The sequence below is a fragment of the Ralstonia sp. 110700041-2 genome, assembly GCF_056280165.1.
The window spans coordinates 57672-114003 of sequence record NZ_JBSFAI010000017.1 but is presented as its reverse complement, the minus strand read 5'-3'; the positions used below and the strand labels follow the sequence as shown (position 1 = coordinate 114003).

The 56332-nt window shown below is 65.2% G+C and carries 52 protein-coding genes (2 of these 52 only partly in view); 38 read left to right on the top strand and 14 right to left on the bottom strand.

Translation table 11 applies throughout. From position 1 onward, the window contains the following. The 17 genes from ACUXH0_RS22585 to ACUXH0_RS22505 form a co-directional block, all read left to right on the top strand. On the top strand, window positions 1-721 hold the 3' portion of the coding sequence (locus ACUXH0_RS22585) for a dienelactone hydrolase family protein (protein ID WP_004628285.1). The gene continues 245 nt to the left of window position 1, outside the view; 721 of the gene's 966 nt are visible here — the last part of the coding sequence; the start codon falls outside the window, past its left edge; it ends in the stop codon at window positions 719-721. 85 nt (window positions 722-806) lie between these two features. After that, the gene (gatB, locus tag ACUXH0_RS22580) at window positions 807-2273 is read left to right on the top strand and encodes an Asp-tRNA(Asn)/Glu-tRNA(Gln) amidotransferase subunit GatB (protein ID WP_009239393.1); all 1467 of its coding nucleotides are present in this window, start codon (window positions 807-809) and stop codon (window positions 2271-2273) included. A gap of 14 nt (window positions 2274-2287) precedes the next feature. Further along, window positions 2288-2977, top strand: coding sequence for a DUF484 family protein (locus ACUXH0_RS22575; protein ID WP_012436842.1), 690 nt, complete (start codon window positions 2288-2290; stop codon window positions 2975-2977). A 14-nt stretch (window positions 2978-2991) separates the two neighbouring features. Continuing rightward, on the top strand, window positions 2992-3978 hold the full coding sequence (xerC, locus tag ACUXH0_RS22570) for a tyrosine recombinase XerC (RefSeq protein WP_004628279.1): 987 nt from the start codon (window positions 2992-2994) through the stop codon (window positions 3976-3978). Window positions 3979-4017: 39 nt separating this feature from the next. After that, complete coding sequence (locus tag ACUXH0_RS22565; protein WP_182594634.1) at window positions 4018-5220, top strand: class I SAM-dependent rRNA methyltransferase; 1203 nt, start codon at window positions 4018-4020, stop codon at window positions 5218-5220. Window positions 5221-5298: 78 nt separating this feature from the next. Next, window positions 5299-5817 (top strand): metal-dependent hydrolase, encoded by a 519-nt coding sequence (locus ACUXH0_RS22560; protein ID WP_024541963.1) that lies wholly within the window; start codon window positions 5299-5301, stop codon window positions 5815-5817. 132 nt (window positions 5818-5949) lie between these two features. After that, the gene (locus ACUXH0_RS22555; RefSeq protein ID WP_012436844.1) at window positions 5950-7476 is read left to right on the top strand and encodes an FAD-binding oxidoreductase; all 1527 of its coding nucleotides are present in this window, start codon (window positions 5950-5952) and stop codon (window positions 7474-7476) included. A 12-nt stretch (window positions 7477-7488) separates the two neighbouring features. Then, a complete protein-coding gene (locus tag ACUXH0_RS22550) occupies window positions 7489-8727 on the top strand; it encodes a lactonase family protein (RefSeq protein ID WP_012436845.1) in 1239 nt (412 codons plus the stop codon). A 96-nt stretch (window positions 8728-8823) separates the two neighbouring features. After that, entirely contained in the window at window positions 8824-9351 is a 528-nt protein-coding gene (locus ACUXH0_RS22545) for a Fur family transcriptional regulator (RefSeq protein ID WP_004628269.1), read from the top strand. Beyond that, complete coding sequence (locus ACUXH0_RS22540; protein ID WP_012436846.1) at window positions 9339-10427, top strand: CobW family GTP-binding protein; 1089 nt, start codon at window positions 9339-9341, stop codon at window positions 10425-10427. The genes ACUXH0_RS22545 and ACUXH0_RS22540 overlap by 13 nt, the downstream gene beginning before the upstream one ends. A 421-nt stretch (window positions 10428-10848) precedes the next feature. After that, window positions 10849-11268 carry an RNA polymerase-binding protein DksA gene (gene dksA, locus ACUXH0_RS22535; protein WP_009277214.1) on the top strand — a complete coding sequence of 140 codons (420 nt, stop codon included), beginning with the start codon at window positions 10849-10851 and terminating at the stop codon, window positions 11266-11268. A 100-nt stretch (window positions 11269-11368) separates the two neighbouring features. After that, a complete protein-coding gene (gene zigA, locus ACUXH0_RS22530; protein WP_009239384.1) occupies window positions 11369-12676 on the top strand; it encodes a zinc metallochaperone GTPase ZigA in 1308 nt (435 codons plus the stop codon). 100 nt (window positions 12677-12776) lie between these two features. Continuing rightward, window positions 12777-14378 carry an ABC transporter substrate-binding protein gene (locus ACUXH0_RS22525; RefSeq protein WP_182594635.1) on the top strand — a complete coding sequence of 534 codons (1602 nt, stop codon included), beginning with the start codon at window positions 12777-12779 and terminating at the stop codon, window positions 14376-14378. Window positions 14379-14535: 157 nt separating this feature from the next. Further along, a complete protein-coding gene (hslV, locus tag ACUXH0_RS22520) occupies window positions 14536-15072 on the top strand; it encodes an ATP-dependent protease subunit HslV (RefSeq protein ID WP_004628261.1) in 537 nt (178 codons plus the stop codon). Window positions 15073-15098: 26 nt separating this feature from the next. After that, a complete protein-coding gene (gene hslU, locus ACUXH0_RS22515) occupies window positions 15099-16430 on the top strand; it encodes an ATP-dependent protease ATPase subunit HslU (RefSeq protein ID WP_182594636.1) in 1332 nt (443 codons plus the stop codon). A 216-nt stretch (window positions 16431-16646) separates the two neighbouring features. Continuing rightward, window positions 16647-17261, top strand: coding sequence for a hypothetical protein (locus ACUXH0_RS22510; protein ID WP_182594637.1), 615 nt, complete (start codon window positions 16647-16649; stop codon window positions 17259-17261). Window positions 17262-17339: 78 nt separating this feature from the next. Then, on the top strand, window positions 17340-17543 hold the full coding sequence (locus tag ACUXH0_RS22505; protein ID WP_004628255.1) for a CsbD family protein: 204 nt from the start codon (window positions 17340-17342) through the stop codon (window positions 17541-17543). Between the two features lie 33 nt (window positions 17544-17576). Here ACUXH0_RS22505 and ACUXH0_RS22500 read toward each other — a convergent pair whose 3' ends face one another. Both ACUXH0_RS22500 and ACUXH0_RS22495 read right to left on the bottom strand, forming a co-directional pair. Further along, window positions 17577-18155: a response regulator transcription factor gene (locus ACUXH0_RS22500; protein ID WP_004628252.1), complete on the bottom strand. Its 579-nt coding sequence runs from the start codon at window positions 18153-18155 to the stop codon at window positions 17577-17579. Window positions 18156-18203: 48 nt separating this feature from the next. After that, on the bottom strand, window positions 18204-19550 hold the full coding sequence (locus ACUXH0_RS22495; RefSeq protein WP_182594638.1) for an ATP-binding protein: 1347 nt from the start codon (window positions 19548-19550) through the stop codon (window positions 18204-18206). A gap of 141 nt (window positions 19551-19691) precedes the next feature. On the opposite strand from ACUXH0_RS22495, the gene ACUXH0_RS22490 reads away from it, so the two are divergent. After that, window positions 19692-20186: a copper chaperone PCu(A)C gene (locus ACUXH0_RS22490; RefSeq protein ID WP_182594639.1), complete on the top strand. Its 495-nt coding sequence runs from the start codon at window positions 19692-19694 to the stop codon at window positions 20184-20186. 44 nt (window positions 20187-20230) lie between these two features. Then, on the top strand, window positions 20231-20452 hold the full coding sequence (locus ACUXH0_RS22485) for a hypothetical protein (RefSeq protein WP_004628246.1): 222 nt from the start codon (window positions 20231-20233) through the stop codon (window positions 20450-20452). A gap of 216 nt (window positions 20453-20668) precedes the next feature. Here the strand turns inward: ACUXH0_RS22485 and ACUXH0_RS22480 are convergent, their stop codons facing one another. Together ACUXH0_RS22480 and ACUXH0_RS22475 are read right to left on the bottom strand one after the other, a co-directional pair. Further along, window positions 20669-20881, bottom strand: a complete 213-nt coding sequence (locus ACUXH0_RS22480) for a zf-HC2 domain-containing protein (RefSeq protein WP_004628245.1) — start codon at window positions 20879-20881, stop codon at window positions 20669-20671. A gap of 34 nt (window positions 20882-20915) precedes the next feature. Continuing rightward, window positions 20916-21509, bottom strand: coding sequence for a sigma-70 family RNA polymerase sigma factor (locus tag ACUXH0_RS22475; RefSeq protein WP_004628241.1), 594 nt, complete (start codon window positions 21507-21509; stop codon window positions 20916-20918). 175 nt (window positions 21510-21684) lie between these two features. Here ACUXH0_RS22475 and argB point away from each other — a divergent pair, with 175 nt between their 5' ends. The 3 genes from argB to slmA are packed head-to-tail and all read left to right on the top strand — an operon-like array spanning window position 21685 to window position 24164. After that, window positions 21685-22611: an acetylglutamate kinase gene (gene argB / locus ACUXH0_RS22470; protein ID WP_004628239.1), complete on the top strand. Its 927-nt coding sequence runs from the start codon at window positions 21685-21687 to the stop codon at window positions 22609-22611. Further along, on the top strand, window positions 22611-23468 hold the full coding sequence (locus ACUXH0_RS22465) for a pyrimidine 5'-nucleotidase (protein ID WP_182594640.1): 858 nt from the start codon (window positions 22611-22613) through the stop codon (window positions 23466-23468). The genes argB and ACUXH0_RS22465 overlap by 1 nt, the downstream gene beginning before the upstream one ends. Before the next feature lie 45 nt (window positions 23469-23513). Next, window positions 23514-24164: a nucleoid occlusion factor SlmA gene (slmA, locus tag ACUXH0_RS22460; protein ID WP_004628236.1), complete on the top strand. Its 651-nt coding sequence runs from the start codon at window positions 23514-23516 to the stop codon at window positions 24162-24164. A 62-nt stretch (window positions 24165-24226) separates the two neighbouring features. Here the strand turns inward: slmA and pdxR are convergent, their stop codons facing one another. Continuing rightward, window positions 24227-25741 carry a MocR-like pyridoxine biosynthesis transcription factor PdxR gene (gene pdxR / locus ACUXH0_RS22455; RefSeq protein ID WP_004628232.1) on the bottom strand — a complete coding sequence of 505 codons (1515 nt, stop codon included), beginning with the start codon at window positions 25739-25741 and terminating at the stop codon, window positions 24227-24229. A 153-nt stretch (window positions 25742-25894) separates the two neighbouring features. On the opposite strand from pdxR, the gene gabT reads away from it, so the two are divergent. The 5 genes from gabT (at window position 25895) to ACUXH0_RS22430 (ending at window position 31655) form a co-directional block, all read left to right on the top strand. Then, complete coding sequence (gene gabT / locus ACUXH0_RS22450) at window positions 25895-27175, top strand: 4-aminobutyrate--2-oxoglutarate transaminase (RefSeq protein WP_182594641.1); 1281 nt, start codon at window positions 25895-25897, stop codon at window positions 27173-27175. 4 nt (window positions 27176-27179) lie between these two features. Then, window positions 27180-28682: an NAD-dependent succinate-semialdehyde dehydrogenase gene (locus ACUXH0_RS22445; protein WP_182594642.1), complete on the top strand. Its 1503-nt coding sequence runs from the start codon at window positions 27180-27182 to the stop codon at window positions 28680-28682. 278 nt (window positions 28683-28960) lie between these two features. Continuing rightward, window positions 28961-30175 (top strand): homoserine O-succinyltransferase MetX, encoded by a 1215-nt coding sequence (metX, locus tag ACUXH0_RS22440; protein WP_182594643.1) that lies wholly within the window; start codon window positions 28961-28963, stop codon window positions 30173-30175. Then, the gene (gene metW / locus ACUXH0_RS22435) at window positions 30172-30807 is read left to right on the top strand and encodes a methionine biosynthesis protein MetW (protein ID WP_004628226.1); all 636 of its coding nucleotides are present in this window, start codon (window positions 30172-30174) and stop codon (window positions 30805-30807) included. The genes metX and metW overlap by 4 nt, the downstream gene beginning before the upstream one ends. A gap of 101 nt (window positions 30808-30908) precedes the next feature. Next, window positions 30909-31655: a tetratricopeptide repeat protein gene (locus ACUXH0_RS22430; protein WP_009239373.1), complete on the top strand. Its 747-nt coding sequence runs from the start codon at window positions 30909-30911 to the stop codon at window positions 31653-31655. Between the two features lie 76 nt (window positions 31656-31731). Here the strand turns inward: ACUXH0_RS22430 and ACUXH0_RS22425 are convergent, their stop codons facing one another. Together ACUXH0_RS22425 and ACUXH0_RS22420 are read right to left on the bottom strand one after the other, a co-directional pair. After that, window positions 31732-31926: a YbdD/YjiX family protein gene (locus ACUXH0_RS22425; RefSeq protein ID WP_004628224.1), complete on the bottom strand. Its 195-nt coding sequence runs from the start codon at window positions 31924-31926 to the stop codon at window positions 31732-31734. Window positions 31927-31934: 8 nt separating this feature from the next. Further along, window positions 31935-33989, bottom strand: coding sequence for a carbon starvation CstA family protein (locus ACUXH0_RS22420; protein WP_182594644.1), 2055 nt, complete (start codon window positions 33987-33989; stop codon window positions 31935-31937). A 226-nt stretch (window positions 33990-34215) separates the two neighbouring features. Here ACUXH0_RS22420 and ACUXH0_RS22415 point away from each other — a divergent pair, with 226 nt between their 5' ends. Continuing rightward, the gene (locus ACUXH0_RS22415; protein WP_004628221.1) at window positions 34216-35655 is read left to right on the top strand and encodes a cache domain-containing protein; all 1440 of its coding nucleotides are present in this window, start codon (window positions 34216-34218) and stop codon (window positions 35653-35655) included. Further along, complete coding sequence (locus ACUXH0_RS22410; RefSeq protein WP_182594645.1) at window positions 35652-36296, top strand: response regulator; 645 nt, start codon at window positions 35652-35654, stop codon at window positions 36294-36296. Before ACUXH0_RS22415 ends, ACUXH0_RS22410 begins: the two co-directional genes overlap by 4 nt. Here ACUXH0_RS22410 and denD read toward each other — a convergent pair. Further along, window positions 36293-37276 (bottom strand): D-erythronate dehydrogenase, encoded by a 984-nt coding sequence (denD, locus tag ACUXH0_RS22405; RefSeq protein WP_024973853.1) that lies wholly within the window; start codon window positions 37274-37276, stop codon window positions 36293-36295. The genes ACUXH0_RS22410 and denD overlap by 4 nt on opposite strands. 133 nt (window positions 37277-37409) lie before the next feature. On the opposite strand from denD, the gene ACUXH0_RS22400 reads away from it, so the two are divergent. The 6 genes from ACUXH0_RS22400 (at window position 37410) to otnI (ending at window position 43207) form a co-directional block, all read left to right on the top strand. Beyond that, window positions 37410-38126 carry a FadR/GntR family transcriptional regulator gene (locus ACUXH0_RS22400; protein ID WP_004628218.1) on the top strand — a complete coding sequence of 239 codons (717 nt, stop codon included), beginning with the start codon at window positions 37410-37412 and terminating at the stop codon, window positions 38124-38126. Between the two features lie 15 nt (window positions 38127-38141). Next, window positions 38142-39053, top strand: a complete 912-nt coding sequence (gene ltnD / locus ACUXH0_RS22395) for an L-threonate dehydrogenase (RefSeq protein ID WP_024973852.1) — start codon at window positions 38142-38144, stop codon at window positions 39051-39053. Then, a complete protein-coding gene (gene otnK, locus ACUXH0_RS22390) occupies window positions 39050-40363 on the top strand; it encodes a 3-oxo-tetronate kinase (RefSeq protein ID WP_182594646.1) in 1314 nt (437 codons plus the stop codon). The genes ltnD and otnK overlap by 4 nt, the downstream gene beginning before the upstream one ends. After that, window positions 40360-41004, top strand: coding sequence for a 3-oxo-tetronate 4-phosphate decarboxylase (otnC, locus tag ACUXH0_RS22385; RefSeq protein WP_009239367.1), 645 nt, complete (start codon window positions 40360-40362; stop codon window positions 41002-41004). Before otnK ends, otnC begins: the two co-directional genes overlap by 4 nt. A 65-nt stretch (window positions 41005-41069) precedes the next feature. Then, window positions 41070-42395: an MFS transporter gene (locus ACUXH0_RS22380; protein ID WP_024973850.1), complete on the top strand. Its 1326-nt coding sequence runs from the start codon at window positions 41070-41072 to the stop codon at window positions 42393-42395. A 23-nt stretch (window positions 42396-42418) separates the two neighbouring features. Next, window positions 42419-43207 (top strand): 2-oxo-tetronate isomerase, encoded by a 789-nt coding sequence (gene otnI / locus ACUXH0_RS22375; RefSeq protein WP_182594647.1) that lies wholly within the window; start codon window positions 42419-42421, stop codon window positions 43205-43207. Between the two features lie 127 nt (window positions 43208-43334). Here the strand turns inward: otnI and ACUXH0_RS22370 are convergent, their stop codons facing one another. Together ACUXH0_RS22370 and ACUXH0_RS22365 are read right to left on the bottom strand one after the other, a co-directional pair. After that, window positions 43335-44171: a winged helix-turn-helix domain-containing protein gene (locus ACUXH0_RS22370; RefSeq protein WP_182594648.1), complete on the bottom strand. Its 837-nt coding sequence runs from the start codon at window positions 44169-44171 to the stop codon at window positions 43335-43337. A gap of 864 nt (window positions 44172-45035) precedes the next feature. Continuing rightward, window positions 45036-46904, bottom strand: a complete 1869-nt coding sequence (locus tag ACUXH0_RS22365) for a phosphoenolpyruvate carboxykinase (GTP) (protein WP_182594649.1) — start codon at window positions 46902-46904, stop codon at window positions 45036-45038. A 426-nt stretch (window positions 46905-47330) separates the two neighbouring features. Here ACUXH0_RS22365 and ACUXH0_RS22360 point away from each other — a divergent pair, with 426 nt between their 5' ends. Then, window positions 47331-48359, top strand: a complete 1029-nt coding sequence (locus tag ACUXH0_RS22360; RefSeq protein ID WP_004628208.1) for a D-2-hydroxyacid dehydrogenase family protein — start codon at window positions 47331-47333, stop codon at window positions 48357-48359. Between the two features lie 31 nt (window positions 48360-48390). Here the strand turns inward: ACUXH0_RS22360 and ACUXH0_RS22355 are convergent, their stop codons facing one another. From ACUXH0_RS22355 to ACUXH0_RS22340, 4 genes are all read right to left on the bottom strand, one after another. Then, window positions 48391-49281 (bottom strand): DODA-type extradiol aromatic ring-opening family dioxygenase, encoded by an 891-nt coding sequence (locus ACUXH0_RS22355; protein WP_009239361.1) that lies wholly within the window; start codon window positions 49279-49281, stop codon window positions 48391-48393. Between the two features lie 101 nt (window positions 49282-49382). Next, the gene (locus ACUXH0_RS22350; RefSeq protein WP_009239360.1) at window positions 49383-50807 is read right to left on the bottom strand and encodes a dihydrolipoyl dehydrogenase family protein; all 1425 of its coding nucleotides are present in this window, start codon (window positions 50805-50807) and stop codon (window positions 49383-49385) included. A 105-nt stretch (window positions 50808-50912) separates the two neighbouring features. Then, entirely contained in the window at window positions 50913-51806 is an 894-nt protein-coding gene (locus ACUXH0_RS22345; protein WP_009239359.1) for a patatin-like phospholipase family protein, read from the bottom strand. Next, window positions 51803-52474, bottom strand: coding sequence for a TetR family transcriptional regulator (locus ACUXH0_RS22340; RefSeq protein ID WP_009239358.1), 672 nt, complete (start codon window positions 52472-52474; stop codon window positions 51803-51805). The genes ACUXH0_RS22345 and ACUXH0_RS22340 overlap by 4 nt, the downstream gene beginning before the upstream one ends. Window positions 52475-53045: 571 nt before the next feature. On the opposite strand from ACUXH0_RS22340, the gene ACUXH0_RS22335 reads away from it, so the two are divergent. Both ACUXH0_RS22335 and ACUXH0_RS22330 read left to right on the top strand, forming a co-directional pair. Further along, complete coding sequence (locus ACUXH0_RS22335; protein ID WP_004628198.1) at window positions 53046-54317, top strand: efflux RND transporter periplasmic adaptor subunit; 1272 nt, start codon at window positions 53046-53048, stop codon at window positions 54315-54317. A gap of 15 nt (window positions 54318-54332) precedes the next feature. After that, window positions 54333-56332: the 5' portion of an efflux RND transporter permease subunit gene (locus ACUXH0_RS22330; RefSeq protein WP_009239357.1), read on the top strand. 1153 nt of this gene lie beyond the right edge of the window; 2000 of the gene's 3153 nt are visible here — the first part of the coding sequence; it begins with the start codon at window positions 54333-54335; its stop codon lies off the right edge, out of view.

The window sequence follows — 56332 nt, the reverse complement described above, 5'->3', positions numbered from 1 at the left end:
CGGTGCGCCGGTGGTGATCGCGCTGCACGGCTGCAGCGGCCTCTACACGCCGGCCGGGGCGGATGTCAGGGCACTGGGCTCGCGGTATCGCGGTTATGCGCAGTGGCTGGGTGCGCGTGGTTACGCGGTGGTGTTTCCCGACAGTTTCGGCCCGCGCGGCAAACCGCACGGCATCTGCACCGAACGCACCGCCACGCGCGATATCAATGGCGCGGTGCGCCGCGCCGACGTGCTGGCAACGATCCGCTGGGTGGCGGGGCAGCCGGGCGTGGACGCGCGCCGCATCGTACTGCTCGGCTGGTCCAACGGCGCGCAGGCTGTGCTGGAGGCCGTCGACGCCAGCCGCGCCTGGCCCGCAGATACGCCCCCGGTTAATCGCGCGGTGGCGTTCTATCCCGGCTGTGCGTCGGCGCAGAAGCGGCCGGACTATCGGCTGAATGCGCCATTGCTGCTGCTGGCCGGCGGCAACGACGACTGGACGCCGGCTGATCACTGCCAGGCGCTACAGACGGCCGTACTGGCGCGGCAGCCGCAGGCCCGTTTCGAGCTGGACATGTTTGGCGGTGCGTATCACGGCTTCGACGGCACGGCGCCGGTCACGGAGCGCAACGGCGTCCCGAAGGGACGTCGCTACGGAACGGTCACGGTCGGCGGCGATCCGGCAGCGCGCGAAGCGGCGTTCGCGAAGCTCGCGGCGTGGCTCGATGCGCCGCACCCCTGATCGCAGCCATGCAAGAACACCTGAATACCGGAATACCTGAGTACCTAGACATTCACACCACAACAATCGACAGGACACACGCAACATGCAATGGGAAGTGGTGATCGGCCTCGAGACGCACACGCAGCTCTCGACGGTCTCGAAGATTTTCTCCGGCGCGTCCACCGCCTTTGGCGCGGCGCCCAACACGCAAGCGGCGCCCGTTGACCTGGCGCTGCCGGGCGTGCTGCCGGTGCTGAACAAAGGCGCCGTCGAGCGCGCCATCGTGTTCGGCCTGGCCATCGGCGCCAAGATCGCGCCCAAGAGCATCTTCGCGCGCAAGAATTATTTCTACCCTGATCTGCCCAAGGGCTACCAGATCAGCCAGTACGAAATTCCGGTGGTGCAGGGCGGCACGCTGACCTTCCAGGTGGAAGGCAAGAACGGCCAGCCCGGCTATGAGAAGACCGTGCAGCTCACGCGCGCCCATCTGGAAGAGGACGCCGGCAAATCGCTGCACGAAGACTTTGCCGGCATGACCGGCATCGACCTGAACCGCGCCGGCACGCCGCTGCTGGAAATCGTGACCGAGCCGGACATGCGCAGCGCCGCCGAGGCCGTGGCCTATGCCAAGGCGCTGCACGCGCTGGTGATGTGGCTGGGCATCTGCGACGGCAACATGCAGGAAGGCAGCTTCCGCTGCGACGCGAACGTGTCGGTGCGCCGCGGCCCGGACGCACCGTTCGGCACACGCTGCGAAATCAAGAATCTCAACTCGTTCCGCTTCCTGGAAGAGGCGATCAACTATGAAGTGCGCCGCCAGATCGAGCTGATCGAAGACGGCGGCACCGTGGTGCAGGAAACCCGCCTGTACGACCCGGACCGCAAGGAAACGCGCTCGATGCGCAGCAAGGAAGACGCGCAGGATTACCGTTACTTCCCGGATCCCGACCTGCTGCCGCTCGTCATCGGCGACGACTGGATCGAGCGTGTGCGCGCCACGCTGCCCGAACTGCCGGCGGCCATGGCTGCGCGCTTTGAGTCGGCGTACGGCCTGCCGAAGTACGACGCCAGCATCCTGACCGCCACCAAAGCGACGGCTGCCTACTTCGAGGCCGTCGTGGCCGATGCGGGCGCTGCGAACGCCAAGGCTGCCGCCAACTGGATCATGGGCGAGGTCGCCTCGAACCTGAACCGCGCCGATCTGGACATCGACGCTGCGCCGGTGTCGCCTGCGCAACTGGCCAAGCTGCTCGCACGCATTGCCGACGGCACGATCAGCAACAACACCGCCAAGAAGGACGTCTTCCCCGCCATGTGGGCAGGCGAGCACGGTGGCGATGCCGACGCGATCATCGCCGAGAAGGGCCTGAAGCAGATGTCGGATTCGGGCGAGCTGGAGAAGATCATCGACGACGTGCTGGCAGCCAATGCCAAGTCGGTCGAGGAATTCCGCGCCGGCAAGGAGAAGGCATTCAACGCGCTGGTCGGTCAGGCCATGAAGGCCACGCGCGGCAAGGCCAACCCCGCGCAAGTTAACGATTTGCTGAAGAAGAAACTGGGCGCAGCCTGATGAGCACCTCCACGATGAACGCACAAGACGTCGCCAACTACCTGCAGGCGCATCCGGCCTTCTTTGAAGAGCACGCCGAGCTGCTGGCCGCCATTCAACTGACGAGCCCGCACAGCCATCGCGCGGTGTCGCTGCAGGAGCGCCAGATGGAAATCCTGCGCGACAAGAACAAGCACCTCGAGCTCAAGCTGTCGGACCTGATGCGCCACGGCAACGAGAACGACCGCACGCAGCAGCGCGTGCACGCATGGACGGCGCGCCTGCTGGGGGAGGCCGACACGCATGCGTTGCCTTATGCCGTGCAGGATGGTCTGCGTGAAATCTTTGACGTGCCGGCTGTCGCGCTGCGCGTGTGGCAGGTCGGCGAAGAATTCGCGCACCTGGAAGTCGCGCAGGGCGTGAGCGAGGAAGTGCGCCTGTTTGCGGCCGGCCTGCGTGCGCCGTATTGCGGCGCCAATGCGGGCTTTGAAGCCGCCGGCTGGCTCGACACGTCGGATACCGGCGGCGCACCGATCGAATCGCTCGCCATCGTCACGCTGCGCGTGCCGGTGCGTGGTGATGCCGACGCCAGCGTCGCGCCAGCATTCGGCCTGCTGGTGCTCGGCTCGCCGGACGCCCGCCGCTTCCATGACGGCATGGGCACGACCTACCTCGCGCAGATCGGCGAACTGGCCGCTGCCGCGCTCAACCGCCTGCGCGACTGAGCGCAGCCCGCCGCATGCCGCAATCCGCATCCGTCGATGACCATGGCGCCCAAGCGCCGCATCCGCAGATTGCGGCGTACCTGGATGCGCTGAAGTTCGAGCGGCAGCTCTCGCCGCATACGCTGCAGAGCTACACCCGCGAGCTGGCCGTGTTGCAGCGCCTGGGTGCGCAGCACGCCGCCAATATCGACCTGACGCAACTGCAGTCGCACCACATTCGCCGCATGATGGCGCAACTGCATGGCGACGGTTTGTCCGGTCGCAGCATTGCGCGGGCGCTGTCGGCGTGGCGCGGCTGGTTCAAATGGATGGCGCTGCGCGATGCCGCTGTCACCGCCAATCCCGTCGATGGCGTACGCGCCCCGAAGAGCCCGAAGCGGCTGCCGAAAGCGTTGTCCGTCGAGCAAGCCGTCGCGCTGATGGAGCAATTGCCCGGCGACGACGCCGAGACGATTCGCGACCGCGCCGTCAACGAGCTGTTCTATTCGTGCGGGTTGCGGCTCTCCGAGCTCGTCAGCCTCGACATGCGCCACGTGAAGGCCGGCGCGTATGAATCGGCGAGTTGGCTCGATCTGGAGGCGCGCGAGGTGCAGGTGCTCGGCAAGGGCAGCAAGCGGCGCACCGTGCCGGTGGGCACCAAGGCGACGGAAGCGCTGGCTGCGTGGCTGGCGGTGCGCGCGCAGCTTGCCAAGTCGGACGCCGCACCTGAAGACGCGCACGCGCTGTTTCTCTCGCCGCGGGGCAAGCGGCTGGCGCAGCGGCAGATTCAATTGCGCATGAAGCGCAACGCCATCGCGGCGGGTGTGCCGGCGGATGTGCACCCGCACGTGCTGCGGCATTCGTTTGCCACGCACATGCTGCAGTCGTCCGGCGACCTGCGCGCGGTGCAGGAACTGCTCGGGCACGCCAGCATTGCCAGCACGCAGGTTTATACTTCGCTCGATTTTCAGCACCTGGCCAAGATCTACGATCAGGCGCATCCCCGCGCGAAGAAGAAGTAGCGCATTGCCCGAGCCTTCGGGCGCCCCATCCCCAGTCGTATGCAAACCCTGATTCTGAAGCCCGGCAAGGAGCGCTCGCTGCTGCGCCGGCACCCGTGGATTTTCGCCAACGCCATCGATCGCGTGGAGGGCAAGCCGGCCTCCGGTGCGACCGTCATCGTGCGCGCGCACAACGGCCAGTTTCTGGCGCGCGCCGCGTTCAGCCCCGTCTCGCAGATTCGCGCGCGCGTGTGGTCGTTCGACGAAGCCGAGCCGGTCGACCACGCATTCTTCAAGCGCCGCATTGCCGCCGCCGTGGCGTACCGCCGCGCGTGGGTGCGCGACACCGACGCCGTGCGCCTCGTCATGGGCGAAGCCGACGGCCTGCCCGGGTTGATCGTCGACCAGTACGGCGCAGGCAAGGATGGTAACGGGGGCCAGCTCGTCTGCCAGTTCAGCGCCGCGGGCGTGGAGCACTGGAAGCAGGCGATCATCGCCGCGCTCATCAACGAGACGGGTTGCCCGAACGTCTACGAACGGTCGGACGTGAGCGTGCGCGAGCGCGAAGGCCTGGAGCAGATGACCGGTGTGCTGGCCGGTGCGGAACCTGCCGCCGACCTGTCTGCCACCGAGCACGGCGTGCGCTACTACGTGGATGTGCGCGAAGGCCACAAGACGGGCTTCTACATCGATCAGCGCGACAACCGCGCGCTCGTTGGCGCCTTGGCGCGCGATCGCGATGTGCTGAACTGCTTCTGTTACACCGGCGGGTTTTCGCTGGCGGCGCTCAAGGGCGGGGCGCGCTCGGTGGTGTCGATCGACTCGTCGGGCGAGGCATTGGCGGTGGCTGAGCGCAACGTCACGCTCAACGGCTTCGATCCGGCGCGCGCCGAGTGGCTGGACGCGGACGTCTTCAAGTCGCTGCGCAACTTCCGCGCGGAAGGCCGCCAGTTCGACCTGATCGTGCTGGATCCGCCCAAGTTTGCGGCGTCGGCGCAGCAGGTCGATCGTGCGGCGCGGGCATATAAGGAGATCAACCTCGTCGGCATGCAGTTGCTGCGACCGGGTGGCCTGCTGTTCACGTATTCGTGCTCGGGTGCGATCGACGCAGACCTGTTCCAGAAAATCGTCGCGGGCGCGGCGGCCGATGCCAAGGTCACGGCGCGCATCCAACGCCGGCTGGCCGGCGGCGTCGACCACCCGCTGCTGACGAGCTTTCCGGAAGGCGAGTACCTCAAGGGGCTGCTGCTGCAAGTTGGCTAGCAATTTGTCGCAATTTTTGGCTTGTCCCGGCAAGCCGCCATTGCGAAGATGCGGTCCTTCGTTTTCCGCATCTCGTCGATGGCTTCCAATGCTGCCCATCACGCGACGGGCTGGGCAGCAGGCCTGATTGCCGCCACCCTCGTCGCACAGGCTTCCCATACGTCTCTCGAACATCTCGGCAGCATCCTGGCGTTTTGCGCGGCGGTGGCCGGCAGCACCGCGCCTGACTGGATGGAGGTGGCCTGGTGGACCCGTGCGCGCCGCCTCTGGATCACGCACCGCACCGCCACCCATTGGGGCATCGGTTGGATAGCCGTGCTTGTTCTGTCGTACCAGGCGCTGGGCCATGCGCACCTGTGGGCGCCGCTGCTGTTCGGCTTCGCCTGTGGCGGCCTGATGCACCTGCTGGCGGACTGGCCGAATCCGTTGGGCGTGCCCTGGATCTGGGGGCGCCATTCCCTGAACTTGTGGAAGAGCGGCCACTGCGATCTGATTGTGGTGATCCTGGCATGGGCCGCGGCATGCTGGCTCGTGCGGCCGTTGTGGGCGGCGACGGCAACGCGCGTAGTTGGATGGTTCGCCCACGTGGCGCGATGAGCCGGCTGCATCGGCATCGTCTGATGGAAGCCGGGCCCGCGAACGACTAAGTTGGAACCGCCGGACGCCACGCGTCCGAATCCAACTTCGTTTGCGCAACGCTTGCGCAAACGCCCTCACCGGGAGTCGTCGATGACACTGGATGTGACGCGCCAAGACCCTCGCTACAACACGCTCAAACATGGCTTCAACCTGCGCTGGCCCACAACGGATGCACAGGCCGCCAGCCGCATCGCCCTCATAGAAAAGCCCGACGATGTGGCGCCCGCCGTGCAGCGCATCATCAACGCGGGCCAACGCCCGACGGTGCGCAGCGGCGGGCATTGCTATGAGGATTTCGTCTCCAACAACCCCGACGGCACGATCGTCGATCTGAGCCTGCTCGCTACGCCCGAGGTGCACGCCGACGGCACGGTGCGCATTCCGGCCGGTACGCAGAACTGGAACGGTTACCTGGAACTGTACAAACGCCACAACGTGACGCTGCCCGGCGGCTCGTGCTATTCGGTGGGCGCGGGCGGGCATATTTGCGGCGGCGGGTATGGACTGCTCTCACGGCTGCAAGGGCTGACGGTGGATTGGCTCTCGGCCGTTGACATCGTCACGGTGGACAAGACCGGCAAGACGGCTGCCCGCACGGTGGATGCAGCGCACGATCCCGATCTGTTCCGTGCGTGCCGCGGTGCGGGCGGCGGCAACTTCGGCGTCATCACCGGCTACACGTTCGCCAAGCTGCCCACGGCACCGCAGGAAGTCGCGCTCGCCACCGTGGCCTTCGACTGGGCCACCATGACGCCGCAGCGCTTTGCAGAACTGCTGCGCATCTACGGCGAATACTGGGACACGCGCGGCAAGGACCCTGACACGTGGGGCATGTTTTCGCTGCTCAAGCTCACGCACAAATCGTCGGGGCAGATCGTCCTGCTCACACAGTTCTGCAACCCCGACGGCACGTGCCGCGATCTCTCTGTCCTCAATGATTTTCTGAACCGCTTCCAGGCCTGCGCGCCCACGCCGGTCAAAGGGCGCCCGCCCGGCTACGGCCCCGCGCACAAACAGGGCGTGGGGCAGCTGCTCTGCTCCAAGCCGCACACCATCGTGCAGTACGACTGGCTGACGGCCACGCAGTATCTGAACGGTTCGGGTGCCAATCAGCGTGGCAAGTACAAATCGGCCTACATGAAGCGCGGCTTCACGGCGCGCGAGGCGCAGCGCATCTACACCCACCTCACGCGGACGATGCCGGGCGTCGATCTGAGCCAGTCGCTGCTGCAAGTCGATTCGTACGGCGGCGCCGTCAACAAGGCGGAGCGCATTGGCGATACGGCCGTGCCGCAACGCTCTTCCATCATGAAGCTGCAGTACCAGACGTATTGGGCCGCGCCTGCCGATGACGCCGGCCACCTGCGCTGGATCAGCGATTTCTACCGTGACGTCTACGGCGCCCCCGACGTGCCCGCGCCGCACAGCGGCACGCCGTACCCCGGCGACCGGTACGAGGGCTGCTACATCAACTACCCCGACGTCGACATGCTCGCCTACCCGTTCTGGCCGCAGCTCTACTACGGCAGCGGCGACCTGTACGCGTTTCTGCAGGACGTGAAGCGCCGGTATGATCCGAACAACATCTTCCACCACGCGATGTCCGTGCGTGTTTGATGGAGCCATCCCATGACCAATCGTCTTCGTCGAACTTTCATGCAGTGGACTGGTAGCTTGCCTTTGCTGGGCGCTCTTCCCAAAACCGTCATGGCCCAGGCGGGCGAGCAACCCGCTGCGTCGGGTGTGCAGCCTGCGGGCAATGCTCGCCCTTCCCGCTTTGCCTATGTCGGCACGTACACGTTCAACGCACCGGGCGGCACCGCCGGCGGCCCGGCCGCACGTGGCATCTACGTGCTCGCGCCGCGCGGCGAAGCGTGGACCCAGGTGCAGGTGGTCGAAAGTGCCAATCCGTCATTCCTGGCCGTGCACCCAAACCAGCGGTTCCTGTACGCCATCAATGAATTGGAGGTCTACGAGGGTCGCCCAAGCGGCAGCGCCGAGTCCTATGCGATCGACCCGCACGACGGCAAGCTGACGCTGCTCAACCGCCAGCCGCTCTCTTTGTCGGGTACGAACCCTGCGCACGTGGTGGTGTCGCCGGACGGCAAACACCTGTGCGTGTCGATCTACAGCGGCGGTGCGTACAACCTCCTGCCGATCGGCGAGGACGGTAAGCTCGGCGCCGTGTCCGGCATCTTCAAGGACACCGGCTCCGGCCCCCGCCCCGAACAGGAAGCGCCGCACGCGCACATGATGCTGTTCGACACCACCGGCCAGCACGTGATCGGTACCGATCTGGGCACCGACCGCATCAACGTGTTCGCCATCGAAGGCGGCAAGCTCGCCCCGCGGGATCGCGCGCAGCTCAAGCCCGGCAGCGGCCCGCGCCACCTGGCGCTGCATCCGCAGGGCAAGCTGCTCTACGTCATCAACGAACTCGAGGGATCGGTCGCCTGCCACGGTTACGACTCCGCTACCGGCCATGTGTCGGAGGAGCGCCAGCGCATCTCCACAACGCCCGCCGACTACACCGGCCATAAGAGCGGCGCCGAGATTCTTGTGCACCCGTCGGGGCGCTTCCTCTACGCCAGCAACCGGAAGCTGAAGTCCGATCATCCGCTGGCCGACAGCGTGGCCGCGTTCAGCATCGATGCCTCGGGCAAGCTCGCGCCGCTTCAGTACTGGAACGAGGGAGTGCGCTTTCCGCGGGCGATGGCGATGGCGCCCGACGGCAGCCACCTCTACGTGCTGAACCAGAAGGGCGACACGATCCTGCGGCTGCGCATCGACGGGCAGACCGGCAAGCTGGACCAGCCCGCGGTGGTGGCGAAGGTGCCGACGCCGGTGTGTCTGGTGTTTACGGCATAAGCGCTCCCGGCGCGCGAAAAGAAACCCTGGGCGGTGCAAGGCCGCCCAATTGCAACTCAATTGCAGCAACCCGCGCCCCGTGGGACAATCCCGCGCATGAATACCCCGGCCTCGCGCGACGATCTCGCCACTCCGCAACCCCATTCGCCTGAAGAGGCTGCCCGCGCACGCCTGCGCGGCCTGGGCAGCCGTGTGACCGAGCCTCGCGTGCGCGTGCTGGCCGTGCTGATGCAGGGCGCCGATGCGCTCTCGCACCAGGCTGTATGCGACGCGCTGCCGGACGATTCCGGCATCGACCGCGTGACGGTCTACCGCGTGCTCGACTGGCTCGTGGCAGGCGGCATCGTCCACAAGACGGCAGGGACGGATCGCGTCTTCCGCTTCAGCCTGGCCGAGCACGATGCCGCGCGGGAAGCTGCGCACCGCTCGCACAGCCACTTCCATTGCACGCAATGCGGGCGCGACTTCTGCCTGGAAGGCGCCGAGCCGCCGGCCATGCCGATGGCCGCCCTGCCCGCCGGCTTCGCGGCCGACCATGCTGAACTCACCATCAAGGGCGCCTGCGCGGATTGCGCGCATCTGGCGCCCCATCACAAGACAGGAAACGCACCATGTCCAAAATGATCCCCGTTACCATCCTGACGGGCTTTCTCGGCAGCGGTAAGACCACGCTGCTCAAGCGCATCCTGACCGAACAGCATGGCATGAAGATCGCCGTGATCGAAAACGAGTTCGGCGAAGAGAACATCGACAACGATATCCTCGTGCAGGACGGCAACGAGCAGATCGTGCAGATGAGTAACGGCTGCATCTGCTGCACCATCCGTGGCGATCTGGTGAAGGGGTTGTCCGACCTGCTCACGCGCCGCGACAACGATCAGATCCAGTTCGATCGCGTGGTCATCGAAACCACCGGCGTTGCGAACCCCGGACCCGTTGCCCAGACGTTCTTCATGGACGACGAGATCGCCAGCCGCTACCTGCTGGATGCCGTCATCACGCTGGTCGACGCCAAGCACGGCAACATGCAGCTCGACAAGCAGGAAGAGGCGCAGCGCCAGGTGGGCTTTGCCGACGCCATCTTCATCACCAAGAGCGACCTGGTGTCCGCCGCCGATGTGGATGCGCTGCGCCACCGCCTGCTGCACATGAACCCGCGCGCGCCGATCCGCACCGCCAATTTTGGCGAAACGCCGATCGACACCATCTTCGACCTGCGGGGCTTCAACCTGAATGCCAAGCTGGAGATCGACCCCGACTTCCTGCGCGAAGACGATCATGACCACAACCACGATCATGATCACGACCACGCCTGCTCGGCCGATTGTGATCGCGATCACGATCACGAGCACGACCATGGTCACGCGCCCGGCCATCACCACCATCACGGGCACGCGCACCATACCGATCGCATCGCCTCGTTCGTCTTCCGCAGCGAACGGCCGTTCAATTACACCAAGCTGGAGGAATTCCTCTCGGGTGTGCTGAACATCTACGGCGAGAAGCTGCTGCGCTACAAGGGCGTGCTCTATATGGAGGGTGTCGACCGCAAGGTCGTGTTCCAGGGCGTACACCAGCTCATGGGTAGCGATGTAGGCGGAAAATGGGACGGCGAGACCCCTTCCAACCGGATGGTGTTTATCGGTGTCGACCTGCCGCGCGAAACGATTCTGAAAGGATTGGAGAACTGCCTGGCCTGATTCGGCGGCTTTCCCCCTCCTTTTGGGTGGCCCCGCCGCGCGCTTTCAGGCAGAATCCGGGCCGGATTTCCTGTCCGTGTTTCTCCGATAGTTCAGTTAATATCGTTCAGCTACAATAGGTCGGTTTAGAAGCACGTCGTCCGAAGCACGTCCGATAGGAGAGCAGGCGATGGTGACTAAGACCAAGGAAGGACGCGGCGCCAACGGCGGTGCCGGGCGGTCCGTAACGGAGTCGGCAGCAGCCCAGGCTGCGCCAGCCACCCGAAAAAAAGCGGCAGGGGGCGCCGCTGCGGGAGAGGCAAAAGGAGGCGCGCGGGGCGGCAAGTCCGCCGCCAGCCAGAATGAGTCCGACGCATCCCCGCGCGAGGACGACGCGACAGCCGACACGGCGCGCGATTTACCAGGATCATCCGCAGCAACCATGAGCAGCAAGAAACTACTCACCGAAGCCGAAATCCTGAAGATGGGCGACAAGGATTACATGAACGAGGCGCAGCTCGCCTTCTTCAAAGACCGGCTTGTAAAAATGCGCGACGAAATTCTCGCGAACGCCAATCAGACCGTCAGCGACCTGCGCGAGACCGTAGTGGTGCCGGACCCGGCTGACCGTGCCACCATCGAAGAAGAGCACGCGCTGGAGTTGCGCACGCGGGATCGTGAGCGCAAGCTGCTCAAGAAGGTGGAGCAGTCGATTGCCCGTATCGACGCTGGCGACTACGGCTACTGCGATGAAACCGGCGAGCCAATCGGCGTGCCGCGCCTGATCGCCCGCCCCACCGCCAACCTGACGCTGGAGGCGCAGGAGCGCCGCGAAAAGCGCCAGAAGATGCATGGTGACTGACGCACGCGTCGCATGCGTTTGACGCGTTTGTTTGAGTTTGGCAGCCCGGTAATCCACCGGGCTGTTTGCTTTGTTAGGCCACGAACCGAGGCCACTGATCATGTCCCGTCCGCTTCCTGTTACCGTGCTGTCCGGCTTTCTGGGCGCCGGCAAGACCACGCTGCTCAACCACGTACTCGCCAACCGCGAGGGCAAGCGTGTGGCCGTGATCGTCAACGACCTGTCGGACGTCAACATCGACGCGCAGCTCGTGGGCGATGGCACGGCCACCAGTGCGCAGCTTTCGCGCACCGACGAGCGCATGGTGGAGCTGTCCAACGGCTGCATCTGCTGCACGCTGCGCGAAGACCTGCTCGACGAGATCGCGCGCCTGGCCCGCGAAGATCGCTTCGACTATCTGCTCATCGAATCGACCGGCGTGGCCGAGCCGCTGCCGATTGCCGAGACGTTTACGTTTGAAGACGCTGAAGGCGACGTGCTGTCCGACCTCGCGCGCCTGGACACCATGGTCACCGTGGTCGATGCGCAGCACTTCCTGGCCGACTACGACGCTGCTGATTTTCTGTCCGATCGCGGCCAGGCGCGTGATGAAGACGACGACCGCACCGTGGTCGACTTGCTGATCGAACAGGTCGAGTTTTGCGACGTGATCGTGCTCAACAAGATCGATCTCGTGAGCGATGCCGAGCGCGAGCGCCTGGCCGGCATCCTGCATTCACTGAACCCGCGGGCGCGCATCGTGCCGGCATCGTTCGGCGCGGTGCCGCTGGACGAAATCCTCAATACGCATCGCTTTGATTTCGACGCCGCATCCGCCGCGCCGGCGTGGCTGGCCGAGCTGCGCGGCGAACATGTGCCTGAGACGGAGGCGCTCGGCATCGGCAGTTTCGTCTATCGCCGCCGCGTGCCGTTCCACCCGCAGCGTCTGTGGAACCTGATGCACACCGAATGGCTGCGCGAGCATGGCCGCGTGTTGCGTTCGAAGGGCTATTTCTGGCTCGCTTCGCGTATGGACACCGCTGGCAGCTGGGGGCAGGCCGGCGGCGTGATGCGCCACGGCGGCGCCGGTGCATGGTGGGCTGCGGTGGATGAAGCCGAGTGGCCCGACGAAGAAGAAGCCCGTGCAGACATTGCCGACAAGATGCACGACAACGGTGCGCCCGCACGCTGGGGCGACCGTCGTCAGGAACTCGTCTTTATCGGCACGGACCTGGATGAAGCCGCGCTGATCGCGCAACTCGACGCCTGCCTGCTGACCGATGCGGAGATGGCTGCCGGACCCGAAGCGTGGGTCGCGCTGGCCGATCCGTTCCCCGCGTGGGCCTACGACGACCACGGCGATGAAGACGGCGACGACGAACACGACCACCAACACGGTGACGACTGCGACTGCGGTCACCATCACTGAGCACGCAGATCCCCTGCTTCATCGACGTTGACACCGGCGTCATCCGGTCCTGACAATCCCCGAACGTTTTGCTTTCGTCATGAACCATCGGGGAGTCGTCATGCCGGTCCTGCGTCTGCTGCGCGCCGCGAACCTTGTTGCCGCGCTGTCTTTTTCCACGACGCTCTCGGCGCTCGCGCCGATTGCGGCGCATGCTCAGCCGGCATCCACGCTGGTGATCGGGCTGTCGAGCGATGTCACTTCGCTTGATCCGCACTTCCACAACGTCACGCCAAATTCGAACGTGGCCGAGCATATGTTCGAGGCGCTGATTGCCAAGGACGAGAAGATGCGCCTCAAGCCTGGCCTCGCCGTGTCGTGGAAAGCCCTGAGCGATACGGTGTGGGAGGTCAAGCTGCGTCCCGGCGTGCATTTCCATGACGGCAGCGAGTTCACCTCGGCCGACGTCGTGTATTCGCTGGCGCGCCCGGCCACGATCAAAAACAGCCCATCGCCGTTCACGATCTACACGCGTGGCTTCAAGGAGGTGACGGCCCTCGACAAGCTGACTGTGCGCATCACCACCAACGGCCCCTATCCGCTGGTGCCGAACGACTTGTCGACCATCTACATGGTGTCGAAAAAAGCCGTCGAAAAAGCCGGCGCGGACGATTTCAACAATGGCCGCGCCATGATCGGCACCGGGCCGTACAAGTTCGCGTCGTTCACGCGCGGCGATCGGCTGGAGCTGACGCGCTTTGACGGCTACTGGGGTAAGAAGCCGCAATGGCAGCACGTGACGCTGCGCATTCTGACGGCAGACGCACCGCGCGTGGCAGCGCTGTTGGCGGGCGATGTGCAGGTCATCGAGAACGTGCCGAGCTCGGACATCAAGAAGCTGTCGGCTGACCCGGCGGTGTCGGTATTCAAGATGCCGGTGTTCCGCATGATGTATCTGCATATGGATTCGAACCGCGATGTGTCGCCGTTCGTGACCGACAAAGCCGGCAAGCCGCTGCCGAAGAACCCGCTCAAGGATGCCCGCGTGCGCGAGGCGATTTCGCTGGCGATCTCACGCCAGGCCATCGTCGACCGCGTGATGGAAGGCGCGGCAGAACCGACGGGCCAACTCGTCAACAGTGCGCTGTTCGGCCACGTGCCGGGCCTGAAGGCACCGGTGGCGGACCTGCCCGCAGCGAAGAAACTGCTCGCCCAGGCCGGCTACCCCGATGGCTTTGCCATCACGCTGCACGCCACCAATAACCGCTACCCGAACGATGACCGCGTGGCTCAGGTGATCGCTTCGATGCTTTCGCGGGTGGGCATTGCCACCAAGGTCGAAACGCTGCCGTCAGCGTCGTTCTTCACGCGGGCGAACAAGCTGGATCTCTCGTTCCTGCAGGCCGGCTGGGGAGCAGATACGGGTGAAGCCAGTTCGAGCCTGAAGGCGCTGCTGGCCACCTTTGATCCGGCCCGCGGCTGGGGGGCGTCCAATCGCGGGCGCTATTCGAACCCGGCGCTCGATGCCAAGCTGGCTGAAGCCCTGCAAACCCTGGACGACAGCAAGCGCGAAAGGCTGCTGCAGGAGGCCACGGAAATCGGGATCCGCGATGACGGTGTGATTCCGCTCTACTTCAACATCAACGTGTGGGCAGCGCGCAAGGGTTACACGGTGGTGCCGCGTCTGGATGAACGGACCTACGCGTTCGATGTGACGCACTAAAACGGTAAGAAGCACCGTAAGAAGCGATTTTTGGCGCACAAAAAGCGTGCGTCGTGACGGAAATCAGGGTTGAAATCCTGTGGGCTGGCGTCAAGTATGAAGTTCTTTGGCCGGCCCGCTGGGGGCCGCGCCAAGCCGGACCCCTAGGAACAAGCGCATGGAACAGTATCACGGCACCACCATCGTCAGCGTGCGGCGCGGCAACCAGGTCGCGCTCGGCGGCGATGGTCAGGTCACGCTGGGCAACATCGTGATGAAAGGCTCGGCCCGCAAGGTGCGCGCCATCTACGACGGCAAGGTGCTGGTCGGCTTTGCCGGCGCCACCGCCGACGCCTTCTCCCTGCTCGACCGCTTTGAGGCCAAGTTGCAGAAGCACCAGGGCAACCTGCTGCGCTCCGCCGTCGACCTCGCCAAGGACTGGCGTACCGATCGCGCCCTGCGCCACCTCGAGGCAATGCTGATCGTCGCAGACCGCGAAGCCACCCTCGTCATCACCGGCAATGGCGACGTGCTGGACCCGGAAGGCGGCATTGCTGCCATTGGCTCGGGCGGCTCGTATGCCCAATCGGCCGCCAAGGCGCTGATGGAGAACACCGACCTCGCGCCGCGCGATGTGGTGGAAAAATCGCTGCGCATTGCCGGCGAACTCTGCATCTATACCAACACCAATTTCGTGATCGAGACGCTCGAATAACGAGCGCCTTCATCGACAGGATTCCCATGTCTGAAACCATGACGCCGTCGGAAATCGTCTCCGAACTCGACAAGCACATCATCGGCCAGCACAAGGCCAAGAAGGCCGTGGCCGTGGCGCTGCGCAACCGCTGGCGCCGCCAGCAGGTGGGAGACCCGCTGCGCCAGGAAATCACGCCCAAGAACATCCTGATGATCGGGCCGACTGGCGTGGGCAAGACCGAGATCGCGCGCCGCCTGGCCAAGCTGGCCGACGCACCGTTCATCAAGATCGAAGCGACCAAGTTCACCGAGGTCGGCTACGTCGGCCGCGACGTCGACACCATCGTGCGCGATCTGGCTGAGATGGCCGTCAAGCAGACGCGCGAATCCGAGATGAAGAAGGTGCGCGCCAAGGCCGAAGATGCAGCCGAAGACCGCATTCTCGACGTGCTGATCCCGCCGCCGCGCGACATCGGCTTTGCGCAGCCGGAAGAGAAGGATTCGACTGCGCGCCAGACCTTCCGCAAGAAGCTGCGCGAAGGCCAGCTCGACGACAAGGAAATCGAGCTGGAAGTGTCGGCGGGCGCGCCGAGCATGGACATCATGGGCCCGCCCGGCATGGAAGACATGACCGAGCAGATCCGCTCGATGTTCGCGGGCCTGGGCCAAGGCAAGAAGAACCGTCGCAAGATGAAGGTGAGCGAAGCCTTCAAGCTGCTGATCGACGAAGAGGCGGCGAAACTCGTGAACGAAGACGAGCTGAAGCAGAAGGCGGCGGCCAACGTCGAGCAGAACGGCATCGTGTTCCTGGACGAGATCGACAAAATTGCCAGCCGCAGCGAATACGGCGGCGGCGAGGTGTCACGTCAGGGCGTGCAGCGTGACTTGCTGCCGCTGGTGGAAGGCACTACCGTCAACACGAAGTACGGGATGATCAAGACCGATCACATCCTGTTCATCGCGTCGGGTGCGTTCCATCTGTCCAAGCCGAGCGACCTGATTCCGGAACTGCAGGGCCGTTTCCCGATCCGCGTGGAACTGGATTCGCTGTCGGTGGAAGATTTTCGCGCGATTCTCACGCAGACCGATGCGAGCCTCACCAAGCAATATCAGGCGCTGCTGAAGACGGAAGGTGTTGATCTCGTGTTTGCCGAAGACGGTATCCGCCGCCTTGCCGAGATCGCATGCTCGGTCAACGAGAAGGTCGAGAACATCGGCGCACGCCGTTTGTACACGGTGATGGAGCGGCTGCTGGAAGACCTGTCGTTCCACGCGCACAAATCGTCGGGCGAGACGGTGACCATCGACGCCGCGTACGTCGACGAGCGCTTGAGCGAGCTGTCGGGCAACGAAGATCTGTCGCGCTACGTGCTGTAAGCGTGTAAGCAACGCATTCCAAAATGCCCTGCGGGCCGCATCGGAGACGATGCGGCCCGTTTTGTTTGGGCGCCCGCGAAGCCAAGCCGGGCAAGGGTTTGCTCAGGATCGTGCCGGGTCAGGTCCGTTATCTGCTGAAGAAGGTGGTGCCGCACAGACAAATGCGCGCCGCGCACCTGGCGTGCGCGATTCCAACCACGACAAGGAGAGAAACGTATGAAACCGATCCAACGCCTGGCCCTGTGTTGCGTGCTTGCCTGCGCCCCCTTGGGCATTGCCCACGCCCAGACCACACCGGCGCCCACCGGCCCCGCCGGCGCCTCAGCCCCGAACGATGCCAAGCGCGCCGCCTACGACAGTGCCGTGAAGCAAGCCGATGCCAATTACAAAGCTGCCAAGGACAAGTGCGATGCGATGAAGGGCAACGACCGCGACGTCTGCCGCGCGCAGGCCAAGGGCGATTACAACGTCGCCAAGGCCAATGCGGTGGTGGAGCGCGATGGCACTGAAGCCGCCCGCAACCGCGCCGCCAAGGAAAAGGCCGAGGCTGATTACGACGTCGCCAAGACCAGGTGCGATGCCATGAAGGGTAACGACAAAGACACCTGCGTGAAGGATACCAAGGCCGCGTACACGCGAGCCAAGGGCGGTGAGGAGGTGAGTCACGCCAAGGCGACCGGCACTGCGAAGGACGTCAGCGAAGCGCGCCGCGATGCTGTCAAGGACACCAACGACGCCAACTACAAGGCCGCCAAGGAGCGCTGCGACGCCATGTCGGGCGATGCCAAGACGAAGTGCCAGAACGACGTGGCAGCCAAGTTCAAGAAGTAAGCCGGACGAAAGGGTCCATACGGGCGGCCTGCGGGACGCCCTGTTTTGTCTCAATCTCTCAATCGCAACGGAGGACGTATGAACTGGGATCAGATCGAAGGTAAATGGGATCAGGCCAAGGGCAAGATCAAGGAGAAGTGGGGGCAGCTCACGGACGATGACCTGACCGTGATCCGCGGCAAGCGCGACCAGCTTGCCGGCAAGATCCAGGAGCGCTACGGCTACACGAAGGAACGTGCCGAAGACGAACTCAAGGCGTGGGAGCGCGATACCCGCTGGTGATGCCGCGCTGATGTAGCCTTACGCGGCCGGCGTTCATTTGGCGACCGGCCGCTTGCCCAATTTGCGCTGCAGCGTCCGTCGGTGCATGTTGAGCGCCCGCGCGGTCGCAGAGATATTGCCGCCGTGTTCGGCGAGCACGCGCTGAATGTGTTCCCACTCCAGGCGCGCGACCGACAGCGGCGCGGGGTTTTCCATGGTCTGTTCGGCCACGGCTTCAGACACGCCCACCTGCAGCGCCAGCAGAATCGAATCGACATTGGCCGGCTTGGCCAGGTATTCGTCAGCCCCCAGCTTGACCGCCTGCACGGCGGTGGCAATGCTCGCGTAGCCCGTGAGGATCAGCATGCGCGCCTCGGGCAGCGCCTGACGTAGCGGGGCAATCCAGTGCAGACCGGAATCCGTGCCGCCGTGGGGCATGAGGCCCTTGTCGCTGGCAGCCAGATGTAGATCGACAGTGACATACGAGAAGCGTGTCTGGCGCGCCAGGGCCAACGCTTCGCCGCCGGTGTGGGCGATCTGCGGAGCGAAGCCGCGACGCGTGAGCGCGCGCGCCAGCGTCTGCGCAAAGACGTCGTCGTCATCGAGGATCAGAAAGGGGGCGGGCTGCTGCATGGTGTTCTCCGGGGCCGTACGTGCACGGGGCTGCGTCAGGCCGTCTCGTTATGTGAAGAGGGTGGGCGCGCCAATGATGGGGGCGGCGGCGTGTTCCATCGGACCGCCAACCGGCAGGCGGAGTTCGGCAATGGCGCCTTGCGGCGGATTCGGGCGTAGCACCACGGTACCACCCAGGCGGCGCGCGGTGGTGGAGGCCAGGTACAGCCCGATGCCGTGACCGCCATGCCGGCTTGGCACCGGCGTGCGGCCGAGCGAGGTCCTCAGGTCTTCCGGCAAGCCCAACCCCGTATCGATGATGGACAGCACGATCTGCGGCGGCATATCGCGGAGCACGTCTGGATTGGCGTCGATCTTGGCGGTCAGCAGCAGCGGTACCAGGTCGCGTCCAGCGTGATGCTGGCTGCGGGCGGCGTTGTCCAGCAGGATCGTGAGGATCTGGCCGACGTTCACCGCATCGAGCTCCACCGCTTGTGCCGCAGGCGACGTCTCCGTGTGGAGGCGGATGTCCGGATGCCGCAGCTGCCAAGTCTGCGTGAAATCCGGTAGCCATTGGCCGAGCGGCTCGGGTGCGCCGTCGTTGGGCTTGCGCTGCAGGCGCGCCAGTGCGGCGCGGCACAGTTCGAGTTGCTGTTCGATGGCGCGCAAGTCTTCACGGTACGGGCCGAGCGGTGAATCGGGCTGCTTCGCGTCGTGCTGCAGCTCGCCGGTGATGACGGCCACGGTAGACAGCGGCGTGCCCATCTCGTGCGCCACGCTCGCGCCCTGCGACATCAAGGCTTCGATGCGTTGCTCGCGCAGCAGCCGCTCGCGCGCTTCGGTGAGCTGCGCCTCACTCTCGCGCAGTGCGGCCGACAGGCGCGCCGTAAAGCCGGCGATCATCGCGCTGCTTGCCACGAAATCGATCCACATGCCTGCCAGGTGATACGCCAACGCATCTGCCGGGTTCGCCAGCTTCAGCGGGATGTAGTTGCCGAGCATCATGCTGTAGGCGGCCAGCGCGTACAGCGTCAGGCCCACCACATGAGCGAGCGGCAGCATGGCCGCCGCGATCGCCAGCGCCGGCAGATAGAACGAGACGAACGGGTTGGTCGCGCCGCCGGTGAAATACAACAGGGCGGACAGCGCGGTCAGGTCCACCAGTAGCTGAACGGTGATCTCGATATGCTGCACGGGCCGGTTGCGCCGCACCCGCCACCCGGTCAGCAGGTTGAACAGCGCGTGCAGGCCCATCACGCTCAGCAGCGGCACCACCGGCAGTTGCACGCCAAATACCAGCGGCGCGAGCAGCATCAGGACCAGTTGGGTGGCCAGCAGGCTCCATCGCAGCCAGAAGAGGCGGCGTAGACTGGATGCGTCCAGCAGCGGGGCGGCAAGAGACAGGGTGGAAAGCATGGTGGACAAGTGTAAACGTGCGCACCGCGCGGTTCTCCGTGCGGCGATGCGTCAATCGGCCGCACAATTGTGCACCCAACCTATCTCCCCGCAGGCGCTGTGCTTTAATGCGCTGCACGTTTGTCCCCGACAGGAGCCCTGATGATGTCCCGATCGAACCGTTCTTTCGTTTGCCTGGCTGTGCTCACTGCTGGCCTGCTCGCCAGCGCCGCCGCTTTCGCACAGGTCACGGTGCAAGACGCCTGGGTGCGCGGCACGGTGCCGGGCCAGACGGCCAGCGGCGCGTTCATGACGCTGCAATCGGCGGACGGCGCCAAGGTGGTGGGTGTGACGACGCCCGTTGCGGGCATGGCCGAGATCCACGAGATGAAGATGGAAGGCAATGTTATGCGCATGCGCGCCGTCCCGTCGCTGGAGCTGCCGAAGGGCCAGACGGTGCAACTCAAGCCGGGTGGCTACCACGTGATGCTCATGGACCTGAAGCAGCCGCTGGCCAAGGACGCCACCGTGCCGCTCACGCTGAAGGTGGAGCTGGCCGACAAGCGCGTTGTCGAGCAGAAGGTCGAGGCCCGCGTGCGCGACCTGACCGCCGGCAACATGCCCGCCATGAACCATGGCGGCGAACACAAGCATTGATGGCTTGCGGCGAGTGTCGCTTCAAGCCGTAAGGAAGCATTCCCATGGCTAACAAGACATTGGGCACTCGCCAGAAACTGACCTTCCGCATCGAGCCTTCAACGAAGGCCGGTACTGCGCGCCCGCGCAATTTTCTCGTTCCGCTCACCCGCGGCCGCAGGGCCGGGGCCCACACCGAAGGCGGCCACGCTGAACGCCAGCGCGGGCGGGCCGACGTCCGCCGTGCACTGCGCACGCTGGACGACGACAACAAGGACAAAGACTGATCGGTCAGCAGGATTCAGACGCTGCCTTTGCCTGCGCAATCGCTTCGCGCAGGCAACGCTGGCAGCGGCAGCCCTGTCCCGGGCGCCGCGCGCTGGCAGGTAGCATTCCTTCTGTCGTGCACCAGCATGTCGCGTCGGGCTGCTTACCGTCGCCGATCGCTCCGCAGCGCATCTGCGCGCCGCAGACCGCGCATACGGTGTTGGCGGCGGACGGGGTCACCCTTGGCTGCTCCCGTCGTCGTCTTGCCCGAGCTTGTGCATCGCCTGGCGCAGCAATCCCATCTGGTGTGAGAACCGCGTGCAGGCATCGCACGCGAACAGATGCACGCGCAAGCGCAGGCGTTCGCCGGTGCGCAGGTCGCGGTCCATTGCGCTCACCAGCACGCGGTGCGCTTCCTTGCAGGTGAGCATTCCCCAACGGTTTGGCATGTGGTCTTTCTCGGTGGTGCGATAGCGATGCGGTTCAGGCGGCGGCCGGCTGGTTGCCGAACCAGTGCAGGTCAAGGCACTCGCGCAGGCGCATGCGGGCACGGTAGAGCAGTGCCCAGGCATTGGTCGCCGTGATCTGCAATTCCTGACAGATTTCGTCGGTTTCCAGCTCCAGCCACTCACGCATCATGAAGACGCGCCCAACGCGCGGCGGCAGGCGATCGACGCACATTTGCAGCACGTCGAAAAACTCGCGCCGTGACAGCGCGGCATCGGGGTCGCCCCAGTCGGACGGTGGGCTCGTGTAGTGGCCGTCGGCGGCGAACAGACTGTCGAAGACGGCCTCGTCCGAACGCATGCCGGCCTCGTCGGACTCACCGCCCGCAAGCAGCGAGACGCGCACTTCGCGCCGCCCCGAGCGGATCGCATCGATGATCTTGTGTTTAAGGATGCCGATGACGTAAGTCTTGAGCGAGGCGTTGCCGGCAAAGCGCTCGGGATGTTCGAGCACCGCCAGGATGGTGTCGGCCACCGTGTCTTCAGCCAGGGCGGTGTCGCGCAATTGCAGTTGCGCAAAGCGCAGCAGATGAGGGCGCAGCGCGTCGAGTTGGTCGGGTGCGATGGCCATGATTCCCCAGGGTGTTCTTTCGTGGCAACGGTATGGCGGGCACGCAAGGTGCGCCACCAGACCGTAGCGCCTTTTCTTGTAAAATCGCGCCTGCCGAAAATGGGCTGCTTCGTTTTTTTGTGTTGCAGGCGACATTCGGCGTTCCATCATACCTGCCCAACCGGATGTCACCGTCATGACCGCTTCTGCTGCCCCCGACCCTGCTGGCCTCGACCCCGAACTCGCGCATATCGCGCCGCCGGTGAAGGCTGAGATTCTTGCGCAGGCCCTGCCTTACATTCGCAAGTTCCACGGCAAGACCATCGTCATCAAATACGGTGGCAACGCCATGACGGAAGAAAAGCTCAAGCACAGCTTCGCGCGCGACGTGATCCTGCTCAAGCTGGTCGGCATGAACCCGGTGGTGGTGCACGGCGGTGGCCCGCAAATTGACGAAGCCCTGAAGAAGGTCGGCAAGCAAGGCGCCTTCATCCAGGGCATGCGCGTGACCGACGAAGAGACCATGGAAGTGGTCGAGTGGGTGCTCGGCGGCGAAGTCCAGCAGGACATCGTCATGCTGATCAACCAATACGGCGGCCAGGCAGTCGGCCTGACCGGTAAGGACGGCGGTCTGATCCGCGCCAAGAAGCTGAAGATGCCGGACCGGGAGAAGCCGGGCGAGTTTATCGACATCGGTTTCGTGGGCGACATCGAGACGATCAACCCGGCCGTGGTCAAGGCGCTGCAGGACGACGCGTTCATTCCGGTCATTTCGCCCATCGGTTTCTCTGACGAAGGCCAGGCCTACAACATCAATGCCGACGTGGTCGCCGGCAAGATGGCCGAGATCCTGAAGGCCGAGAAGCTTGTCATGATGACCAACATTCCCGGCGTGATGGACAAGCAGGGCAACCTGCTGACCGACCTGTCGGCGCGGGAGATCGACGAGCTGTTTGCCGACGGCACGATCTCGGGCGGCATGCTGCCGAAGATTTCGTCGGCGCTGGATGCCGCCAAGAGCGGCGTGAATTCGGTGCACATCGTCGATGGCCGCATCGAGCACTCGCTGCTGCTGGAAATCCTGACCGAACAGGCGTTCGGCACGATGATCCGCTCGCACTGATGCGAACCACCCGGGCGGTGCGCGTGCGCCATGCTGCGCGCACCTTCCCGCGCGAGGTGCCGGCGGGCTCCGCGCCCGCCCGGCAGCCGGTCTGGCTGTTCGACCTCGACAACACCCTTCACCACGCATCGCACGCGATCTTTCCGCAGATCAACCGGCTGATGACGGCGTACGTGGCACGCGTGCTCGGCACGGACGACGCCACCGCCAGCCAAGTGCGCGTGGACTATTGGCGCCGCTATGGCGCCACGATTCTCGGCATGGTGCGCCATCACGGCGTCGACCCCGATGATTTCCTGGCCGAGGCCCACCGCTTTGATGACCTGCGCGCCATGGTGCGCGCCGAACGCGGCCTCGCCCAACTGCTGCGCGCCCTGCCCGGGCGCAAGATTCTGCTGACCAACGCGCCCGTCGCCTACGCGCGCGAGGTTTTGCGCCTCATTGGCCTGAAACGCGCATTCCTGCGCGAAATCGCCGTCGAACACATGTGGGTGCACCGGCGCCTGCGTCCGAAACCCGATCCGCTGATGCTGCGCCGGCTGCTTGCACGCGAACGGATTGCGCCATCACGCGCCATCCTCGTCGAAGACACGCTTTCTCACCTCAAACGCTATCGACGCCTGGGGATCGGCACGGTCTGGGTGACGGGCTATCTGCGGCGCGTGCCGCCGGGCGTCCAGCCGACCTCCGCTGCCGATGCATTGCATCCAATGCAAGCGGCAGCCGTGGGCGCGCGTGCAAATTCACCACATCAACCGGCCGCCACACCGATTTTGTTCGCCAACCGGCCCGGCTATGTGGGCGTGAAAGTAAAATCGGTGCTTCAACTAAAACGAAGGCTTGTTCGACGCGGCTAGGCAGTGGTAACTCCGCGCTCGCAACGGGAGAGGGGCCAGGAAGTCATGAGCAACGCGCAAACGGAGTTTCCGACCGCCGAGCCGGTCGCGGACGTCGCCATAGCAGCACCGCCGGTACGCAAACGCCCCCGCCCGGGCGAGCGCCGTGTGCAGATTCTGCAGACGCTCGCCGGCATGCTCGAGCATCCGCGTGGTGAAAAGATCACAACCGCTGGCTTGGCGGCACGGCTGGACGTATCCGAGGCGGCGCTGTACCGCCACTTCGCCAGCAAGGCGCAGATGTTCGAAGGGTTGATCGAATTCATCGAGCAGACCGTCTTTGGCCTCATCAATCAGATCACGCTGCGTGAAGAACACGGCCTGCGCCAAGCGCATGCCATCGCGCACATGCTGCTGTCGTTTGCCGACAAGAACCCGGGCATGACACGCGTGCTGGTGGGCGATGCGCTGGTCGGCGAAGACGAGCGCCTGCCCGAGCGCATGGCGCAGTGCCTGGATCGCATCGAAGCATCGCTCAAGCAGAGCCTGCGCATGGCGGTCACGCAGGGTGCCTGGCCGGCAGATACCGACATCGCTTCGCGCGCCAACCTGCTCGTGTGTGCGGTGCTCGGGCGTTGGCATCGGTATGCCAAGAGCGGTTTCCGGAAGTCTCCGGTGGAAGGCGCGGACGCGCAGTTGCGGGTGCTGTTGGCCTGAGTGGGCTTCCCCCCAAGCAAAAGCCCCGCGATGCGGGGCTTTCTTGTTGTGTGCCGCGTGGGTCAGCCGATGGTGCGTACCGCCTCCGCCAACGTATGAAAGCGCGCCGCAATCTGCTCCGTCTCCACATGGCCATAGCCAAGCAGCAGCCCAGGCAGGCGACGCGCATCGTCCTGGTAATACCGTGAGAGGGGGCGAGTGACGACGTCATTGGCGAGCGCCAGGTCGGCAACGGCCACATCGTTGGTGCTGGCCGGCAAGCCCAGCACGAGATGCAGGCCCGACGCACCGTCATGCACGGGCAGTGCGTCGCCAAACTCGTGGGCGATGGACGCCAGCAGCGTTTCGCGCCGTTCCGCATACACACCGCGCATGCGCCGGATGTGGGAGACGAAATGGCCCTCCGCAATGAAGTCCGCCAGCACGGCCTGCGTGAGAATCTGGCCGCCGCGGAACATCTCTGACAGCCCCGTCGCAAACGCATCGGCCAGCGCCGGCGGCACGACCAGATAGCCAATCCGCAAGCTGGGGAACAGCACTTTCGAGAACGTGCCCATGTAAAGCACGCGCCCACCCTCATCCAGTCCTTGCAATGAAGGCAGCGGGCGGCTGCCGTAGCGGAATTCGCTGTCATAGTCGTCTTCGACGATCCACGCATCGGTTGCCTGCGCGGTGGCCAGCAGCGCGCGGCGTCGCGCCAGGCTCATCACCGAGCCGAGCGGATATTGGTGCGAGGGCGAGACCACCATGAGCTTCGGCGGCTTGCTGCGCTGGCGCCCGCGCGTGGGGAGGTCGAAGCGCATGCCTTCGTCGTCCACCGGCAGCGGCACCGTGCGCACGCCCGCAGCGGTGAGCACGCTGCGCACGCCCCAGTAGCCCGGGTCTTCGATCCACGCGCTGTCGCCGGCGTCGCACAGCAGTTGGGCGATGAGCTGGAGCGACGGATGGATGCCGGCTGTGATGATGATCTGCTCGGGCTCGCAGCGCACGCCACGCGCGGTGCGCAGGTAATCGGCCAGCGCGGTGCGCAGCGGCAGGTAGCCCGCGCCCACGGGATACGTCAGCAGTGCGGGCGACGGCTTGCGCAGCAGCCGGTTGTGCAAGCGCGACCAGATGCGCGCCGGAAACATCCGCACCTCCGGTACGCCCGGCATGAACGCGCCCCATTGGCGCGAACTGGCGCCTGCATCGCGCACCAGGGCACGGCCGCGCGTGGAAAGGATCGGCGCGGACGGGGCGGCCGCCTCGGCTATCGGTGCTGCTGCCACTGCGGCCACGGCTGCGGCCGGTGCAGGCGCCGCGTCCAGCCGGTCCGGCGCGGTATCGGCGACGAAGGTGCCGCTGCCTACGCCCGCCGAAACATAGCCTTCCACGCCGAGTTGTTCATAGACGTGGATGACTGTGTTGCGCGCGATGCCCAACTCCGTGGCCAGCTGCCGCGACGACGGCAGGCGCGTGCCCGGCTGCAGCTCGTCGCGCAGGATGCCCTCTTGCAACACGCGATACAGGCGGCGGTGGTCGGGCTCGCCCCCCGGCTCTGCACGGTCGAAGCGGCGTTGCAGGTAGTCGACCAGCATACTGGCGCGGTGTGTGGGTGAGTGGTCTGCCATGGTGGGCGATGGAGCCAAAGTGGTTCCAAAAGAAAATCCTGATTGGGTCTTATTGTACAGAGCCAATGAGGCCACACTGGCTCGCATCACCTCTTTCTTGACCCAACGCATACGACCGCCATGAACGCCCGAGACCCGCAACAGAACGTCCAATGGAATGCCCGCCGCCTCGCCGCTACGCCGCGCGGTGTCGGTGTGATGACCGACCGCTACGCCGAGCGCGCCGAGAACGCGCTGTTCTGGGACGTGGAAGGCCGACGCTACATTGACTTCGCGGCCGGCATTGCCGTGGTCAACACGGGCCATCGTCACCCGCGTCTGGTGCAGGCCGTGCGCGAGCAGCTGGATCACTTCACGCATACCGCTTTCCAGATCGTGCCGTATGGCTCATACGTCGAGTTGGCCGAGCGCCTGAACACGATCACGCCCGGCACGCACGCCAAGAAGACCGCGTTCTTCACCACTGGCGCAGAGGCAGTGGAAAACGCCATCAAGATCGCACGGGCGCACACGGGCCGCCCAGGTGTGATCGCACTCACGGGCGCGTTCCACGGTCGTACGTTCATGGGCATGTCGCTGACGGGCAAGGTGGTGCCGTACAAGACGGGCTTCGGACCGTTCCCGGGTAGCATCTATCACGTGCCGGCGCCCGTCGCGCTGCACGGCGTGAGCACGCAGGATGCGCTTGACGCCATTCAGCGCCTGTTCAAGGCCGATATCGATCCGCGCCAGGTGGCGGCCATCATTTTCGAGCCTGTGCAGGGCGAGGGTGGCTTCTATCAGATGCCCGCCGACTTTGTGCGCGCCATCCGGGCGCTGTGCGACGAGCATGGCATCGTGATGATCGCCGACGAAGTGCAAACCGGCTTTGCCCGCACCGGCAAGCTGTTTGCCATGGAGCACACCGGCGTGCTGCCCGACATCACGACGATGGCCAAGGGCTTGGCCGGCGGCCTGCCGCTGTCGGCCGTCACGGGCCGCGCAGAGATCATGGACGCGCCTGCTCCGGGCGGGCTCGGCGGCACCTACGCCGGCAACCCGCTGGCGGTGGCGTCCGCACACGCGGTGCTCGACATCATTGCCGACGAGAAGCTCTGCGAGCGTTCCGCCGCACTGGGTGCGCGCCTTGTCGACGCACTGAACGCTGTCAAAGGCCGCCAGCCGCGCATTGCGGAAGTGCGTGGTGTGGGCGCGATGGTTGCTGTCGAATTCAATACGCCGGACGGCAAGCCCGACGCCGACTTCACCAAGCTCGTGCAGCAACGGGCGCTCGAAGCCGGCCTGCTTTTGCTGTCGTGCGGTGTGTACGGCAACGTGATCCGCTTCCTGTTCCCGCTCACGATTGAAGACGCGGTATTCGAAGAGGGCCTTGCCATCCTGCAACGCGCACTGGAGGGCTGACACCATGACCCGCACCGACTTGCCGAGCGCGCCGGTTACGCCGCCGATCGCGCTGAAAGACCCCGGCCTGTGGCGCACGCAAGCGTTCGTCGCCGGCACCTGGGCCGATGCCGATGACGGTGCCACGCGCGACGTGACCGATCCCGCCACCGGCCGCACCATCGGCACCGTGCCCGGCATGGGCGCCGCCGAAACGCGCCGCGCCATCGAAGCCGCACAGGTTGCGCAACGCGCCTGGCGCAAGGTGAGCGCACGTGATCGCGCCAAGATTCTGCGCAAGCTGGCCGATCTGATGATGGAGCACCAGCAGGACCTTGCGGCCATCCTCACGGCCGAGCAAGGCAAGCCGCTGCCGGAAGCCGCCGGTGAAATTGCCTACGCCGCCTCGTTCATCGAATGGTTTGCGGAAGAAGCGCGCCGCATTTACGGCGACACGATTCCGTCGCCGCAGGGCGATCGCCGCATCGTTGTGCAGAAGGAGCCGATTGGCGTGAGCGCGGCCATCACGCCGTGGAATTTCCCCATCGCGATGATGACGCGCAAGGTCGGCCCGGCGCTGGCAGCCGGCTGTTCGATGGTGGTGAAGCCCGCGCTGGAAACGCCCTACTCTGCGCTCGCATTTGCCGAGCTGGCCGTGCGTGCTGGCGTGCCGGCGGGCCTGCTGTCCATCGTCACGGGCGATTCGCAGGCGATTGGTGGCGAGCTGACGTCCAACCCGATCGTGCGCAAGCTGAGCTTTACGGGCTCCACCGCCGTTGGCCGTTTGCTGATGCGCCAGTGCGCGGACGACATCAAAAAGCTGTCGCTCGAACTGGGCGGCAATGCGCCGTTCATCGTGTTCGACGATGCCGACGTCGATGCAGCGGTGGAGGGCGCGATGATCGCCAAGTACCGTAATGCGGGCCAGACCTGTGTCTGTGCGAACCGCTTCTATGTGCAGCGCGGCATCTACGACACGTTTGCTGCCAAGCTGGCTGACGCCGTGCGTGCGCTGCGCGTCGGCAACGGCACGGAGCCCGGCGTGCAGCAGGGCCCGTTGATCCACATGCGGGCGATGGACAAGGTGCAACAGCATCTGGACGACGCTGCGCGCCAGGGCGCCCGCGTGCTAGTGGGCGGCAAGCCGCATGCCCTGTCGGCGCAGGGCGGCGCGTTTTTCGAGCCGACCGTCGTGGTCGATGCGAAGCCGGGCATGCTGGTCGCGCATGAAGAAACGTTCGGCCCGCTGGCGGCGCTCATCCCCTTCGACACGGAAGACGAAGCCGTGGCCGCTGCCAACGACACCGAGTTCGGTCTCGCTGCGTATTTCTACACGCGCGATCTGGGCCGGGCGTGGCGCGTTTCGGATGCGCTGGAGTCGGGCATGGTCGGCGTCAATACGGGCCTGATCTCGACGGCCGAAGCGCCGTTTGGCGGCGTCAAGCAATCGGGTCTGGGCCGCGAAGGCTCCAAATACGGCATCGACGAGTACCTGGAGATCAAGTACATCAACATGGCCGGCCTCTGACCGGCGTATGACAGAAGATTGGACGCATCACGCAGCAGTGATGCGTCTGCCGCCGCTTGCTCTATAATCACCCTCCTCTGGCGCGCCGATTTGACGACTGGCTTGCGGGCGCGCGGGAGTTCAGACATCCACGGATGTGGCGCTGGGCTCTCATTACAAATGCGGCTAAAGAGGTTCGGTCAGAGCGGGGTGGTGAAAGTAAGCGCCCTCCGTGCGCCACATGAGAACCCGATTGGTTGCGTGAACAGCGTTGCCGGTCGGGTTTTTTCTTTGGTGCCATGACAGACATCCAGGCTGACCCCGCGGTCACCGCACCCGATGCGGCGCAGGCCGATACTTCCTCTCCGACGGCACACCAGGGCAAGCCGGCCAACGCCATCGGCCTGGTCGTGCCCGAGCGCATGCACTTTGCCGAGCCGCTGCAACTGCGCAACGGCTCGCAGATCAGCGGCTACGACCTGATGGTCGAAACCTACGGCACGCTCAATGCCGACCGTTCCAACGCCGTGCTCATCTGCCACGCACTCAACGCTTCGCACCACGTGGCGGGCGTGCACGCCGAGGGCGAAGTCGGCTGGTGGGACAACATGGTCGGCCCCGGCAAGCCGGTCGACACCAACCGCTTCTTCGTCATCGGGGTGAACAACCTTGGGTCTTGTTTCGGCTCGACGGGCCCCATGAGCCCGCATCCGGAAACCGGCCTGCCCTATGGCGCGCGCTTCCCTGTGGTGACGGTGGAAGACTGGGTGAACGCCCAGGCGCGCGTGGCGGATCGTTTCGGCATCGAGCAGTTTGCGGCGGTGATGGGCGGCAGCCTCGGCGGCATGCAGGCGCTGGCCTGGAGCCTGATGTATCCGGACCGGCTGCGGCATTGCGTCGTGGTGGCGTCCACCCCCAAGCTGTCGGCGCAGAACATCGCCTTCAACGAGGTGGCGCGCAGCGCGATCCTGTCCGACCCCGATTTCCACGGCGGCGATTACTACGCGCACAACGTCAAGCCCAAGCGCGGTTTGCGCGTGGCCCGGATGATCGGCCACATCACGTATCTGTCGGACGAAGACATGGCCGCGAAATTCGGCCGCGAATTGAAGGCGGAAGACATCCGCTTCTCGTTCGACGTCGAGTTCCAGGTCGAGAGCTACCTGCGTTATCAGGGCGACAAGTTTGCCGAGTACTTCGATGCGAACACGTATCTGCTGATCACGCGCGCGCTCGATTACTTCGACCCCGCACTGGCCTACGGCGGCAGCCTGACCAAGGCCGTCGCGCATACCAAGGCGAGTTACCTCGTCGTCAGCTTCATGACCGACTGGCGATTCGCCCCTGCGCGCAGCCGCGAACTGGTCAAGGCGCTGCTCGACAACAAGCATCCCGTCACCTACGGCGAGATCGACGCGCCGCACGGTCACGACGCTTTCCTGTTGGAAGACGCGCGCTACCACGCGCTGGTCCGCGCCTATTACGAACGCATCGCCCAGGAGATCGGCGCATGACAACGCAAACGCTGAACCCCGCGGCACCGTCGGCGGTGCCGAACATCCTGGCGGACCGGGCGGATTTTCGTGCCATCGCTCGCTGGATCGAGCCGCGCTCGACCGTGCTCGACCTCGGTTGCGGCGACGGCAGCCTGTTGCGCGTGCTGCAGGATGAGCTCGACGTGCTGGCCTACGGCATCGAGATCGACGATGCGGGCGTGCTGGCCTCCACGCAAAAGGGCGTGCACGTGATCCAGCAGAACATGGAAGGCGGGCTGGCGCTGTTCGAGGACAAGAGCTTCGATACGGTCATCCTTTCGCAAACGCTGCAGACCATCCACAACACGGCGCAGGTGCTGCGCGAGATGCTGCGCGTGGGGCGCGAGTGCATCGTGTCGTTTCCGAACTTCGGCTACTGGCCGCATCGGCTCTCGATTTTTCGCGGGCGCATGCCGGTGTCCAAGTCGCTGCCGTACGAGTGGTACAACACGCCCAACGTGCGTGTGCTGACCATCCGCGACTTTGAAGCGCTGGCGCCCAAGGTGGGGCTGGTGATTCTCGACCGTGTGGTGCTGCACGAAGGCAACGTGGTGCGCTGGGGCGCCAACTGGCGTGGCAGCGTAGCGGTGTACCGGGTGCGCGCCGGCTGATTGCCCGGGCATCGATGGACTTGCCGTGTGCTGGTTTGTGCGCGCCCACACGCAGCACAGTGGCGCGCTACACTGGACCCTCTTCCGGTGAGGAGCGTGTGATGAGCAGACAGACCAGGCGCAGTAGTCCGCGCATGCTGCAGACGGTGTTGGTGATTGCGATGGGGATGGCGGCGCCTTTTGCACTTGCCGCAACCTCGCCGCAAGCTGTGCGAGGCGACGCCGACGCCCTCACCCAGATCGCCATCGCGCACTATGAGAAGAACGATTTCGGCCACGCCTTCGATGAATTTGCCGAGGCAGCCCAGCGCGGCAACCGGCTCGCGCAATTCAACTACGCGATGATGCTGATGCGCGGCGAAGGCACCGTCGCCCGGCCCGACGAAGCGGTCAAATGGCTGCGCCGTGCCGCCGACAACCAGATGACCCACGCGCAGTTTGCCTACGGCGAATTGTTTGAACGCGGCGAACTGGTACCGCGCTCGCTGGAAGAAGCCAACAAGTGGTACGAGCGTGCCGCCGCCGGCGGGCATGTCGAGGCGCAGCGTGCGCTGGCCACCGATTACTTCACCGGGCGCGGTGTGCCACGCGACTACGGGCGCGCATTCAGTTGGTACAAGAAGGCGGCCGAAGGGGGCGATGCGCCATCGCAGTACATCGTCGGCAGCTATTACGAGCGCGGCGAGCCTGGTGTCGTGCCGCAGGATATCGAGCAGGCCAAGAAGTGGTACGGCAGGGCGGCCGCCCAAGGTGATGTGGGGGCGCTCGGCAAGCTGCGTGAACTGGTGGAGAAAACCTATCGGGCCAAGCACGGCGATCCGCCCACAGCGGCACGTCGGTCCATGTAGGGCACGCAAGAAAAAACCGCCGGGCATGGCTGCATGCACCGGCGGTTTTTTGTTTGGGAGCGCGTTCAACCGTTCATCAACAGCAGCGGCCGACGCGTCCGGCGTAGCGCGCGTCCTGGCGTTCGCGGAAGAAGTCTTCGTACGTCATGACGGCCTGGCCGGGGTGCGTCTCCTGCATGTGCCGCACGTAGGTGTCGTAGTCTGGCACGCCGACCATCAGGCGCAGCGTCTGGCCCAGGTAGCGGCCGAAGTTTTCGAGTTCTTCGCGCATGCCCGTGCTCACGCGCCCAGCGCTTCGTACGGCGTTTCGTTGGCGGTCGGGCGGCTCGCGGCGCGCGCCTTGAGCACCGTGCGTAGGCCATACCACGCGATGCTGACCACCACGAGAATGAACAGGCCGCACAGGAACGCGTCAATGCGGTCGTTCAGCACCACCTGCTGCATCTGCGCTATCGACTTGGCGGGGGCCAGAAGCTTACCTTCGGCAATCGCGCCGGCGTACTTGTTGGCGTGCGCCAGGAAGCCGATCTTCGGGTCCGGATCGAACAGCTTCTGCCAGCCGGCGGTGAGCGTGCAGAGCAGCAGCCAGAGGGTCGGCAGCAGCGTCACCCACACGTAGCGGTCGCGTTTCATCTTGACTAGCACGCAGGTGCCGAGCGTCAGCGCAATCGCGGCCAGCATCTGGTTGGAGATGCCAAAGAGCGGCCACAGCGTGTTGATGCCGCCCAGCGGATCGACCACGCCCTGGTACAGGAAGTAGCCCCACAGTGCGACGGTCGCGGCCGTGGCAATGAGGTTGGCGACGAGCGAATCCGTGCGCTTGAGTGCCGGCACAAACGTGCCCAGCAGATCCTGCAGCATGAAGCGCCCGGCGCGCGTGCCTGCGTCCACGGCGGTCAGGATGAACAGCGCCTCGAACAGAATCGCAAAGTGGTACCAGAAGGCCATCATGGCCTGGCCGCCCACCACCTGGTGCAGGATGTGCGCCATGCCCACAGCCAGCGTCGGGGCGCCACCCGCACGGGCGAGGATGGTGTTTTCGCCGACGTCCTTGGCGGTCTGGATCAGCACGTCAGGGGAGATGACGAAGCCCCAGGTGGACAGCGTGTGTGCCACCGTATCGGGCGTCGCGCCCACCAGTGCCGCCGGGCTGTTCATCGCGAAGTACACGCCCGGGTCGATGACCGAAGCGGCCACCAGCGCCATGATGGCGACGAACGATTCCATCAGCATCGCGCCGTAGCCGATGAAGCGTGCTTGGCGTTCGTTCTCCAGCAGCTTGGGCGTGGTGCCCGACGCGATGAGCGAGTGGAAGCCCGACACCGCGCCGCACGCAATGGTGATGAACAGGAACGGGAACATGTTGCCCGACCACACCGGGCCGCCGCCGCTAGCAAACTGCGTGAGCGAAGGCATCTGCATCTGCGGCGCGACGATCAGGATGCCGATGGCCAGCGCCATGATCGTGCCGATCTTCAGGAACGTCGACAGGTAATCACGCGGGGCCAACAGCAGCCACACCGGCAGCACCGAGGCGACAAAGCCGTAGCCGATCAGCATCCACGTGAGGGCCTTGCCGTCGAACGTGAACAGCGGCGCCAGCGCGGCATTTTCGTGCACCGCCTGACCGCCGATGATGGCCAGCATCAGCAGCACGAAGCCGATGATGGAGATCTCGCCGATGCGGCCCGGGCGGACGTAGCGCACGTACACGCCCATGAACAGCGCGATGGGGATCGTGGCGGCCACCGTGAAGGTGCCCCACGGCGAGCCGACCAGCGCCTTCACCACGATCAGCGCCAGCACGGCCAGGATGATGATCATGATGAGGAACGCGCCAAACAGCGCGATCACGCCGGGCACGGTGCCCATCTCGCTCTTCACGAGGTCGCCCAGCGAGCGGCCGTCGCGGCGGCTGGAGATGAACAGCACGATGAAATCCTGCACCGCGCCGGCAAACACCACGCCGGCCAGAATCCAGAGCATGCCGGGCAGATAGCCCATCTGCGCGGCCAGCACGGGGCCCACGAGCGGGCCTGCCCCGGCAATGGCCGCGAAGTGGTGCCCGAACAGCACGTGCTTGTTGGTGGGAACGTAATCGAGCCCGTCGTTGTAACGCCAGGCGGGCGTCTTGCGGGTGCCGTCCAGGCCGAGCACCTTGTCGGCAATGAAGCGGCTGTAGTAGCGATACGCGATCAGGTAGATGCATACGGCGGCCACCACCACCCATAGCGCACTGACTGCCTCGCCGCGCGCAAGCGCAACGGTGGCAAAGGCAGATGCGCCAAGAATGGCGACGACCAGCCAGATCAGGTGTTGCCTGACGAAGCTCATGTCGATCTCCTCGAACCTTGGTCGAAGCTATTTGCTGAACGCGGGATGTGGGTTCATCCCTGCGGTAAGTCCTGCCCCGTGACAGGGGCGTGTAGTATTTGCCAGCCTCGCCCCGCGCCACAAGCGGAGGACTACGCAGCACAGGTCCGTAGTTCTACGCAGGGGCCACACCCGACCGAGACCGCGGCGCCACCTTGCGATGCCGCAACGTACGCCGCGTTTTGCCATGAAGCTCCGCCAGAAGATCCTGCTGCTCGCCGTCGCGCCGCTGACCATCGCCATGCTGGCGATCATGCTGACCGTGCGGCACCAGTCGATTGCACTGGCGCGGCACGAACGACAGTTGGTGGAATCGGCGTACCTGCAGGCCAAGGAGACCGAGCTGCGGTCTTACGTCAAGCTTGCGCAGAGTGCCATCGCGCCGTTGCTTGCGTCCGGCCAAAGTGGCGACCCGGCCCGGGACGAAGCCACGCGCGACGAAGCGATGCGCACGCTCGCCCGCCTCGACTTCGGCACCGATGGCTACTTCTTCCTCTACGACTTGCGCGGCCGCAACCTCATGCACCCGCGCCAGCCGGAACTTGTCGGGCGCGACTTGTGGGACCTGACGGACTCCGGCGGCCAGCCGACCATCCAGAAACTGGTGGCTGCCGCCCAGGCCGGCGGCGGTTTCGTGCGCTACATGTGGGACAAGCCATCGACGCACCAGAGCGTGCCCAAGCTCGGTTATGTCGAACCGATTCCACAGTGGGGCTGGATGGTGGGCACCGGCCTGTACCTGGACGACATCGAACAAACCTTGCGTGAGATCGACCGGCGCGCGCAAGCGAACATCGACCAGACATTGGCCTGGGTGGTGGGCATCGCCGCGATCAGCATCCTGCTGGTGGCCGGCAGCGGGCTGGCGCTGAACGTGAGCGACCACCGCCAGGCCGATGCCAAGCTGCGCCAGCTCGCACAGCAGGTGGTGAAGTCGCAGGAAGACGAACGTGCGCGTGTCTCGCGCGAGTTGCACGACGGCATCAGCCAGGTGCTCGTCTCGACCAAGCTGCTGCTGGAAACCGCGCATGGCCATCTCGAAGCGTCAGCGGCATCGCCGACGTCGATCGAACGGGCGGGCAGCATGCTGCGCCGGGCGCTCGACCGGTTGAACGGCGCGCTGGGCGAGGTGCGGCGCGTGTCGCACAACCTGCGCCCTGCGCTGCTGGATGATCTCGGCCTGGCTGCCGCACTGGAGCTGCTCGTGCGCGAAACGCGCGAGGCACATGAAGACAGCCAGCCGGGGTCTGCGATTGCGCTTGAACTTGTCGGCCCGCCGGTGCAATTGCCGGATGCGTGCAACACCGCGCTGTTCCGCATTGCGCAAGAGGCCGTCTCGAACATTGAGCGCCATGCCACGCAAGCCACGCGCATCGGCGTGCTGCTTGAAAACGATATCGATGCCGTGCGCTTGTCCGTTCGCGACAACGGCCCCGGCTTCGACGTGGAATCCGTGCAGGTGGACCCACAGCACGGCATCGGCCTGCGCAACATGCGTGAGCGCATGGCCGCCCTGGGCGGCACCTGTGCGATCGCCTCCGGCCCGCACGGCACCGAGGTGTGCGCCGTGCTGCCGCATGTCGTCATCGCCCAACTGGCTTCGGCCCCCTCTTCTCCACTCGTATGAACATGCGACCACCCGCGCCCGTCAAACTGCTCCTCGTCGACGATCACCCGCTCGTGCGCGATGGCGTGCGCGTGCGGCTCGAAGCCGTGCCGCATTTCGAAGTGGTGGGTGAAGCCGGTGACGCGGATGCCGCCCTGCAGGCCGCGCGCACACTGTCACCCGATCTGGCGCTGATGGACATCGGCATGCGCGGCATGAACGGCATTGCGCTCACCGAGAAGTTTGCCGAGGAATTTCCCGAGATCGCCGTGCTGGTGCTGTCGATGCACGACAACCTGGAGTACGTGCGGCAGGTGATCCGCGCCGGCGCGCGTGGCTACGTGCTCAAGGATGCGCCCGCCAGCGAACTGGTCGAGGCCATCGACGCTGTGCTGGCTGGCCGGCCGTTCTACAGCGCGCAGTTGGCGATGCGCATGGCCGAGCAGGCGGTCATGCCCACGCCTGTGGAGGCGCTCACGCCGCGCGAGCGCGACATTCTCGACGGCATTGCCAAGGGTTATGCCAACAAGCGCATCGCCGACGAGCTGGGCTTGTCCGTGCGTACGGTGGAATCGCACCGCCTGAACCTCAAGCGCAAACTCGGCATCGAGGGGCAGGCAGAACTGGTGAAGTTTGCGGTGGAGCTGGGCAAGGGCCGTTAGGCGCCCTTCGCGCTGTCCACGTAATCGCGCACCATCGCTTCGAACGAGGTGTCGCGGCCAAAGCCCAGCGCATCGGCGCGCGCGGTATCGAAGCGCGCCGGCCAGCTTTGCACGATGGCCTTGATGCGCGCGTCCGGCTCCCAGCGGATGCGCGAGATCGGCGCATCGCCCGCCACCTTGCGCAACGCCTCCACCATCTCGCCCACCCGCACCGTAATGCCCGGCAGGTTCAGTGATCGGCGATGGCCCCATGCCGACGCCGGCAGCGTGTACGCGTGCAGCAGCGACGCCACCACCTGACGCGGCGAGGCCAGCCACAGCTCAGTCTCGGCTTCCACCGGGCAGATGGCTTCCTCGCCTGACAACGGCTCGCGGATGATGCCGCTGGCAAAGCTCGAGGCCGCGCCGTTCGGTTTGCCCGGGCGCACCGACACCGTGGGGATGCGCACGGCGCGGCCGTCGATGTAGCCCTTGCGCGAATACTCGCCGACCAGGAATTCGCCCATGAGCTTCTGCACGCCATACGAGGCCTGCGGCGTGGCCGCCGTGTCGTCGGTGACAACGGCCGGCAGTTGGCCACCGAACACCGCCACGGAGCTGGCGAACAGCACGCGCGGCGCACGGCCGGTCTTGGCGTGCTGCGCGCGCAGCGCATCGAGCAATGCGCGCGTGCCGTCCAGGTTCACGCGCATGCCGAGGTCGAAGTCGGCCTCGGCGGTGCCGCTCACCACGGCGGCCAGGTGGAACACGCCGCCCACATTTTCGTCGATCACCTGCGCGATGAGGGCGGGGTCGGAGGCATCGCCGGTCACGTAGCGCACGCGCGCATCGGCAATCTGACCGGCCACCTGGTCCAGCACGATGAAGGTCTCAACGGGCTGCACCGAGCCGTCCGCAGCCGGCAGGCCCGGTTGCTGAAGCAGTGCCGCCAGCACGCGCTGGCCCAGGAAACCGGCGCCGCCGGTGATGACGATATTCATGGTGTCTCCTTCTTGCCTGACGTAAGCCGCCGGGCGTTTTGATCGATGCCTAGGGTAAACAGGGATGAAGCGCTACGACTCAACTTGTATGATGACACGACGAATTTACGCTTGCCAAGACATCCCTGCCACCATGTTTGAACGACTCGACGCCGCGCCCTCCCTGTCCGACCGCGTGGCCCAGACCCTGATGGACAAGATCGACGCGGGCGAACTGCGCCGCGGCGAACGCATGCCGTCCGAAACCGTGCTCGGGCAGGAATTCGGTGTGAGCCGAACCGTGATCCGCGAGGCCATCTCGCGTTTGCGCCACGAGGGCGTGGTCGAAGCGCGCCAGGGCAGCGGCGTGTACGTCACGCAGCAGGCCGGCCTCAAGCCGCTGCGGATCGACGCGGCGCAAGCCGGCTCGATCGATGCCGTGCTGCACATCATCGAACTGCGCCGTGCGCTGGAGGCTGAAGGCGCCGCCCTCGCGGCCCAGCGCCGCACCGACGCCGAGATGATCGAGATCGACGCCGCACTCGACAGCATCGACGCTGCGGTGGCGGCCGGCGGTGACGGCGTGACCGAAGACCTGCGTTTTCACCGCGCCATCGCGGCCGCCAGCGGCAATCCGTTCCTCGTGCAGGCACTCGGCTTTTTCAGCCAATACCTGGAGGAAGCGATCGGCGTGACGCGCAGCAACGAAGCGCGCCGCGAAGACTTCGCCCGCCAGGTCCGCGACGAGCACCGCGCGATGGTCGAGGCGATCCGCCACCGCGACGCACTTGCTGCACGCAACGCCGCGCAAACCCACATGTTCAATGCCGCACGTCGTTTGGCCGAGGGCCGCGATGCGGCGCAAGACTGATTTCAGGAGCCATTCATGACGCAATCGGCGGCTGACCGGAAGGTTGGCGTGATCGGACTCGGCGCCATGGGTCTGGGCATTGCCAAGACCCTGCGCAATCACGGCTACACCGTGCATGCCTGCGATGCGCGCCCAGGTGCCGCTGCAGATTTCGCCAAGGAAGGCGGCGTGGCCTGTGCGACGCCTGCCGAGGTGGCGGCGGGCGTGGACGTGGTGGTATCGGTGGTGGTCAACGCCGCGCAGACCGAGGCCGTGCTTTTTGGAGAGTGCGGTGCGGCGGCCGCCATGTCACCCGGCAGCACGTTCGTCATGTGTTCCACGGTGGACCCGAACTGGTCGATAGCGCTGGAGGCGCGTCTGGCGCAGCAGGGCATCCTGTACGTCGATGGCCCCATCTCCGGCGGTGCGGCCAAGGCTGCATCGGGCCAGATGACCATGATGACCTCGGCCACACCCGAGGCGTATGCGGCGGCAGACCATGTGCTCGACGCCATGGCCGGCAAGGTCTATCGCCTGGGCGACAAGGCGGGCGCGGGCAGCAAGGTCAAGATCATCAACCAGCTGCTGGCCGGCGTGCACATTGCCGCCGCCGCCGAAGCCATGGCACTGGGCCTGCGCGAAGGCGTGGCAGCGGACGCGCTGTACGAAGTCATCACCCATAGCGCGGGCAACAGCTGGATGTTCGAAAACCGCATGGCCCACGTGCTGGCCGGCGACTACACGCCGCTGTCCGCCGTCGACATCTTCGTCAAGGATCTGGGGCTCGTGCTCGATACCGCGCGCGCGAGCAAATTCCCGCTGCCACTGGCGGCCACCGCGCACCAGATGTTCATGCAGGCGTCCACCGCCGGCTACGCCAGGGAAGATGACTCCGCCGTGATCAAGATCTTCCCGGGGATCACATTGCCGGAGGGCCAACCGAAATGAGCGCAGCGCCCACGTCCCGCCCGGTCCTCGGTTGCATCGCCGACGACTTCACCGGTGCGACCGACCTCGCCAACATGCTCGTGCGCGCTGGCATGCGCACGGTGCAGACCATCGGTGTGCCGCAGGCCGGCGGCGAGGCCATCGCGGCGGATGCCGACGCCATCGTCGTTGCGCTCAAGTCGCGCACGATTGCCGCGGCCGATGCCGTGGCGCAGTCGTTGAGCGCACTGTGCTGGCTGCGCGCGCAAGGCTGTTCGCGCTTCTTCTTCAAGTACTGCTCGACCTTCGACTCCACCGACGCCGGCAACATCGGGCCTGTGGCCGAGGCGTTGATGGCTGAACTGGGTACCGATTTCACATTGGCCTGTCCCGCATTTCCCGAGAACGGCCGCACGATCTTCCGTGGCCATCTGTTCGTGGGCGACGTGCTGCTCAACGCGTCGGGCATGGAACACCATCCGTTGACGCCGATGCGCGATCCGAACCTCGTGCCGGTGCTGGCTCGCCAGAGTGCGGGCAAAGTCGGCCTGCTGCGTTACGACACCATCATGCGCGGTGCGCAGGCCGCTCGCGATCGGGCCCACCAACTGCGCGCCGACGGCGTGAAGCTGGCGATTGCCGATGCCATATCCAACGACGACCTGATCGTCCTGGGCGAGGCATTTGCCGATCTACCGCTGCTCACCGGCGGCTCGGGCCTGGCGCTTGGCCTGCCGGCGCAATATCGCCGCGCGGGGCTGATCACCGCGCACGGCAACGCGGCGCAACTGCCGATCGTGGCCGATTCGGCGATCGTGCTGTCGGGCAGCTGTTCACGTGCGACGAACGCGCAGGTGGCGCACTGGCGTGCATCGCGTCCGGCGTTCCAGGTGGATCCGCTGGCGCTGGCCGAAGGCAAACCGGTGGTGGTCGAGGCGCTTGATTTCGTGCACCGCCATGCAGGTCAGACGGTGCTGGTATACGCCACCAGTGCGCCGGAGCAAGTGGCTCGCGTGCAGCAGACGCTGGGCGTTGAGCGCGCGGGCAAGTTGGTGGAAGACGCACTGGGCCGCATCGCCCGCACGCTGCATGCCGATGGCGTGCGCCGCTTCGTGGTGGCTGGCGGCGAGACCTCGGGCGCGGTGGTGCAGGCGCTCGATGTGCGTGCGCTGCGCATCGGTCCGCAGATCGACCCCGGTGTGCCCTGGACCGCCACCATCGATAGCGATCCGCTTGCGCTGGCATTGAAGTCCGGCAACTTCGGCACGGTGGATTTCTTCGAGAAGGCGCTCGCGCAACTGGCGCACGCAACCACGGAGCCGATCGCATGACCACCACGAACGAAAGCGCGCTACGTGAAGAGATCACCCGCGTCGGACAGAGCCTGTATGCGCGCGGTTACACCGTCGGCACGGCAGGCAACATCAGCGCGCGCCTGCCTGACGGCTGGCTCATCACGCCCACCGATGCCTGCCTCGGCACGCTGGACCCGGCACGTATCGCCAAGGTGCTGGCGACGGGCGAATGGGTCAGCGGCGACAAGCCGTCGAAAACGCTGGCCCTGCATCGCGGCATCTACGACCGCAATGCGGAGGCGCATGCCGTGGTGCACACGCATTCGACGCATCTCGTGGCGCTCACGCTGGCGGGCGTCTGGCACGAAGCCGACGTGCTGCCGCCCATTACGCCGTACTACGTGATGAAGGTCGGCCACGTGCCGCTTATCGCGTATCGGCGACCGGGCCATCCGGATGTGGCCGCGCGGATTGCCGCGCTGGCCAATGATGTGCGCGCCGTGCTGCTCGACCGGCTGGGGCCCGTGGTGTGGCACGGCTCGGTGTCGACTGCGGCTTACGCGCTGGAAGAACTGGAAGAAACCGCACGGCTTTGGTTGATGACCGAACCCAAGCCGGCGCCGCTGTCCGACGCGCAGATCGACGAACTGCGCCAGACGTTCGGGGCCCGTTGGTAGAGCAACCGGCAGCAGATCGGTAGTGCCCGCCGCTCGGCCCATATAACACTTACACCGGAGACAAAATGAACACCTCGACCGCCACCACGGCGGCGTTGCCTTCGCACGCCGTTTCAAAAGAGGACAGTGTCTACGCGCGCGTGTCGCGCCGCATCGTCCCGCTCATCATGCTGTGCTACGTGGTCGCCTATCTCGACCGCGTGAACGTCGGGTTTGCGAAGCTGCAGATGTCGCAGGCGCTGAATTTTTCCGAGACGGTGTACGGGCTGGGCGCCGGCATCTTCTTCCTCGGCTATTTTCTCTTCGAGGTGCCGAGCAACCTGCTGATGAACAAGATCGGCGCGCGTATCTGGATCGCGCGGATCATGATCACGTGGGGTTTGATCTCGGGCGCGTTTGCATTTGTGCAGACGCCCACGCAGTTCTACGCGATGCGCTTCCTCCTGGGCTTGGCGGAAGCGGGTTTCTACCCCGGCATCATCCTGTACCTGACGTACTGGTATCCGTCGCATCGCCGCGCGCGCATCGTGGCGATGTTCATGGCGGCCATTCCCATCTCGGGCATCTTCGGCAACCCGCTGTCGGGCTGGATCATGAGTGCGTTCCACGGGACAGGCGCAGCCGGCGGCTGGCAGGGCTGGCAGTGGATGTTCGTGATCGAAGCCATCCCTGCCGTGCTCGTTGGGCTGCTGGTGCTCTGGAAGTTCGATGACAGCATCCGCAAGGCCAAGTGGCTGTCGGAAGACGAAAAGCAGATCCTCGAAGCCAACATTGCGGCCGACAACAAAGGCAAGACCGAGCACCCCGGCATCGGCAAGGTGTTCTCCGATCCGCGCGTGTGGATGATGAGCCTGATCTACTTCGCCTTCGTCATGGGCCAATACGGCTTGACGTTCTGGATGCCGACGCTGGTGAAGAGCGCCGGCGTGAAAGACACCTTCATGGTGGGCATGCTCTCCGCCATTCCGTATGTATGTGCGGCGATCACCATGGTGCTGATCGGCCGCAGCGCCGATGCACGCCGCGAGCGCCGCTGGCACCTGGTTGTGCCGGCGCTGATGGGCGCAGTCGGTTTTGCCGTGGTGGCAACGGCGGGTCACAACGTGGCCCTGTCGATCGTGTTCCTGTCATTGGCCGCCGCGGGCGTGCTGACGTGCGCGCCGCTGTTCTGGTCCCTGCCGACGGCGTTCCTGCAAGGCACCGCTGCTGCGGCCGGCATTGCCGCCATCAACTCCGTCGGCAACTTGGCCGGCTTCGTGAGCCCCTATATGATCGGTGCGCTCAAGGACATGACGGGCAGCACATCCGCCGGCATGTACGCGCTGGCGGGCGTGCTGGTGCTCGGCTGCATTGCCGTGTTGCGCACGCCGCCGAAGCTGGTCAATAAATAAGCAATCGTATTCAGAGGTCTGTCATGCCGCGCTTTGCCGCCAACCTGTCCATGATGTACCAGGAGCACGCGTTCCTCGACCGCTTTGCCGCTGCGGCAAAAGACGGCTTCGAGGGCGTGGAATTTCTGTTTCCTTACGACTTCGACAAGGCCGATATCCGCGCCCGTCTTGACGACGCTGGTCTCACGCAAGCGTTGTTCAACGCCCCGCCGGGCGATTGGGCGGGCGGCGAGCGCGGCATCGCCTCGTTGCCCGGTCGCGAAGAGGAATTCAAGTGCGGCATTGCGACAGCGCTGGCGTATGCGCAGGTGCTGGGTAACACGCGCCTGCATGTCATGGCCGGCCTGCTGCCCGCCGGTGCAGACCGCGCACGCCATCACGCCACCTACGTGAGCAACGTCGCCTACGCTGCGCGCGAGGCTGCCGGCGCGGGCGTCACCATCGTGCTGGAACCGATCAACACGCGCGACATGCCGGGCTTCTTCCTCACGCACCAGGCGCAGGCGCATGCGGTGTGCAAGGAAGTGGGCGCGGCCAACGTCAAGGTGCAGTTCGACCTCTATCACGCGCAGATCATGGAGGGCGATCTGTCGGTCAAGCTCAAGCAGTACGTCGATGGTGTGGGCCACGTGCAGATCGCCGGCGTGCCCGATCGCCACGAACCGGACGAAGGCGAGCTGCACTATCCACACCTCTTTGCGTTGCTGGATGCGCTTGGCTACAACGGCTGGGTCGGTTGCGAATATCGGCCGCGTGCCGGCACCAGCGAAGGGCTCGGCTGGCTCAAACGCTGGCGTGAGAGCCAGCGTTGACGCTGCACCACAAGAAGGAACGGCGGCAATCTGCCCGGGAAGAGGTGCGTATCGCCACGCGCTGATGCAAAAGAAAACCGCCGCTGCGCGATGCGCAAGCGGCGGTCGATTCCGGCGGAGAGGCTCGTCAGGCGCCCAATTGAGCGGGGCCGAGCGAGCGCGTCGCGGGGACGCGACCGTATGCAGACAGTTCGGCCTTGCGGGTTGCGGCTTCCAGTTGCATGCCGATCGCTTCGGCAGCATGCGCGGCCGTCGCGCCGCCGGTGCCGACCACGAGCCGATAGCCGCCGCCGCGCACGGTCTGGATCAGGCCGTCGCACGGCGTGCCGGCCAGCGCCACGCGCAGTTTGCGCACGTGCACATCGACCGTGCGCTCACCCACGAAGACATGGTTGCCCCACACGCGGTCCAGTAGCTGCGTGCGCGAATGCACGCGTTGCGGATGCGCGACGAGAAAGTGCAGCAGGCGGAATTCCAGCGGGCTGAGCGCAATGGCGCGGGGGCCGGTTTCGGTCTGGGCAGTCACACCCAGCGTGAGCGGATCGAGGCGCAGACCGTTGACCTGCAGGATGTCGTCGCCATGCTGGTGCGGCGCGCGGCGGCGCAGTACGGCGCGGATGCGGGCATGCAGCTCGCCCGTGTCACACGGTTTGACGACGTAGTCGTCGGCGCCGGCGTCGAGCGCGGCAATCTTGGCGCGCGCATCGCCATGACGGGACAGCACGATGACCGGCAGGCCGCGCGTCTGCATGTTGGCGCGCAAGGCCAGCAGCATGTCGATCGACTCGCGCTCGGGCCACGTCCACTCCATTAGGAGCAGCTCCGGCATGGCGGCCAGGATGGCAGGCTGCGCCTGGCTCGGATGGCTGACCCGTTGAACATCGTGTCCACCATCACGCAGGGAAAACGACAGACGCTCCCCCTCTGCCTGGTCGTGTTCGACCAGCAAGATCTGAATACCCACTTTGTAATATCTCCCGTCTAACCAGCCGACACACTCCGGCGAGCAGCCCTGCGGCTGCGCTCTGCAGTCTGCGGTGCGCGTTGTTATGAGTGCCATGCGGGCAATTGCGCGTGTGCTCGCATGTCGTTTCTTGCGGGCGCTGTTGCCCGGCCGTTGGCCTTGCGCGGATCGTCATGCTGCTGTTCCCGTCGACGATCGCCAGCGGAGCCTCCTGGGTGGTGTCCAGGGTGGTCCTGAGAAAGGTCTGCAAGCCCCTCGGTGCCAGTCGCAGCGTGCCGGACCATGCAATCGTTTGCACAGTGTGCGGTATCGCTTACGCGCAATCCGAGCCGGCGCCCCCCCGAGCGCCGGTGAAGCAGGGATCCCCCACCTCCGTTGGCATAAGGCTTGTTCGCCCTTTCCCGTTTCCTCTAGTCATGAACCCCCTCTGGCTCAGAGAGAAAGGATTCCGTTTTGCCGGATTATAAGAATCCCGTAGGGATTCGTCACGCAGGAATTTTAAAATTTCGAAATTCATTGAATTCCCCGTGAACTGGGATGGCGCGGTTGACATTCATTCTTCATAAAGCTAAGCCCGGCAACGTTCTTGGCGGATATCATGCGTGCAATAATTCAAGTCTGGCATAAATGCATAACGATTATGCTCGCGCCGGCATAATGATTGATTTCATGTGTGCGCCGGTATTTTTTACAAAACAATCGGATTTGCTAAAAATCAATTGATCTGTTTTGTGGCAGGGGTAATTCGCGCGATTTAAAACTTTAGGATTACTGCTCGTTGTTTGGGCAACCTGTTGTGGGCGGACGCAAAAAAGCCCGCGCGAGGCGGGCTTTCTTTTCCTGGTGCCGAGGAGGCTACGGGCGTCAGCCGCCCAGGCGTTCTTCCAGGCGGGTCTTGGCATCGGGCAGTGCTTGCGGAAGGCCGTGCGCCAGTTTCGTGAACAGCTCGTCGTGTAGCGCCAGTTCCTGCTTCCAGGCGTCCGCGTCCAGCGAGATCACCTTGGCGAACTGCTCCGCCGTGAAGTCCAGGCCATCCCAGCTCAGTTCTTCGTAGCGCGGCGACACGCCAAAGACGTGTTCCTCACCCTGCGCCTGGCCTTCGATGCGATCGATCATCCACTTGAGTACGCGCATGTTCTCGCCAAAGCCCGGCCACACGAACTTGCCGTTTTCATCCTTGCGGAACCAGTTCACGCAGAAGATCTTCGGCAGCGTTGCGCCGCTGTCGGCCAGCTTCTCGCCAACCTTGAGCCAGTGTGCGAAGTAGTCGGCCATGTTGTAGCCGCAGAACGGCAGCATGGCGAACGGGTCGCGGCGCACCACGCCTTGCTGGCCGGCAGCGGCAGCGGTGGTTTCCGAGCCCATCGTCGCGGCCATGTACACGCCTTCGGTCCAGTCGCGCGCTTCAGTAACGAGCGGCACGGTGGTCGAACGGCGGCCGCCGAAGATGAACGCATCAATGGGTACGCCGGCCGGGTTGTCCCATTCCGGATCGATCGAGGGGCATTGCGCGGCGGGCGCCGTGAAACGCGCGTTCGGATGCGCTGCCTTGCGGCCGGTTTCCTTGGCGCTCGCAGGCGTCCAGTCCTGACCCTGCCAGTCGATCAGGTGCGCCGGCGGCGTGTCGGTCATGCCTTCCCACCACACGTCGCCGTCGTCGGTGAGGGCCACGTTGGTGAAGATGACGTTCTCTTTGAGCGTGGCCATCGCGTTGAAGTTGGTCTTCTCGCTCGTGCCCGGAGCCACGCCAAAGTAGCCGGCTTCCGGGTTGATGGCGTACAGGCGCGTCTTGCCGTTGGCGTCCTGGCGGGGCTTGATCCAGGCGATGTCGTCGCCGATGGTCGTCACCTTCCAGCCGTTCAGGCCTGCAGGCGGAATCAGCATCGCAAAGTTGGTCTTGCCGCAGGCCGACGGGAAGGCCGCAGCCACGTGGTACGTCTTGCCCTCCGGCGACGTCACGCCCAGGATCAGCATGTGCTCGGCCAGCCAGCCCTGGTCGCGGCCCATGGTGGAGGCGATCCGCAGCGCGAAGCATTTCTTGCCCAGCAGCGCATTGCCGCCGTAGCCCGAGCCGAACGACCAGATTTCGCGCGTTTCCGGGAAATGCACGATGTACTTGGTCGGGTTGCACGGCCACGGCACGTCCTTTTCGCCGGCGGCGAGCGGCTTGCCGACGGTGTGCACGCACGGTACGAAATCGCCGTCAGTGCCCAGCACGTCGTACACCGCGCGACCCATGCGGGTCATGATGCGCATGTTGACGGCCACGTACGGGCTGTCCGACAACTCCACGCCGATGTGCGCGATCGGCGAGCCCAGCGGGCCCATCGAGAACGGCACCACATACAGCGTGCGGCCGCGCATGCTGCCGTCAAACAGGCCGTTCAGCGTCTGGCGCATCTCGGCCGGGGCCGTCCAGTTGTTGGTGGGGCCGGCGTCTTCCTTCTTCTGTGAGCAGATGAAGGTGCGGTCTTCCACGCGTGCCACGTCCGACGGGTCCGACAGCGCCAGGTACGAGTTCTTGCGCTTGGCCGGGTTGAGCTGCTTCATCGTGCCGGCGGCCACCATTTCGGCGCACAGGCGGTCGTATTCCTCTTGCGAACCATCGCACCAGACGATGCGCTCCGGCTTGGTGAGCGCCGCCACCTCGCCCACCCACGCGATCAGGCGCGGGTGTTTCACGTAATCGGGCACGTTCAATGCGGGCACGCCCTGCATCACGGGTTGATTCATGACCAAAACTCCAATGGAAGTGAGAAAGAAAGCGGTGTCGGATCAGCACGGCGGCCGCGCCCAGCGGCGGGGTGGAAAGCGATCGACGGCGCATCGGAAGCGAGCCGGATCAGCGGTTTCCAGAGGGAGAGGTGAGGCAGGCGGAGGGACGGGAGCCGTGCTGATTTCACATTCAGTTACAAAGCGGTGCACTGACGGAAGGTGGGTTTTTCCGGGCAGCGAGGGCCGCGTGCGCTAAAGTGGCGGGACCGAGGTCAACAGACCGTAGAACAAGGACTCGTCACCAGCGAGGCTGCGCAAATTGCGTGCCCGCGGCGGGCAATTCCAAACGTCGACACGGATTGTCGTGCGACGAGGGATGGGAAGAATACCACCGCGAGGGATCGCTGTTTTTTGCTGCGCACCATTGTTCGAAGTGAGATGTCGATGAAGATTGCCGTACTGGACGACTACCAAGACGCTGTTCGCAAGCTGGATTGCTTCAGCCTGCTGCAAGACCACGAAGTCAAAGTGTTCAACAACACCGTCAAAGGTGTGGGGCAATTGGCCGCACGCGTGGCGGACGTTGAAGCCATTGTGCTGATCCGGGAGCGCACGCGCGTGACGCGTCAGTTGCTCGATCGCCTGCCCAAACTCAAGATCATCAGCCAGACGGGCCGCGTATCGCGCGACTCGGGCGGCCATATCGATCTGGATGCCTGCACCGACAAGGGTGTGGTGGTGCTGGAGGGGAAAGGCTCGCCGGTGGCGCCGGCCGAGCTGACCTGGGCGCTGGTGATGGCCGCACAGCGTCGTATTCCGCAATACGTGGCGAGCCTCAAGCACGGCGCGTGGCAGCAGTCGGGGCTGAAATCCACGACGATGCCGCCCAACTTTGGCATTGGCCGCGTCCTGAAAGGCCAGACGCTGGGCATCTTCGGCTACGGCAAGATTGGTCAGCTCGTGGCCGGCTACGGCCGCGCTTTCGGCATGAATGTGCTGGTGTGGGGCCGCGAAGGCTCGCAAGAGCGGGCTCGCGCTGATGGCTTTGCCGTGGCGGATTCGAAGGACGCGCTGTTCGAGCAGTCCGATGTGCTGTCCGTCCATCTGCGCCTGAACGACGAAACGCGCGGCATCGTCACGGTGGCCGACCTCACGCGCATGAAGCCGACCGCCCTCTTCGTCAACACGAGCCGCGCCGAGCTGGTGGAAGAAAACGGCCTGGTGACGTCGCTCAACCGCGGGCGCCCGGGCATGGCCGCCATCGACGTGTTTGAAACGGAGCCCATCCTGCAGGGCCACACCCTGCTGCGCATGGAGAACTGCATCTGCACGCCGCACATCGGCTACGTCGAGCGCGAAGGTTACGAGCTGTACTTCAGCGTCGCGTTCCAGAACATCCTCGATGTTCTGCAGGGCAACGTCGACAGCGTGGTCAATCCGACGGCACTGGCGCCTGCGCTGATCCGCGCATAACGCCAGTCGTTCTACCCGTCGTTTCCGTTAATCAAGCCGCGGCGCGCAGCTGCGGCTGATTGGCGCCCGCGCCGTCAAAGCGGAAGCTGTCCATCGCCAGCGATCCGTACGTCACCGTATCGACCACGTGCTGAGCCTGCACGCCGCCCGGCGTGGCCTGGCTCGGCTGGCCCATGGCTGCGCCCAGCGCCACGTACAGCGGCATCAGGTGTTCATCGGTCGGGTGGGCGTGGGCGGCGTTCGGGGCTTGCGCGCGGTAATCGCAGAAGCGGGTGAAATCGCCGCTGCGGATGCCGTCGGTCATCGTCTCGATCATCCATTCGCGGAAGGCCGTCACCCAAGGCTCGACCGGCACGCCGTGCTGCGCCATGCCGGGGCCGCGCATCAGCGCGCGCAGGTTGTGCGTGAAGCTGCCGGAGCCGACGATGAGCACACCCTCGTCGCGCAGCGGCGCGAGGGTGCGCCCCATCGCCATCTGGCACGCCGGCGACAAGCCCGGCATCAACGACACCTGCACGACGGGGATCTTCGCTTCGGGAAGCATCAGCATCAGCGGCACCCACGCGCCGTGGTCCAGCGGCTGGCGCGGGTCCAGCACGGTGGAGGCCTGTTCTTCCAGCCCGGGGACGATGTTGCCGTCGATCAGCGCACGGATGCGTTCTGCCACGTCGGGCGCGCCCGGCGGGGCGTATTCCAGGGCGTAGAGCTGCGGCGGGAAACCGCCGAAGTCGTGCCAGGCCTCCTGCTGCGCGCGGGCAGTGACGGCCGGCCGGCGCGTCATCCAGTGCGGTGAAACCACGACGATGGCGCGCGGCTTGAGGGCTGCCATCTCTTGCCCGAGCGCCGCAAGCATCTTGCCGACGGGGCCCGGATCGGCCGCCAGCATGGGCGATCCATGGGACAGATAGAGCACGGGGAGCATGTCAAATTTCCTGAAGAAAGTGTCTGTCATTGTGCGCCGATGCAGCACCTGTAACGTGCATGGATTTGCAGGGCGGGATCAGGAAAATTGAACGAGTGCGCTTACATGCCCAGCAATTCCTCCGCCACCGTCGGGTGGAGGCCGACGGTCGACTGCAGATGCTTGAGCCGTACGCCCATGCGCACGGCCACCGCCATCGCCTGGATGATCTCCGGCGCGGCGTTGTCGACGATGTGCGCGCCGAGCACGCGGCCGCTGCGCGCGTTGCACACCAGCTTGATCAGCGATTCCATGCCCGAGCCCGCAAAGCGCTGCTCCAGCGAGACAAAGCGGCGGACGACGATGTCGATGCGGTCGGCCAGGGCGCGTTTGTCGGTGTCCGGCCCGCGTTTGCCAAGTTCGGGCCAGCGCGTGCGCGCGTCGGCCTCGGTCAGGCCCACGCCGGCGATGGCCGGATCGCAGAACACGGCCATCGGCACGGTGTTCATGTCAGGCAGCTTGATCCCTTTGCCGAACAGGCGTTCGGCCACGTAGCGGCCCTGCGCGACGGCCACGGGCGTCAATTGCAGCGGGCTGCCGCCGCAGATGTCCCCTACTGCATGGACGCCGCGGGCGCGTGTACGGAAGTGGCGGTCGACGGCAATGCGCCCGTGCGCATCGAGCGTGACGCCTGCGGCCTCCAGGCCAAGGCCTGCGATGTTCGACGTGCGTCCGATGGCGCTCAGCATGCGCTGGGCGCGCAGCACGCGCGGAACGTCGCTGCCCTCGGTGCTCGCGTAGACAGCCACGCCGCCGCCGTTCACGGCATCGCGTTCGATGCGGACGACGTCGGCGTTCAGGATCAGGTCGACGCCGCAGCCAGCCAGCGACAGCGCGGCGGCCTCGGCCACCGTGGCATCAAATTCCGGCAGCACGCGCGCATCGCGCGTCAGCACGGTGACCCGCACGCCGAAGCGCGCCAACGTGGACGCCATTTCCACCGCGATGACACCGCCGCCCGCGATGATGAGCGATGCGGGCAGCGTGTCCCAACCAAACACGTCGTCGGACGTGCACGCCAGCTCCGCGCCGGGTACGGGAAGCGGCGTGGGGCGGGTGCCGGCGGCCAGCACGATCTGGCGCGCACGCAGCGTGGTCTTGCCGGACTCGGCTTGCACCCGGACGATGCCGCGGCCGCGCAGCGAGGCCATGCCGCTCAGCCATTGCACGCCGGCATCGGCCAGGCGGGCGAAATGCGTTTCGTGCAGCCGCGCGACTTCGGTGCGCGTGCGGGCGATGGCATCGGCCCAGGCGTCCGAGGTGTGTGCGGCGCGCAAGCACCGAGCCATCGTCTGCGACCAGGCGGCGCCGTAGCCGAGCAGTTTCTTGGGCACGCATCCGCGGTTGACGCAGGTGCCGCCGATTTGCGCGCGGTCGATCAGCAGCGTGCGGGCCCCAAGTTCCGCAGATCGGCGCGCAGCCGCGAGCCCGGCCGAACCGGCGCCGATCACGATCAGGTCAAACGCATGTGCAGGGTTTGCGGGCATGAGGTGTCCGTCGAAGAAGTATCGGCCGGACGACCTTGGCGGCGCGCCGGCGGGCGCGCCATGCGCAGCAAGCGGCGCGCCCGCCGCCTGTCTTGGAGGAGGTGGTTACGCAGCCACTGCGGTGGTGAACCCGCGTGGAAGTTCGCGCAGGAAGGTTTCGCCGTCATGACGGCCCAGCGCATACGCGTCGCGCATGGCGCCCGGACGGGTGTAATCCCAGCTCGAAATGGGGACCTTGCGTGAGGGCTGTACGTAAAAGCGGCGCTGCACGCCGTCGGGCACCGGCACATCCATGCGGAAATACGTTGGGCGCGGGTACAGGCGCGTGACCAGCACAAGCGCGTCGCCCGGGATGGCGTCCAGCGCGTGCACGGGCACGTTATCGACCATGCCGCCGTCAAGCACCGGCCGCCCCGCGCGCCGCAGCACCGGCGTGAACGGCGGGGTGGAGGCTGATTGCAGCAGAAGATCCGCCAAGTCCTCGGGTGTGGCGCAGTCCTGCGCGCGCACGATTTCCGCCGTAAAGCCGAGGCGTTTGCCCAGCGTTGGGTGCAGCGTCTTGCGAACGTGCTTTTCGATGTTGTAGGCAATCAGACCTGCTGCCACCGCCGAGCGTGCGCCCAGCCAGCGCGGGATATGCGCCACGCCGATCCGGATCTCGGGCGCCTGTGCCAGCCGCCCGAAGCGGCCCTCGCTGAAGACCGTCAGCAGCGCCGTGCGGTACATGCCGTAGTGCGGAAACACGCGCTCGCCGCGCAGCAGGTTGCCCCAATGGGCGTTGCGGGTGTTCTGGCGCAGGGCCTCGCCGTAGTAATCCATCAGCTCGGCGGAATTCCACGCATGCAGCATGCACGCCGTCGAAGCTCCCGCCGAGATGCCGGCAATCACGCGCGGCGCCAGGCCCAGTTCGGGCTGCACGACGTCCCACCAGCCGGCCTGCCACCAGCACCGGTTGCCGCCGCCGGCAAACACCATCTGATCGAACTCGGGCGCGTTCATGCCGGGGCCCCGGTGCGGACGGTAGCGGCCGCTGCCGGCTCCAGCCGCAGCGACGGCGCGTATTTGAGCGTGTCGATGCACGCATCCAGCAGTCGCTCACGCTTGGTGGCGAGGCTGGAGACGTCCGGGTAGAAGAGGTAATCGCCCATGATGCCGTTGAACGTGGCATGGAAATGCGCCACGGCCAGTGGGATGTCGAGGTCGGCCGGCAGCTGCCCGCGCCGCGTCGCCTGCTCGATGATGCTCGTCAGATGGGCCATGCCTTCTTCAAACGATTCCTGCTGGCGCTTGAGGATGGGGCTTGTGTCTTCGACGAATTCGCACTTGTTGAACATGATCTCGAAGACCTTGCGCCAGTGCGCATCTTCCACGAGTTGCCGCAGCAGGAAGTTGCCCACCGTGCGCAGTTCGCCCAATGGATCATCGGCCTCCACGCCCAGCGGGGTGCACATGGTCTCCATGGGCAGCTTCACGCGCTCGCACATGGCGGCAAACACGTCGGCCTTGTTGCGGAAGTGCCAGTAGATGGCGCCGCGTGTCACGCCCGCGGCCTGCGCGATATCCGATAGCGATGTGCGTGCCACGCCCCGCGCATAGAACACGTCTTCCGCCGCATCCAGGATGCGGTTACGTGTTTCCAGTGCCTCTTCCTTCGTTCGTCTGACCATGATCTTCCAGGGGAACGCCGTGCCACCCCAGGCGGCGTTCTTTCGATTGGCTTTTGTGCAATGCACAATTCAAGGCAACGCACTATTGCGCTTCGCACAACGCGGCAGCAGGCCGGTTGGCTGACAATCCTTGTCGCAGCGCGGTATCCGCTGCATGTTCGCTTGATCGCCGTCATCGCTACGAACTCCGGAAAGGTGTCAACGGAGTCCCTATTCCTCAATGGCGTCACTTACATACATACGCGAACGTATCTATAATAGCGCGCACTCCGTCCCTTGCCCATGGCCGTACGCGCCACATCCATCCCGGGCAGGTGCGCTGGGGCAGACTGTGTGTCTGTCGGCGACCAGGTCGGAGATCGACTGCCGATCGCTCCCGCGTCTTAGCTTTCTGGTCCGAGTTGTTGCGAGTTCGTCGCGAAGGCCATATCGCATGCCGCCAGATGCAGCTAGCATCGGACGTTTTCGTTTTTGTGTTTTTTTTGGTTTCGCTGACGGTTTGCCGGCGTCGCACTCGTTTGCGCGACGATGCGGCACCCGGCATTCCGCTTATCGCCACATGGGGTCATCTATGACGAACACCCGCCGTTATCACCAACTCGCTGCCGCCGCATTTATGGTGGTGGCACTTGCAGCCTGCGGTAACAAGCAGGCACAAGGGCCGGGCGGCGCCGGCATGCCTCCGACCGAAGTCGGCGTTGTGACCGTGCAGCCGCACTCCGTTGGCCTGACCAGCGAATTGCCGGGCCGCCTGGAGGCTACGCGTGTGGCACAGGTGCGCGCACGGGTCGCGGGCATTGTGCTCAAGCGCACCTACGCAGAAGGCAGTGACGTGAAGGCCGGCCAGCAGTTGTTCCAGATCGATCCGGCGCAGTACCGGGCATCGCTGGACAGCGCCAAGGCACAGCTGGCGCGTTCGGAAGCCACGCAAACGCAGGCGCAACTGAAGGCCGAGCGCTACAAGCCGCTGGTTGCCACCAACGCCATCAGCAAGCAGGACTACGACGACGCCACCGCCGCCGCCAAGCAAGCCACCGCTGACGTGGCCGCCGCCCGCGCTGCCGTGGAAACCGCCAAGCTGAACGTGGGCTACGCCAGCGTGACATCGCCCATTTCCGGCCGTGCCGGTCTGGCGCAGGTCACTGAAGGCGCGCTGGTGGGCCAGGGCGAGGCGACGCTGCTGACGACCGTGCAGCAGATCGATCCGATCTACCTGACCTTCACGCAGTCGAGCACCGAAGTGATGCGTCTGCAGCAGGCGCTCAAGGACGGCAAGCTGGCCAAGGCCGGGGGTGATGCGGCCAAGGTCACGCTCGTGACGGAAGACGGCCGCGCCTACGCGCAAACGGGCAAGCTCTATTTCTCGGACCTGACGGTGGACCCTGCTACGGGCACGATCACGCTGCGCGCGATTGTTCCGAACGCTGACCGCACGCTGCTGCCGGGCATGTACGTGCGTGCCCGCCTGGAGCAGGCCGTGGACGAACAAGCCATCACGGTGCCGCAACAAGCGGTGACGCGCAGCCCGGACGGCGCCTCCGTCATGGTCGTCGACGAGAAGGGCACGGCAGCCGTGCGCCAGGTCCAGGCCGACCGCTCGACCGGTACGGAATGGATCGTCTCCAACGGCCTGAAGGCCGGCGACAAGGTGATCGTCGACGGCCTGCAGAAGGTGCGTCCGGGAGCTCCGGTCAAGGCCGTGCCGTGGCAACCGATGTCGGCAGGCCAGGGCAAGGGCCCGCAAGGTCAGGGCGGCCAGGGTAGCGGCGCAGCACCCGTACCGGCAGCCAGCGCGCCTGCTGCAAGCACTCCCGCTGCCAGCGCACCGGCAGCCAAGCAGTAAACAAGGAGCCATCGCATGGCAAAGTTTTTTATCGATCGCCCAGTCTTTGCCTGGGTGCTCGCGCTGTTCATCATCCTTGCTGGGGCGATTTCGATCACCCAGCTGCCGATCTCGCAGTACCCGACCATTGCACCGCCGTCCATCATCATCACGGCAACGTATCCGGGCGCAAACGCGAAGACGCTGGACGAATCCGTCACGAGCATCATCGAGCAGGAAATGAACGGTGCGGACGGCCTGCTCTATATGGAGTCGGTCAGCCAGGGCGGTAACGGCCAGGCGCAGATCACCGTGACGTTCAAGGCCGGTACCGATCCGGCGCTGGCGCAGGTGGACGTGCAGAACCGCTTGAAGCGCGTGGAAGCGCGTCTGCCTTCGCAGGTGACGCAGCAGGGTGTGCAGGTCGACAAGGCCCGCTCGAACTTCCTGCTGTTCGCGACGCTCGCATCCACCGACGGCAAGATGGATCCGGTGGCGCTGGGCGACTACATCTCGCGCAACGTGCTGAATGAAATCAAGCGCGTGCCGGGTGTCGGTCAGGCGATTCTGTTCGGCACGGAACGCGCCATGCGCGTCTGGATCGATCCGGCCAAGCTGGTCGGCTACAAGCTGACCCCCACGGACGTCTATAACGCCATCCGCGCGCAGAACGCGCTGGTCTCGGCCGGTACGATCGGTGATCTGCCGTCCGTCTCCGATCAGCCGCTCGCGGCAACGGTCGTGGTGGAAGGTCAGCTCACGACCACCGAGCAGTTCGGCAACATCGTGCTGGTGGCCAAGCCGGACGGTTCGCTGGTGCGCGTGAAGGACGTGGCGCGCCTGGAACTCGGCGGCCAGACCTACTCGACGTCTGCACGGATCAACGGCCAGCCGATCTCGGCGATTGGTGTGCAGCTTTCGCCGACGGGTAACGCGCTGGGCACTGCCAAGGCCGTGAAGGCCAAGCTGGAAGAGCTGTCGAAGTACTTCCCGGCGGGCGTGGAATACAAGGTGCCGTACGACACCTCCAAGTTCGTCCAGATCTCGATCGAAGAAGTGGTCAAGACGCTGTTCGAGGCCATGGCGCTGGTGTTCCTGGTGATGCTGCTGTTCCTGCAGAACATCCGCTACACGCTGGTGCCGTCGATCGTGGTGCCGATCTCGCTCTTGGGCGCGTTCGCCACCATGAACGCGATGGGTTTCTCGATCAACGTGCTGACGATGTTCGGCCTCGTGCTGGCGATCGGTATTCTCGTTGACGATGCCATCGTGGTGGTGGAAAACGTCGAGCGGATCATGGCCGAAGAAGGCCTGCCCCCGCGCGAAGCGACCCGCAAGGCCATGGGCCAGATCACAGGCGCCATCATCGGCATTACGCTGGTGCTGATGGCCGTGTTCATCCCGATGGCGTTCTTCTCGGGCTCGGTCGGCGCGATCTATCGCCAGTTCTCGCTGTCGATGGTGTCATCGATCTTCTTCTCGGCACTCATGGCGCTGACGCTCACGCCGGCACTGTGCTCGACGCTGCTCAAGCCGATCGAGAAGGGTTCGCACCACGAGAAGAAGGGCTTCTTCGGCTGGTTCAACCGCATGTTCAGCACCACCACGAACCGCTATCAAAGCTTCGTGGAGCGCATGCTCAAGAAAACCTTCCGCTACATGGTCATCTACGTTGCGCTGATCGTGGCGGTGGTGTTCCTGTTCCTGCGCCTGCCGTCTTCGTTCCTGCCGACCGAAGACCAGGGCTACATCGTGACCAACATCCAGCTGCCGCCGGGTGCATCGGCCAACCGCACGCTGGAAGTGATCAAGCAGGTCGAGAACTACTACAAGCAGGAAAAGGCGGTCGAGAACATCGTGGCTGTCCAGGGTTTCAGCTTCTCGGGCAACGGGCCGAACGCGGGTATCGTGTTCACCCCGTTCAAGGACTGGAGCGAGCGCAAGGGCAAGGATCAAACCGCCGATGCCGTGGTCGGCCGGGCCTTTGGTGCGCTGTTCGGTGGCATTCGCGATGCGATCGTCTTTCCGCTGAATCC

What these genes read in the sequence shown, in the direction of transcription:
- ACUXH0_RS22505 (WP_004628255.1), top strand. Translation starts at nt 17,340, where the DNA reads ATGAACTGGGATCAGATCGAAGGTAAATGGGATCAGGCCAAGGGCAAG.
- ACUXH0_RS22350 (WP_009239360.1), bottom strand. Translation starts at nt 50,807, where the DNA reads ATGCCCGCAAACCCTGCACATGCGTTTGACCTGATCGTGATCGGCGCC.
- ACUXH0_RS22495 (WP_182594638.1), bottom strand. Translation starts at nt 19,550, where the DNA reads ATGCTTTCCACCCTGTCTCTTGCCGCCCCGCTGCTGGACGCATCCAGT.
- ACUXH0_RS22420 (WP_182594644.1), bottom strand. Translation starts at nt 33,989, where the DNA reads ATGAGCTTCGTCAGGCAACACCTGATCTGGCTGGTCGTCGCCATTCTT.
- ltnD (WP_024973852.1), top strand. Translation starts at nt 38,142, where the DNA reads ATGACGCAATCGGCGGCTGACCGGAAGGTTGGCGTGATCGGACTCGGC.
- ACUXH0_RS22400 (WP_004628218.1), top strand. Translation starts at nt 37,410, where the DNA reads ATGTTTGAACGACTCGACGCCGCGCCCTCCCTGTCCGACCGCGTGGCC.
- otnC (WP_009239367.1), top strand. Translation starts at nt 40,360, where the DNA reads ATGACCACCACGAACGAAAGCGCGCTACGTGAAGAGATCACCCGCGTC.
- metX (WP_182594643.1), top strand. Translation starts at nt 28,961, where the DNA reads ATGACAGACATCCAGGCTGACCCCGCGGTCACCGCACCCGATGCGGCG.
- ACUXH0_RS22555 (WP_012436844.1), top strand. Translation starts at nt 5,950, where the DNA reads ATGACACTGGATGTGACGCGCCAAGACCCTCGCTACAACACGCTCAAA.
- ACUXH0_RS22545 (WP_004628269.1), top strand. Translation starts at nt 8,824, where the DNA reads ATGAATACCCCGGCCTCGCGCGACGATCTCGCCACTCCGCAACCCCAT.
- ACUXH0_RS22510 (WP_182594637.1), top strand. Translation starts at nt 16,647, where the DNA reads ATGAAACCGATCCAACGCCTGGCCCTGTGTTGCGTGCTTGCCTGCGCC.
- ACUXH0_RS22340 (WP_009239358.1), bottom strand. Translation starts at nt 52,474, where the DNA reads ATGGTCAGACGAACGAAGGAAGAGGCACTGGAAACACGTAACCGCATC.
- hslU (WP_182594636.1), top strand. Translation starts at nt 15,099, where the DNA reads ATGTCTGAAACCATGACGCCGTCGGAAATCGTCTCCGAACTCGACAAG.
- gabT (WP_182594641.1), top strand. Translation starts at nt 25,895, where the DNA reads ATGAACGCCCGAGACCCGCAACAGAACGTCCAATGGAATGCCCGCCGC.
- ACUXH0_RS22480 (WP_004628245.1), bottom strand. Translation starts at nt 20,881, where the DNA reads ATGCCAAACCGTTGGGGAATGCTCACCTGCAAGGAAGCGCACCGCGTG.
- ACUXH0_RS22430 (WP_009239373.1), top strand. Translation starts at nt 30,909, where the DNA reads ATGAGCAGACAGACCAGGCGCAGTAGTCCGCGCATGCTGCAGACGGTG.
- ACUXH0_RS22335 (WP_004628198.1), top strand. Translation starts at nt 53,046, where the DNA reads ATGACGAACACCCGCCGTTATCACCAACTCGCTGCCGCCGCATTTATG.
- ACUXH0_RS22345 (WP_009239359.1), bottom strand. Translation starts at nt 51,806, where the DNA reads ATGAACGCGCCCGAGTTCGATCAGATGGTGTTTGCCGGCGGCGGCAAC.
- otnI (WP_182594647.1), top strand. Translation starts at nt 42,419, where the DNA reads ATGCCGCGCTTTGCCGCCAACCTGTCCATGATGTACCAGGAGCACGCG.
- ACUXH0_RS22575 (WP_012436842.1), top strand. Translation starts at nt 2,288, where the DNA reads ATGAACGCACAAGACGTCGCCAACTACCTGCAGGCGCATCCGGCCTTC.
- argB (WP_004628239.1), top strand. Translation starts at nt 21,685, where the DNA reads ATGACCGCTTCTGCTGCCCCCGACCCTGCTGGCCTCGACCCCGAACTC.
- ACUXH0_RS22500 (WP_004628252.1), bottom strand. Translation starts at nt 18,155, where the DNA reads ATGCAGCAGCCCGCCCCCTTTCTGATCCTCGATGACGACGACGTCTTT.
- dksA (WP_009277214.1), top strand. Translation starts at nt 10,849, where the DNA reads ATGAGCAGCAAGAAACTACTCACCGAAGCCGAAATCCTGAAGATGGGC.
- hslV (WP_004628261.1), top strand. Translation starts at nt 14,536, where the DNA reads ATGGAACAGTATCACGGCACCACCATCGTCAGCGTGCGGCGCGGCAAC.
- ACUXH0_RS22475 (WP_004628241.1), bottom strand. Translation starts at nt 21,509, where the DNA reads ATGGCCATCGCACCCGACCAACTCGACGCGCTGCGCCCTCATCTGCTG.
- ACUXH0_RS22425 (WP_004628224.1), bottom strand. Translation starts at nt 31,926, where the DNA reads ATGCGCGAAGAACTCGAAAACTTCGGCCGCTACCTGGGCCAGACGCTG.
- pdxR (WP_004628232.1), bottom strand. Translation starts at nt 25,741, where the DNA reads ATGCTGGTCGACTACCTGCAACGCCGCTTCGACCGTGCAGAGCCGGGG.
- metW (WP_004628226.1), top strand. Translation starts at nt 30,172, where the DNA reads ATGACAACGCAAACGCTGAACCCCGCGGCACCGTCGGCGGTGCCGAAC.
- ACUXH0_RS22485 (WP_004628246.1), top strand. Translation starts at nt 20,231, where the DNA reads ATGGCTAACAAGACATTGGGCACTCGCCAGAAACTGACCTTCCGCATC.
- ACUXH0_RS22355 (WP_009239361.1), bottom strand. Translation starts at nt 49,281, where the DNA reads ATGCTCCCCGTGCTCTATCTGTCCCATGGATCGCCCATGCTGGCGGCC.
- gatB (WP_009239393.1), top strand. Translation starts at nt 807, where the DNA reads ATGCAATGGGAAGTGGTGATCGGCCTCGAGACGCACACGCAGCTCTCG.
- ACUXH0_RS22565 (WP_182594634.1), top strand. Translation starts at nt 4,018, where the DNA reads ATGCAAACCCTGATTCTGAAGCCCGGCAAGGAGCGCTCGCTGCTGCGC.
- denD (WP_024973853.1), bottom strand. Translation starts at nt 37,276, where the DNA reads ATGAATATCGTCATCACCGGCGGCGCCGGTTTCCTGGGCCAGCGCGTG.
- ACUXH0_RS22365 (WP_182594649.1), bottom strand. Translation starts at nt 46,904, where the DNA reads ATGAATCAACCCGTGATGCAGGGCGTGCCCGCATTGAACGTGCCCGAT.
- ACUXH0_RS22525 (WP_182594635.1), top strand. Translation starts at nt 12,777, where the DNA reads ATGCCGGTCCTGCGTCTGCTGCGCGCCGCGAACCTTGTTGCCGCGCTG.
- xerC (WP_004628279.1), top strand. Translation starts at nt 2,992, where the DNA reads ATGCCGCAATCCGCATCCGTCGATGACCATGGCGCCCAAGCGCCGCAT.
- ACUXH0_RS22490 (WP_182594639.1), top strand. Translation starts at nt 19,692, where the DNA reads ATGATGTCCCGATCGAACCGTTCTTTCGTTTGCCTGGCTGTGCTCACT.
- otnK (WP_182594646.1), top strand. Translation starts at nt 39,050, where the DNA reads ATGAGCGCAGCGCCCACGTCCCGCCCGGTCCTCGGTTGCATCGCCGAC.
- ACUXH0_RS22360 (WP_004628208.1), top strand. Translation starts at nt 47,331, where the DNA reads ATGAAGATTGCCGTACTGGACGACTACCAAGACGCTGTTCGCAAGCTG.
- slmA (WP_004628236.1), top strand. Translation starts at nt 23,514, where the DNA reads ATGAGCAACGCGCAAACGGAGTTTCCGACCGCCGAGCCGGTCGCGGAC.
- ACUXH0_RS22445 (WP_182594642.1), top strand. Translation starts at nt 27,180, where the DNA reads ATGACCCGCACCGACTTGCCGAGCGCGCCGGTTACGCCGCCGATCGCG.
- ACUXH0_RS22560 (WP_024541963.1), top strand. Translation starts at nt 5,299, where the DNA reads ATGGCTTCCAATGCTGCCCATCACGCGACGGGCTGGGCAGCAGGCCTG.
- ACUXH0_RS22540 (WP_012436846.1), top strand. Translation starts at nt 9,339, where the DNA reads ATGTCCAAAATGATCCCCGTTACCATCCTGACGGGCTTTCTCGGCAGC.
- ACUXH0_RS22415 (WP_004628221.1), top strand. Translation starts at nt 34,216, where the DNA reads ATGAAGCTCCGCCAGAAGATCCTGCTGCTCGCCGTCGCGCCGCTGACC.
- ACUXH0_RS22410 (WP_182594645.1), top strand. Translation starts at nt 35,652, where the DNA reads ATGAACATGCGACCACCCGCGCCCGTCAAACTGCTCCTCGTCGACGAT.
- ACUXH0_RS22550 (WP_012436845.1), top strand. Translation starts at nt 7,489, where the DNA reads ATGACCAATCGTCTTCGTCGAACTTTCATGCAGTGGACTGGTAGCTTG.
- ACUXH0_RS22465 (WP_182594640.1), top strand. Translation starts at nt 22,611, where the DNA reads ATGCGAACCACCCGGGCGGTGCGCGTGCGCCATGCTGCGCGCACCTTC.
- ACUXH0_RS22380 (WP_024973850.1), top strand. Translation starts at nt 41,070, where the DNA reads ATGAACACCTCGACCGCCACCACGGCGGCGTTGCCTTCGCACGCCGTT.
- zigA (WP_009239384.1), top strand. Translation starts at nt 11,369, where the DNA reads ATGTCCCGTCCGCTTCCTGTTACCGTGCTGTCCGGCTTTCTGGGCGCC.